53 protein-coding genes, 1 other RNA gene, 1 pseudogene and 1 other annotated feature (2 of these 56 running past the window's edge) are annotated in these 57488 nt (G+C 56.3%); of the genes and pseudogenes, 16 read left to right on the top strand and 39 right to left on the bottom strand.

Features of this window, described 5'->3' with window-relative positions; translation table 11 throughout:
- The 7 genes from ldtE to sufA all read right to left on the bottom strand — a co-directional run.
- Nucleotides 1–564, bottom strand: partial view of a L,D-transpeptidase LdtE gene (gene ldtE / locus IEX01_RS04950; protein ID WP_188723349.1) — the 5' portion only. The gene continues 483 nt to the left of window position 1, outside the view; 564 of the gene's 1047 nt are visible here — the first part of the coding sequence; its start codon is at nt 562–564; its stop codon lies beyond the left edge, outside the window.
- Between the two features lie 96 nt (nt 565–660).
- On the bottom strand, nt 661–1077 hold the full coding sequence (gene sufE / locus IEX01_RS04945; RefSeq protein WP_024558100.1) for a cysteine desulfuration protein SufE: 417 nt from the start codon (nt 1075–1077) through the stop codon (nt 661–663).
- 12 nt (nt 1078–1089) lie between these two features.
- Entirely contained in the window at nt 1090–2310 is a 1221-nt protein-coding gene (sufS, locus tag IEX01_RS04940) for a cysteine desulfurase SufS (RefSeq protein ID WP_024560445.1), read from the bottom strand.
- The gene (gene sufD / locus IEX01_RS04935) at nt 2307–3581 is read right to left on the bottom strand and encodes a Fe-S cluster assembly protein SufD (protein WP_024558098.1); all 1275 of its coding nucleotides are present in this window, start codon (nt 3579–3581) and stop codon (nt 2307–2309) included. Before sufD ends, sufS begins: the two co-directional genes overlap by 4 nt.
- A complete protein-coding gene (gene sufC / locus IEX01_RS04930) occupies nt 3556–4302 on the bottom strand; it encodes a Fe-S cluster assembly ATPase SufC (protein WP_024558097.1) in 747 nt (248 codons plus the stop codon). Before sufC ends, sufD begins: the two co-directional genes overlap by 26 nt.
- Nucleotides 4303–4322: 20 nt before the next feature.
- Nucleotides 4323–5810, bottom strand: a complete 1488-nt coding sequence (gene sufB / locus IEX01_RS04925; protein WP_024558096.1) for a Fe-S cluster assembly protein SufB — start codon at nt 5808–5810, stop codon at nt 4323–4325.
- Between the two features lie 10 nt (nt 5811–5820).
- The gene (sufA, locus tag IEX01_RS04920) at nt 5821–6189 is read right to left on the bottom strand and encodes a Fe-S cluster assembly scaffold SufA (protein WP_024558095.1); all 369 of its coding nucleotides are present in this window, start codon (nt 6187–6189) and stop codon (nt 5821–5823) included.
- A gap of 517 nt (nt 6190–6706) precedes the next feature.
- Between sufA and IEX01_RS04915 the strand changes: the two genes are divergently transcribed.
- Nucleotides 6707–7435, top strand: coding sequence for a hypothetical protein (locus IEX01_RS04915; protein WP_188723348.1), 729 nt, complete (start codon nt 6707–6709; stop codon nt 7433–7435).
- A 37-nt stretch (nt 7436–7472) separates the two neighbouring features.
- Here the strand turns inward: IEX01_RS04915 and menI are convergent, their stop codons facing one another.
- Together menI and ydiJ are read right to left on the bottom strand one after the other, a co-directional pair.
- On the bottom strand, nt 7473–7883 hold the full coding sequence (gene menI / locus IEX01_RS04910) for a 1,4-dihydroxy-2-naphthoyl-CoA hydrolase (RefSeq protein ID WP_024558093.1): 411 nt from the start codon (nt 7881–7883) through the stop codon (nt 7473–7475).
- On the bottom strand, nt 7880–10936 hold the full coding sequence (gene ydiJ, locus IEX01_RS04905; RefSeq protein ID WP_024558092.1) for a D-2-hydroxyglutarate dehydrogenase YdiJ: 3057 nt from the start codon (nt 10934–10936) through the stop codon (nt 7880–7882). The genes menI and ydiJ overlap by 4 nt, the downstream gene beginning before the upstream one ends.
- A 225-nt stretch (nt 10937–11161) precedes the next feature.
- Here ydiJ and ydiK point away from each other — a divergent pair, with 225 nt between their 5' ends.
- Nucleotides 11162–12280 carry an AI-2E family transporter YdiK gene (gene ydiK, locus IEX01_RS04900; RefSeq protein ID WP_024558091.1) on the top strand — a complete coding sequence of 373 codons (1119 nt, stop codon included), beginning with the start codon at nt 11162–11164 and terminating at the stop codon, nt 12278–12280.
- A 183-nt stretch (nt 12281–12463) separates the two neighbouring features.
- An RNA gene (gene rprA / locus IEX01_RS04895) (antisense sRNA RprA) lies at nt 12464–12568 on the top strand.
- Between the two features lie 22 nt (nt 12569–12590).
- Here the strand turns inward: rprA and IEX01_RS04890 are convergent.
- The 3 genes from IEX01_RS04890 to ppsA form a co-directional block, all read right to left on the bottom strand.
- Nucleotides 12591–14966, bottom strand: a complete 2376-nt coding sequence (locus IEX01_RS04890; protein ID WP_188723347.1) for a glycoside hydrolase family 3 N-terminal domain-containing protein — start codon at nt 14964–14966, stop codon at nt 12591–12593.
- A gap of 3 nt (nt 14967–14969) precedes the next feature.
- Nucleotides 14970–16358: an MFS transporter gene (locus tag IEX01_RS04885; protein ID WP_048888215.1), complete on the bottom strand. Its 1389-nt coding sequence runs from the start codon at nt 16356–16358 to the stop codon at nt 14970–14972.
- A gap of 222 nt (nt 16359–16580) precedes the next feature.
- A complete protein-coding gene (gene ppsA / locus IEX01_RS04880; protein WP_024558088.1) occupies nt 16581–18959 on the bottom strand; it encodes a phosphoenolpyruvate synthase in 2379 nt (792 codons plus the stop codon).
- Between the two features lie 355 nt (nt 18960–19314).
- Between ppsA and ppsR the strand changes: the two genes are divergently transcribed.
- Both ppsR and IEX01_RS04870 read left to right on the top strand, forming a co-directional pair.
- Nucleotides 19315–20148 (top strand): posphoenolpyruvate synthetase regulatory kinase/phosphorylase PpsR, encoded by an 834-nt coding sequence (ppsR, locus tag IEX01_RS04875; RefSeq protein WP_024558087.1) that lies wholly within the window; start codon nt 19315–19317, stop codon nt 20146–20148.
- A 154-nt stretch (nt 20149–20302) separates the two neighbouring features.
- Nucleotides 20303–21349, top strand: coding sequence for a 3-deoxy-7-phosphoheptulonate synthase (locus IEX01_RS04870; RefSeq protein ID WP_024560440.1), 1047 nt, complete (start codon nt 20303–20305; stop codon nt 21347–21349).
- Nucleotides 21350–21385: 36 nt separating this feature from the next.
- Here the strand turns inward: IEX01_RS04870 and selO are convergent, their stop codons facing one another.
- The 18 genes and pseudogenes from selO to IEX01_RS04785 form a co-directional block, all read right to left on the bottom strand.
- A complete protein-coding gene (selO, locus tag IEX01_RS04865) occupies nt 21386–22834 on the bottom strand; it encodes a protein adenylyltransferase SelO (RefSeq protein ID WP_188723346.1) in 1449 nt (482 codons plus the stop codon).
- A gap of 61 nt (nt 22835–22895) precedes the next feature.
- Entirely contained in the window at nt 22896–23606 is a 711-nt protein-coding gene (locus tag IEX01_RS04860; RefSeq protein WP_024560438.1) for an EAL domain-containing protein, read from the bottom strand.
- A gap of 349 nt (nt 23607–23955) precedes the next feature.
- On the bottom strand, nt 23956–25266 hold the full coding sequence (locus IEX01_RS04855; RefSeq protein WP_024558083.1) for a 6-phospho-beta-glucosidase: 1311 nt from the start codon (nt 25264–25266) through the stop codon (nt 23956–23958).
- Nucleotides 25267–25437: 171 nt separating this feature from the next.
- Entirely contained in the window at nt 25438–25902 is a 465-nt protein-coding gene (locus IEX01_RS04850; RefSeq protein ID WP_024558082.1) for an NlpC/P60 family protein, read from the bottom strand.
- A gap of 80 nt (nt 25903–25982) precedes the next feature.
- Nucleotides 25983–26720, bottom strand: coding sequence for a vitamin B12 ABC transporter ATP-binding protein BtuD (btuD, locus tag IEX01_RS04845; RefSeq protein ID WP_029697747.1), 738 nt, complete (start codon nt 26718–26720; stop codon nt 25983–25985).
- Between the two features lie 12 nt (nt 26721–26732).
- Nucleotides 26733–27284, bottom strand: a complete 552-nt coding sequence (locus tag IEX01_RS04840) for a glutathione peroxidase (protein ID WP_024558080.1) — start codon at nt 27282–27284, stop codon at nt 26733–26735.
- 29 nt (nt 27285–27313) lie between these two features.
- The gene (gene btuC, locus IEX01_RS04835; RefSeq protein ID WP_024558079.1) at nt 27314–28294 is read right to left on the bottom strand and encodes a vitamin B12 ABC transporter permease BtuC; all 981 of its coding nucleotides are present in this window, start codon (nt 28292–28294) and stop codon (nt 27314–27316) included.
- A 103-nt stretch (nt 28295–28397) separates the two neighbouring features.
- Nucleotides 28398–28697, bottom strand: coding sequence for an integration host factor subunit alpha (gene ihfA, locus IEX01_RS04830; protein ID WP_024553451.1), 300 nt, complete (start codon nt 28695–28697; stop codon nt 28398–28400).
- 4 nt (nt 28698–28701) lie between these two features.
- The gene (gene pheT, locus IEX01_RS04825; RefSeq protein ID WP_188723345.1) at nt 28702–31068 is read right to left on the bottom strand and encodes a phenylalanine--tRNA ligase subunit beta; all 2367 of its coding nucleotides are present in this window, start codon (nt 31066–31068) and stop codon (nt 28702–28704) included.
- Nucleotides 31048–31137: pseudogene (locus tag IEX01_RS21500) on the bottom strand (hypothetical protein); the annotation flags it as partial. The pseudogene IEX01_RS21500 and the gene pheT, both read right to left, overlap by 21 nt.
- A gap of 54 nt (nt 31138–31191) precedes the next feature.
- Nucleotides 31192–31315 (bottom strand) — a sequence feature (Phe leader region).
- On the bottom strand, nt 31266–31310 hold the full coding sequence (gene pheM / locus IEX01_RS04820) for a pheST operon leader peptide PheM (RefSeq protein ID WP_152525475.1): 45 nt from the start codon (nt 31308–31310) through the stop codon (nt 31266–31268). Its footprint overlaps the feature before it by 45 nt.
- A gap of 115 nt (nt 31316–31430) precedes the next feature.
- The gene (gene rplT, locus IEX01_RS04815; protein WP_007374646.1) at nt 31431–31787 is read right to left on the bottom strand and encodes a 50S ribosomal protein L20; all 357 of its coding nucleotides are present in this window, start codon (nt 31785–31787) and stop codon (nt 31431–31433) included.
- 102 nt (nt 31788–31889) lie between these two features.
- A complete protein-coding gene (gene rpmI, locus IEX01_RS04810; protein ID WP_001124225.1) occupies nt 31890–32087 on the bottom strand; it encodes a 50S ribosomal protein L35 in 198 nt (65 codons plus the stop codon).
- A 96-nt stretch (nt 32088–32183) separates the two neighbouring features.
- Complete coding sequence (gene infC, locus IEX01_RS04805; protein ID WP_071788487.1) at nt 32184–32726, bottom strand: translation initiation factor IF-3; 543 nt, start codon at nt 32724–32726, stop codon at nt 32184–32186.
- Nucleotides 32727–32729: 3 nt separating this feature from the next.
- Nucleotides 32730–34658, bottom strand: coding sequence for a threonine--tRNA ligase (thrS, locus tag IEX01_RS04800; protein WP_024558076.1), 1929 nt, complete (start codon nt 34656–34658; stop codon nt 32730–32732).
- A gap of 261 nt (nt 34659–34919) precedes the next feature.
- Nucleotides 34920–36425 carry a glycine betaine/L-proline transporter ProP gene (gene proP / locus IEX01_RS04795; RefSeq protein ID WP_188723344.1) on the bottom strand — a complete coding sequence of 502 codons (1506 nt, stop codon included), beginning with the start codon at nt 36423–36425 and terminating at the stop codon, nt 34920–34922.
- 488 nt (nt 36426–36913) lie between these two features.
- On the bottom strand, nt 36914–37138 hold the full coding sequence (locus IEX01_RS04790; RefSeq protein ID WP_048888224.1) for a hypothetical protein: 225 nt from the start codon (nt 37136–37138) through the stop codon (nt 36914–36916).
- A gap of 265 nt (nt 37139–37403) precedes the next feature.
- Nucleotides 37404–38162, bottom strand: a complete 759-nt coding sequence (locus tag IEX01_RS04785; protein WP_024559619.1) for a DUF481 domain-containing protein — start codon at nt 38160–38162, stop codon at nt 37404–37406.
- Between the two features lie 294 nt (nt 38163–38456).
- On the opposite strand from IEX01_RS04785, the gene pfkB reads away from it, so the two are divergent.
- The 3 genes from pfkB to IEX01_RS04770 all read left to right on the top strand — a co-directional run bounded on the left by pfkB (nt 38457) and on the right by IEX01_RS04770 (nt 40708).
- On the top strand, nt 38457–39386 hold the full coding sequence (gene pfkB / locus IEX01_RS04780) for a 6-phosphofructokinase II (RefSeq protein WP_188723343.1): 930 nt from the start codon (nt 38457–38459) through the stop codon (nt 39384–39386).
- Between the two features lie 69 nt (nt 39387–39455).
- Entirely contained in the window at nt 39456–39743 is a 288-nt protein-coding gene (gene ghoS, locus IEX01_RS04775; RefSeq protein WP_024558071.1) for a type V toxin-antitoxin system endoribonuclease antitoxin GhoS, read from the top strand.
- 104 nt (nt 39744–39847) lie between these two features.
- Nucleotides 39848–40708 carry a fructosamine kinase family protein gene (locus IEX01_RS04770; RefSeq protein ID WP_024559618.1) on the top strand — a complete coding sequence of 287 codons (861 nt, stop codon included), beginning with the start codon at nt 39848–39850 and terminating at the stop codon, nt 40706–40708.
- Between the two features lie 42 nt (nt 40709–40750).
- Here the strand turns inward: IEX01_RS04770 and IEX01_RS04765 are convergent, their stop codons facing one another.
- On the bottom strand, nt 40751–41287 hold the full coding sequence (locus IEX01_RS04765; RefSeq protein ID WP_024558069.1) for a YniB family protein: 537 nt from the start codon (nt 41285–41287) through the stop codon (nt 40751–40753).
- Between the two features lie 158 nt (nt 41288–41445).
- Here IEX01_RS04765 and hxpB point away from each other — a divergent pair, with 158 nt between their 5' ends.
- The 4 genes from hxpB to IEX01_RS04745 all read left to right on the top strand — a co-directional run bounded on the left by hxpB (nt 41446) and on the right by IEX01_RS04745 (nt 45254).
- The gene (gene hxpB / locus IEX01_RS04760; RefSeq protein WP_024558068.1) at nt 41446–42114 is read left to right on the top strand and encodes a hexitol phosphatase HxpB; all 669 of its coding nucleotides are present in this window, start codon (nt 41446–41448) and stop codon (nt 42112–42114) included.
- Between the two features lie 159 nt (nt 42115–42273).
- Entirely contained in the window at nt 42274–43035 is a 762-nt protein-coding gene (gene kduD, locus IEX01_RS04755) for a 2-dehydro-3-deoxy-D-gluconate 5-dehydrogenase KduD (RefSeq protein ID WP_188723342.1), read from the top strand.
- An 89-nt stretch (nt 43036–43124) separates the two neighbouring features.
- Nucleotides 43125–43727 carry a metal-dependent hydrolase gene (locus IEX01_RS04750; RefSeq protein WP_125454258.1) on the top strand — a complete coding sequence of 201 codons (603 nt, stop codon included), beginning with the start codon at nt 43125–43127 and terminating at the stop codon, nt 43725–43727.
- A 135-nt stretch (nt 43728–43862) separates the two neighbouring features.
- Nucleotides 43863–45254 carry an L-cystine transporter gene (locus tag IEX01_RS04745; RefSeq protein ID WP_024559614.1) on the top strand — a complete coding sequence of 464 codons (1392 nt, stop codon included), beginning with the start codon at nt 43863–43865 and terminating at the stop codon, nt 45252–45254.
- A 53-nt stretch (nt 45255–45307) separates the two neighbouring features.
- On the opposite strand, the gene cedA is transcribed toward IEX01_RS04745, so the two are convergent.
- Nucleotides 45308–45541 carry a cell division activator CedA gene (cedA, locus tag IEX01_RS04740; protein ID WP_024558064.1) on the bottom strand — a complete coding sequence of 78 codons (234 nt, stop codon included), beginning with the start codon at nt 45539–45541 and terminating at the stop codon, nt 45308–45310.
- Nucleotides 45542–45769: 228 nt separating this feature from the next.
- Here cedA and katE point away from each other — a divergent pair, with 228 nt between their 5' ends.
- Entirely contained in the window at nt 45770–48028 is a 2259-nt protein-coding gene (gene katE, locus IEX01_RS04735; protein WP_024559613.1) for a catalase HPII, read from the top strand.
- 79 nt (nt 48029–48107) lie between these two features.
- On the opposite strand, the gene osmE is transcribed toward katE, so the two are convergent.
- Entirely contained in the window at nt 48108–48449 is a 342-nt protein-coding gene (osmE, locus tag IEX01_RS04730) for an osmotically-inducible lipoprotein OsmE (RefSeq protein WP_024558062.1), read from the bottom strand.
- Nucleotides 48450–48704: 255 nt separating this feature from the next.
- Between osmE and nadE the strand changes: the two genes are divergently transcribed.
- The 3 genes from nadE to cho all read left to right on the top strand — a co-directional run bounded on the left by nadE (nt 48705) and on the right by cho (nt 51432).
- Complete coding sequence (gene nadE / locus IEX01_RS04725) at nt 48705–49532, top strand: NAD(+) synthase (RefSeq protein WP_024558061.1); 828 nt, start codon at nt 48705–48707, stop codon at nt 49530–49532.
- A gap of 42 nt (nt 49533–49574) precedes the next feature.
- The gene (yddG, locus tag IEX01_RS04720; protein WP_188723341.1) at nt 49575–50492 is read left to right on the top strand and encodes an aromatic amino acid DMT transporter YddG; all 918 of its coding nucleotides are present in this window, start codon (nt 49575–49577) and stop codon (nt 50490–50492) included.
- 73 nt (nt 50493–50565) lie between these two features.
- Complete coding sequence (gene cho, locus IEX01_RS04715; RefSeq protein ID WP_024558059.1) at nt 50566–51432, top strand: excinuclease Cho; 867 nt, start codon at nt 50566–50568, stop codon at nt 51430–51432.
- A gap of 3 nt (nt 51433–51435) precedes the next feature.
- On the opposite strand, the gene ves is transcribed toward cho, so the two are convergent.
- From ves to astA, 6 genes are all read right to left on the bottom strand, one after another.
- Nucleotides 51436–51984 carry an environmental stress-induced protein Ves gene (ves, locus tag IEX01_RS04710; protein ID WP_024558058.1) on the bottom strand — a complete coding sequence of 183 codons (549 nt, stop codon included), beginning with the start codon at nt 51982–51984 and terminating at the stop codon, nt 51436–51438.
- Between the two features lie 311 nt (nt 51985–52295).
- Nucleotides 52296–52784: an ATP-independent periplasmic protein-refolding chaperone Spy gene (gene spy, locus IEX01_RS04705; RefSeq protein ID WP_188723340.1), complete on the bottom strand. Its 489-nt coding sequence runs from the start codon at nt 52782–52784 to the stop codon at nt 52296–52298.
- 316 nt (nt 52785–53100) lie between these two features.
- Complete coding sequence (gene astE / locus IEX01_RS04700; RefSeq protein ID WP_048888231.1) at nt 53101–54069, bottom strand: succinylglutamate desuccinylase; 969 nt, start codon at nt 54067–54069, stop codon at nt 53101–53103.
- A gap of 12 nt (nt 54070–54081) precedes the next feature.
- The gene (astB, locus tag IEX01_RS04695; RefSeq protein ID WP_188723339.1) at nt 54082–55407 is read right to left on the bottom strand and encodes an N-succinylarginine dihydrolase; all 1326 of its coding nucleotides are present in this window, start codon (nt 55405–55407) and stop codon (nt 54082–54084) included.
- A complete protein-coding gene (astD, locus tag IEX01_RS04690) occupies nt 55404–56879 on the bottom strand; it encodes a succinylglutamate-semialdehyde dehydrogenase (protein WP_188723338.1) in 1476 nt (491 codons plus the stop codon). The genes astB and astD overlap by 4 nt, the downstream gene beginning before the upstream one ends.
- Nucleotides 56876–57488, bottom strand: the 3' portion of a protein-coding gene (gene astA / locus IEX01_RS04685) for an arginine N-succinyltransferase (protein ID WP_024558053.1). It continues 425 nt past the right edge of the window; 613 of the gene's 1038 nt are visible here — the last part of the coding sequence; the start codon falls outside the window, past its right edge; its stop codon occupies nt 56876–56878. The genes astD and astA overlap by 4 nt, the downstream gene beginning before the upstream one ends.

The raw sequence follows: 57488 nt of genomic DNA, 5'->3' as shown, positions 1-57488 counted from the left end.
TCCGCCGCCCTGCTCCAGGCGCAACGCATAACGTCCTAAAGGATTATTGGGTCCGGCAGGAATGACAGGCGGCAGCTTTATACCCTGGGCAAGCGATCGGGCGCGGATATTCGCCGTCGGCGTCCAGGTCGGGTTGGGGATTTTCTGGATGATGCGCGTCACCATAATGGGCGTATCACGCCCCTGCTGGCCTATTCCCAGCGGATAGACCTCTACGCGATTTTCCCCGGGCGGATAGTAATAAAGCCGCAGCTCCGCCAGGTTTACCACTATCCCTTCGCGCGGCGTATCGGGCAGCAGCATCTGTGAAGGAATGACCAGCTCTGAACCCGGTTTTGGCAGGAACGGGTCGACTGTATTATTGGCCTCAAGCATCAGCAAGACGCCGGTTTTAAATTTCTCGGCAATGTACTCAAGGTCTTTTCCATCATTCGGCACGGTGTAGATTTGTTTCTGGCCGATAAGACGGCTGCCAGGCGGCGGCAGAGGATAATCCACCGCATAAACTTCAGCGGCGCCCAGAAGAGTGAAGGTAATAAGAGAGAAAAAGAACGCGCGTTTCATACTGAATTCCTGTATTCACCGGCTAAGCCGGAATGCTGAAAGACGAGCGGGGTAAAAAGCACCCCGCGTAACAGGATGAAAGCTGTTCTTTTGAGTTTAGCTAAGATTAATCGCTTTAGTGCGAATGGCGCGGATCATCGCTTCAAGACCCTGCGAGCGGGACGGCGTAAGGTGTTGAGCCAGAGAGAGTTTTTCAAACCAGGGGCGCACGTCGAAAGCGACAATATCCTGCGCGGTCATCTGCTGATATAGCGAAAAAACCACGGCAATAAGCCCTTTGACAATAGCGGCGTCACTGTCGCCCTCAAGCTCAATAATACCGTCTTCACGCTGGTTCATTACAATCCAGACCTGACTCTGGCAGCCCGCAATACTATTTTGCGGGTTATGCGCCTCTTCGCGGAGCAGCGGCAGCCGCTGCCCGAGCTCAATAATATAGAGATATTTCTCTTCCCAGTTGGCGCAGCGGCTGAAATTGCGCAGCAACTTATCTTTATCCGGCAACGTAGCCATGCGTTTCTCCCTTTAACCCAATAAACGATGAATGCGGATGAGGCCAGCCACCAGCCGGTCCACCTCTTCTTCGGTATTGTACATGGCGAGCGAAGCCCGGCACATGGCCGGCACGCCGTAGAAATGCATTAGCGGCATGGCGCAGTGGTGCCCGGTGCGCACCGCGATACCGTAATTATCCAGAAAGCTACCGACATCATAAGCGTGGTGTTTGCCAAGGTTGAAAGCGATAACGCCAAGCCGCGAGTCGGGGCCGTAAACCGTTAAATCCGGCACGTTTTTTAGCTGCTCCAGGGCGTAGCGCATCAGCGAGCGTTCATAGTCGCCGATCTCTTCAAGACCAATCGCCTGCACATAACTCATCGCCGCCCCAAGGCCGATAATGCCTGCGGTGTTGGGCGTGCCCGCCTCGAAGCGCCACGGCGCGGCGGCATAGGTTGTGCCTTCGGTCAGGCTTACCTGGGCTATCATCGAACCGCCCCCTTCCCACGGCGGCATCGCCTGTAAAATAGCCTCTTTAACATAGAGGATGCCGATGCCGGTCGGGCCGTAAAGCTTATGCCCGGAGAAGACATAGAAGTCGCAATCCAGGGCCTGCACATCGACCGCGTGATGCATAACCGCCTGCGCGCCGTCAATCAGCACCTTCGCCCCGACGGCATGGGCGGCGCTGATAATCTCCTGGATCGGGTTTTCCGTGCCCAGCACGTTGGAGACATGGGTTATCGCAACCAGTCGGGTCTGCTCGTCAAGCAGACCCGGCAGCGCTTCCATTTTTAACGTGCCGTCCTGATTAACCGGCAGCACGCGAAGCTCGGCGCCTGCGCGTTCGCACAGCATCTGCCAGGGTACGATGTTAGCGTGATGCTCCATCGTGGAGATGACGAGGTTATCGCCGGCGCGCAGCTGGCTTTTACCCCAGCTGTTAGCAACCAGGTTTATTCCCTCTGTCGTGCCGCGCACGAAAACAATCTCTTCCGGCAGACGGGCGTTGAGAAACTTCGCCGCCTGCGCGCGCACGTTTTCCATCCGCTGCGTCGCTTCTGCGCTCAGCGTATGGATGCCACGATGCACCGCCGCATAGCCGTGGCGATAGAGATCCGCCTCGGCGTCAATCACCGCGTTGGGCTTTTGCGCGCTGGCGGCGCTGTCGAGGTAGGCCAGCGGCTGGCCGTTCACTTCACGCGCCAGAACGGGAAAGTCGGCGCGTACTTTCTCCACGGAAAAACTCATGCCTTGCCCCCTGCGAGGCGCTGGCCGATACGCGCCAGCACCTGCTGTTTCAGCGCTTCGTCGTGAATGCTCTCGGTGAGCTCTGCGGCGAAAGCGTAAATTATCATCTGCTGGGCGGCCGCCTCGTCAATCCCGCGCGAGCGCAGGTAGAACATCTGTTCGTCGTCGATGCGACCGACCGTCGCGCCGTGGCTGCATTTCACGTCATCGGCGTAAATTTCCAGCTGCGGTTTGGTGTCCACTTCCGCCAGCTTGCCGAGCAGAAGGTTGTTGTTGGTCATCTGCCCGTCGGTTTTGATAGCGTGCTGGGCCACTTTAATGAGGCCGTTAAATACCGCGCGGCCTTTATCGCGCACGATGGTTTTATGCAGCTGACGGCTGTTGCAGTAGCCTTTGTTATGCTCAAGCCAGGTGCGGGTATCACACACTTCGTTGTTGACCGGCAGCGCCAGGCTGTTCATGCGAAGCGTCGTGTTTTCGCCATCCAGCCGCGTGCTGGTGTGGTGGCGCGTGACGCCTGCGCCCAGCAGGAAGCTGTTGCTGTACGCGCCGGCATCCTGCCCAAGCCAGATATCGTTATGCGCGAAGTGGAAGCTTGCCGGGTTTTCAAACGCCAGCTTGTAATGGTGAAGGTGGCTGTTGGCGGCCACCTGCATGGTTAAGCGCGCTCCGGTAAAGTGCCGCTTGTCATCCAGGCTTACGTAATGCTCGATGACCGTGGCCTGCGCCCCTTCGGCAAGCTCAATGTGATGGCGGTAATGCACCGTGTTCATCTCATCGGTTTCGCTGCCCCGGCTGATATGCATCAACAGCAACGCTTTCGCCGGACGCTGATTGCGAGCCACCCGGATGCGCGTCGCGCTGCGGGCAAGGCTTTCGGTGAGGTGCAGGAAGAGTTCCGGCTGCACGGGCGCAGGCAAACCTTCGCGCATCTCGTCAATATCCACCTCAAACCCGCTCGCGCTCAGCTCATCGCTCAGTTCAGGCGCGAAGCGGCCATCGACAAACACCAGGCGCAGCGCGTCAACGCTCAACGACAGCGCGTCGCGCTGTTCAGCGCTTACCGGCTGCGGCTGCGGCGCGACGAACTGATTGTTAAGCAAACCTTCCAGCGGCGTATATTTCCAGTGCTCATGCTTGCGCGTCGGCAGGCCGGCGCGCAACAGCTGTTGTAGGTGCTGCTGCGCATATTCAGAGCGTTGCCCTCCCTGCGTTTCAAACAGGCGATGCCACTGCTGCAGCGCGTTACTGCTGTTCTGTAAGCCAGCCATAGCCCTGCTCCTCCAGCTGTTTAACCAGCGTGAAATCGCCTGACTTCACGATGCGGCCTTGATAAAGCACATGGACGTAGTCCGGCTTGATGTAATCAAGGATACGCTGATAGTGGGTGACGATAATAAAAGCGCGCTTGCCGTCGCGCAGGCTGTTTACGCCATCCGCCACGATTTTCAGCGCGTCGATATCCAACCCGGAGTCCGACTCGTCAAGAATACAAAGCTCAGGCTCGAGCACCGCCATTTGCAGAATATCGTTACGCTTTTTCTCACCGCCGGAGAAGCCGACGTTCACCGAACGGGTAAGCAAATCTTCCGGCATCTTCAGCAGCCTGATTTTCTCTTCCATCAGATCCTGAAAATCGAAACGGTCAAGCTCCTCCTGGCCGCGATGCTGGCGCACAGCATTCAATGCGGTCTGCAGAAAGAACTGGTTGCTGACGCCCGGGATCTCGACCGGATACTGAAAGGCCATAAATATCCCTTCGCCGGCGCGCTCTTCCGGCGACAGTTCCAGCAGATCTTTACCTTTGAAATGCACTTCGCCGCCGGTCACTTCATAATCTTCGCGCCCGGCAAGGGTGGCGGAAAGCGTGCTCTTACCGGAACCGTTCGGCCCCATGATGGCGTGCACTTCGCCCGGACGCACTTCCAGATCCAGCCCACGAAGGATCTGCTTGTCTTCAACGCTTACCTGCAAGTTTTTAATGCTTAACATGTCTTATCCTTTCTCACGCCTTAGCCGACGCTGTGCTCAAGGCTAATGGCCAACAATTTTTGTGCTTCAACGGCAAATTCCAGCGGCAGCTCGGAGAAGACATCTTTACAGAAGCCGTTAACGATCATGGAGATGGCATCTTCTTCGCTAATGCCGCGCTGCAGGCAGTAGAAGAGCTGGTCTTCGCCAATGCGTGAGGTGGTCGCCTCGTGTTCAAGCTGAGCGCTGTTATTGCGGCACTCTACGTACGGGAAGGTATGCGCCCCGCAGTCTGCGCCAATGAGCATCGAGTCGCACTGGGTAAAGTTGCGGGCGTTGGTCGCCGTCGGCATGATTTTCACCAGCCCCCGATAGCTGTTCTGGCTCTGCCCCGCCGAGATGCCTTTCGAAATAATGGTCGATTTGGTGTTTTTACCAATGTGGATCATTTTGGTGCCGGTATCCGCCTGCTGGTGGCCGCTGGTCAGCGCCACGGAGTAGAACTCGCCGATAGAGTTGTCGCCCCGCAGGATAACGCTCGGGTATTTCCAGGTGATGGCCGAGCCGGTTTCCGACTGCGTCCAGGACATCTTGCTGTTTTCGCCTTCGCACAGCGCGCGCTTGGTGACGAAGTTCAGGATGCCGCCGGTGTTGTTGTCGCCGGGGAACCAGTTCTGCACCGTGGAGTATTTCACTTCCGCATCTTTGTGGATGATGACTTCCACCACCGCCGCGTGCAGCTGATAGCTGTCGCGCACCGGCGCGGAACAGCCTTCGATATAGCTTACGTAGCTGCCTTCATCCGCCACCAGAATGGTGCGCTCGAACTGGCCGGTTTTTTCCGCGTTAATGCGGAAGTAGGTCGAAAGCTCCATCGGACAACGCACCCCTTTCGGCACGTAGATGAAAGTGCCGTCAGAAGCGACCGCCGCGTTCAGCGCGGCGAAAAAGTTATCGTTCGACGGCACCACGGTGCCCAGGTATTTCTTCACCAGCTCCGGATGTTCATGAATGGCTTCGCCAAAGGAGCAGAAAATAATACCCTGCTCCGCCAGCTTCTCACGGTAGGTAGTGGCGACCGAAACGGAGTCGAAAATCGCGTCTACCGCCACTTCCTTGCCTTCGCGCACCGGTACGCCAAGCTGGTTGAACGCCTCTTCCACCTCGTTCGTGAGATAGGCGTTGCTGCCGGTTTGCTGCACGGCGCCAGGCTCTGAGGCGCAGCTGTCATCGCAATTACCGCAGGAGGGCGCGGAGTAATAGCTGTAATCCTGATAGTTGAGCTTATCGTAATGGGCGTGCAGCCAGTGCGGCTCTTCCATCTCCAGCCAGGCGCGATAAGCGCTCAGGCGAAACTCCAGCATCCACTCCGGTTCATTGCGGCGCGCAGAAATGGCCCGCACCACCTCTTCGTTGATGCCTTTCGCCAGCTCATCGGTCTGCAACCGGGTGAAAAAGCCCTCTTTGTAGTTCAGGTGGCCGCCGGTCCAGGTTTGTACATCGTCAGTTGCTTCAGTATTACGAGACATAAGTTACCGCCTAAACCCCAAAACTTTCGCCGCACCCGCACTCGTGCTGCGCTTTCGGGTTATTAAATTTAAATATCTGGTTTAATCCTTCGCGTACGTAATCCACTTCGGTGCCGTCAATAAACGGCATCGCCTGGAGCGACACGTACAGACGCGCCCCGTCTTGTTCATAGACCAGATCGTCTTCTTTCGGCTCGCTTACCGTATCAAGCACGTAGCCAAAGCCTGCGCAGCCCGTCTGCTTGATGCCAAGACGCACTCCTAGCAACGCCGGTTTTTGCGCCATCAGCGAACGGATATGATCAGCAGCGGCAGGCGTCATGGTCAGCCCCAGCCAGCTGAAGTCTTCCGGATTGAAGGTTCCTGAATGTAATTCCATCGCGCTACCTCACAATTGATTGCCTTTCAGGCGATAACACCATGTTAGTGATAATAATTATCACTTCAACCTCTGTTGAACAGGGGTATTCGCTAAAAGGCACTTTTTAAGCACTTTTATTAAGCATAGACCTTCAGCTAAAGGAGGTCAGGTTGTAAGCTTCTTTATTAATTTTTTGAAAAATAAAAAGAAAAATTCTCTGCCAGTCAGACAAAGTAAATATCCATAAGTTGTATAGAAAATACCTATTTATCAAATAGCCGCTTTAAAAACGCCTCCGCAATTTCGCGCTCTTTTCCAGCACCACTCCACGCGTTGCGCGGATTCTGCGTAGCCGGCAACGCGTTAAGCCGAAAAATAGCCAAAGAATGAAAGGGTTATGCCGATAACCCTATTTCACCAGAGGATAATGGTGAGACTGACAAGGAGGGGCTGAATTGCGCAGCCCACGCGATGACTGCAGCGACGATGCCCTGTTTACTCAAGCAAAACGCTTTCAGGCGAATGGATATAAATCATGAAAATTAAGGCAGTACTGGCGGCTACATTATTTTCTCTCTCCCTGACCTCTTGCTCTGCATGGATACATGGCAACAAGACGCTGGCGGACGACAGTCAAAGCGATCGGCAATTAAGTGCGAAAATTGTGGATGGGAAAACCACGCGCCAGGAGGTAGAACAAACGTTTGGGCAGAAAGCTGAAGCGCGCAATACTCGCAACAAAAGTTTCCCGGACGGAAAATATGCGCTCGCCCAATATATTGGTCACCTGAACGACCTTGCCGGAACTTACGCGCATCGTTCGCTGTATGTCGCTTACGACAGTAACAACGTAGTCGTAAATCACGCGATTACGACCAATAACTTCCGTGAAAAAAATGTTTTCGAAAAAGACCCGGTTAACGTTAAAAACAGCGCCTTTGCCAGTTTGAATAAAGGCGACAGTCAAAGCAAAGTTGTTTCTTTGCTGGGTCAGCCGAGAGAAGCCACGTTTACCGACAACGGCTCTCTGCTGTGGATCTACAGCAGTACGGAAATTTCCCGCGACGCGTCATCATATATTCCGCTCTATAACATGGTTAAAGGCACCGAGTCCGGTCAATCAGACCGCATCTACGTTGAATTTGATCGTAAGAACCAGCTGACAAATTTGTATTCCGTTACGGTTAGCATTGTTCAGGGAACCAGCATGGGCAATGCCTGGGATTATCAGGAAAAAATCGATCGTCTGGTCAAAAAATATTAATAATAAAGGCGCCTTCAAGGCGCCTTTTTAAATATATTCACACCACCGCCGTTGTTAACCGCGCCGTACAGCAAAGCCTGTCCCGTTCGTCGAAAATGTCAATCTGCCAGACCTGATGACGACGCCCGACATGCAGGGCGCGGCATACGCCGCGCACCAGCCCGCTACGCACGGAACGCAGGTGATTGGCGTTAACCTCAAGCCCCACCACCTGTTGTTCCCCTTCGGTGCAGAGATAGCCCGCGACCGAGCCGAGCGTTTCCGCCAGCACCACCGAAGCGCCGCCGTGCAGCAGGCCGAAGGGTTGATGGGTGCGGCTGTCCACCGGCATCGTCGCTTCAAGGTCGTCGTCGCCAAGGCGGATAAAGCGAATATCCAGCAGCCCCACCATATTCCCCTGCCCCATGGCGTTGAGGGCATCGAGCGTCGCGCTACGTTTCCAGATCATGGCAGAAACTCCAGCAATGCCTGCAACGGATGACGCACGCCGTTGCCTTCAATGCGTTTTACCTGGCTGCGGCAGGAATAACCTGTCGCCAGACAGCGGTTGCGCGGCAGACGTTGCATCGCCTGATGCCAGGAAAGCTCATAAATGCCGAGCGAGCGGGCATGGTTTTTAACCTCGTGTCCGTAAGTTCCGGCCATGCCGCAGCAGCCCACGTTCACGCTTTCAAGCTTCGCGCCGAAACGGGCGAAAATTTGCGCCCACTGACCGGGGGCGCCGGGCAACGCCGTCACTTCGGTGCAGTGGCCAAACAGGTACCACGGCTCGCCGCTCACCGGCAGCGCTTCGCGTTTTTCTAAAGCCTGCGGTAGCCATTCATGCACCAGCATAACGTGGAAATCACCGCGCTCCGCGCCCAGCGTTTGCTTGTATTCATCGCGATAGCACAGCACCAGCGCCGGGTCTACCCCTACCATCGGCATGCCGAGCGCCGCCACGCGATTTAAAAACTCCGACGTTTTTTGCGCGGTACGGGCGAAGCGTTGCAGGAAGCCCTTGATATGCTGCGCCTTGCCGTTGGGCGAGAACGGCAACACCACAGGCTGAAAGCCAAGCTTTTCCACCAGACGAACAAAGTCCGCCACGACCTGCGCATCGTAGTAGCTGGTAAACGGGTCCTGCACCACCAGCACGGTATGGTTACGCGCTTCCTGAGAGAGCTTCTCGAGCTGTTCCAGCGTCATGTTGGCGGAGCGGTGCCCTACCAGCTGTTGCTGAAGCGTCGGTGTGGAAAGCGGCGGCAAATCGACCATGCCGATGTGCTTTTCAGAAAAATTGCGCACCCAGGGCTGGCTCATAAAGAAGTTGAAGGTCTTCGGCGCGCGGGCCATCAGCGGCGCGTAGCTCTCAACGGTCGCCACCAGATGGTCGCGAAGCGGGCGCAGGTAGCGGGTGTGGTAGAGCTGTAAAAAACGCGAGCGAAATTCCGGCACGTCGATTTTGATCGGGCACTGGGTAGAGCACGCTTTGCAGGCGAGACAGCCGGACATCGCCTCCTTCACCTCGTGCGAGAAGTCATATTCGCCTTTGTTGGCATGCCAGCTGTTGCGGGTGCGCGCAATCAGGGTGCGTAGGCTGGCGCGTTTTTCCGGCAGCGCTTTTTCAAGCTTCAGCGGGTCGATGCCGCGGTCTGAGAGCAGCCGCAGCCATTCACGCACCAGCGTCGCGCGGCCTTTTGGCGAATGAATACGGTCGCTGGTTATCTTCATCGACGGACACATCGGGCTTTTCACGTCGAAGTTAAAGCACAGGCCGTTGCCGTTACACTCCATCGCGCCGCGCCAGGAGGTGCGTACCGCCAGCGGGATCTGTCGGTCATACGTGCCGCGCTTCACCGCATCGACTTTCATCATCGGCGCGTCCAGGCCCATCGGCGGGCAGATTTTGCCTGGGTTAAGCCGGTTGTCCGGGTCAAAAGCCGCCTTGATACGCCGCAGTTCGTTATAGAGCGTTTCGCCGAAAAAGGCGGGGCTGTATTCGGCGCGAAAGCCTTTGCCGTGCTCGCCCCATAACAACCCGCCATAGCGGGCGGTGAGCGCCACCACCTCATCAGAGATGCGCTTCATCAGCATCTCCTGCTGCGGGTCGCACATATCCAGCGCCGGGCGCACGTGCAAAACGCCCGCGTCCACATGGCCGAACATGCCGTAGCTCAGGCCGTGGCTATCCAGCAGCGCGCGAAATTCGGCGATGTAATCGGCCAGATGTTCCGGCGGCACGCAGGTGTCTTCGGCAAAAGGAATCGGCTTGGCGAGTCCTTTGGCGTTGCCAAGCAGCCCTACCGCTTTTTTACGCATCGCGTAAATACGCTCGACGCCCGCCAGTTCGCGGCAGACCTGCCAGCCGATTACGCCCCCCTCGCCTGCGGCCATCAGCCCGTCCAGACGTTCGCAGAGCGCCGCCACGCGGCCCTCAATCAGCGCCTCGTCGTCGCCAGCGAACTCCACAATATTCAGCCCGAGCATCTCTTTATCCGGCACGTCGGTTATCAGCTCACGCACCGAGTGCCAGACGATGTCTTCCCGCGCCAGATTAAGCACGCGAGAATCCACCGTTTCAACGGAAAGCGCCTGCGCTTGCACCATAAAGGGGGCATTGCGCAGCGCCGAGTCGAAGGAGTCGTACTTCACGTTGACCAGCTGACGGACCTTCGGCAGCGGCGTGATATCCAGCCGCGCTTCGGTGATAAACGCGAGCGTGCCTTCCGAGCCGCAAAGAATGCGCGTCAGGTCGAATTCGGTTAGATCGTCATTAAAAACATGACGCAGGTCATAACCGGTCAGGAAGCGGTTGAGTCTGGGAAATTTGTCGAGGATCAGCTGACGCTGCTCGCGGCAGCGCTCCAGCACGGTTTTATAGACGCGTCCGATAGCCGTTGCGTCTCGCCCCAGCGCTTCGGCAAGGGGCGTAGCGATAGCCTGCGTATCCAGAATATCGCCGCCCAGCAGCACCGCCCGCAGCCCAATCACATGGTCAGACGTTTTGCCGTACACCAGCGACCCCTGGCCGGAGGCGTCGGTATTGATCATGCCGCCAAGCGTGGCGCGGTTGCTGGTGGAAAGCTCCGGCGAGAAGAAGTAACCGTAAGGCTTGAGGAATTCGTTAAGCTGGTCTTTGATGACGCCCGCTTCCACCCGCACCCAGCCCTGTTCCGGGTTGATTTCAATAATACGGTTCATGTGGCGGGACATATCGACGATGATGCCCTGGTTGAGCGACTGGCCGTTCGTGCCGGTGCCGCCGCCGCGCGGGGTAAAAACGAGCGATGTAAAACGGGGCTCGGCGGCGATGCGCGCTATCAGCGCCACATCGGCTGTTGAGCGGGGGAAAAGAACGGCATCCGGTAGAAGCTGGTAAATGCTGTTGTCGGTCGCCATGGTAAGGCGTTCCGCATAACTGGTGGCGGTATCGCCGGTAAATCCATTCTGCTCCAGTGCCTGCAAAAAATTGAGCACCAGCTGTACAAGCCCCGGCGCCTGAGAAATCTGTGGGATCATGAATCGTTGACCCTGCCTGACGTTTGAAATGTTGATGAGTTATCGTTTGCGTTGTGCCTTCAAGGTTGTATCACATTTCTTGCTCTGACGCCTGCAAGAATTGGCAGCAGCATTCGTCTGTCAAAAACGCCTGAAATACTTCATCATTTAAAGACCGATGGGCCTGCAAGCGCCATCGCCGCTCGCGCCTGGCGTAAGGCGCATTAATTAAGGTGAATGTGGTTTATGTTAAAACTTCGTCAGCCCATGGACGTGCCGCAGATTCTGTTGTCCGTGCTGTTTTTGTCGGTGATGATTATCGCCTGCCTGTGGATCGTCAGGCCTTTTATTCTCGGTTTCGCCTGGGCGGGAACCGTGGTTATCGCCACCTGGCCGGTGCTGCTTCGCCTTCAGCGGCTGCTGTGGGGCAAACGTTCGCTGGCAGTGCTGGTGATGACCCTGCTGCTGATTCTACTGTTTGTTATTCCGATAGCGTTGCTGGTCAACAGCGTGGTGGATAACAGCGCGCCCGTTATTAAGTGGGTCAGCTCAGGTCAGATGACGCTGCCCGATCTCGTCTGGCTCAACAGCATTCCGATGGTTGGCGACAAGCTCTATCTTGGCTGGCATAACCTGCTTGATAGCGGCGGCAGCGCCATTATGGCGAAAGCGCGACCCTATATCGGCACCACCACCGGCTGGTTTATCGGCCAGGCGGCGCATGTCGGCAGGCTGCTGATGCATCTTGGTCTGATGCTGCTTTTTAGCATTGTGCTTTACTGGCGCGGCGAACAGGTGGTGAACGGCATTCGGCACTTCGCCTTCCGCCTCGCCTCTAAACGCGGCGACGCGGCGGTGCTGCTGGCGGCGCAGGCGATTCGCGCCGTGGCGCTTGGCGTGGTGGTTACGGCGCTGGTGCAGGGCATCCTTGGCGGCGTCGGCCTCGCCGTTTCCGGCATTCCCTACGCGACGCTGTTAACCGTGGTGATGATCCTGACAAGCCTTATCCAGATAGGCCCGCTGCCAGTGCTGGTCCCGGCGATTATCTGGCTTTACTGGAGCGGCGACGCTACCTGGGGCACCGTGCTGCTGGCCTGGAGCGCCGTGGTAGGCACGCTGGATAACTTTATCCGGCCGGTGCTGATACGCATGGGCGCCGATTTACCAATGATTCTTATCCTTTCCGGCGTTATCGGCGGGCTTATCGCGTTTGGCATGATTGGCCTGTTTATCGGCCCGGTGGTGCTGGCCGTTTCCTGGCGGCTCTATTCTGTGTGGGTTCACGAGGCGCCGCCGCCGCAGACCCCGCCGGATGAGGCCGTGGAGGAGCTCGACGGGTCGGAAAACGAGGTTGTGAATAAATAATATTCAGGCGGGGCAACCCGCCTTATTCTTAAGCAGAACTTATCAATTATAAAGGCCTGCTTACTGGTCTGACCCTTACCTTTCCTCTTTACATGCTGACACACAACGCAGATCATTCACCGTTATTAAACTATTGAGACGAATCTGATCGACGTCAAAACGGCAGATGCCTACTATAAAGTCACGGTTATAAATCAACCCCTTGATTTATAAACATGGAAATCCCCTGAGTGAAACGAATTGCTGTGTGTAGTCTTTGCCCATCTCCCACGATGGGCTTTTTTTTATCCTTTTTCCGGTTAGGTTTTAGTCAAAAGCTCACTTCACAATGGCTCAGCATGTGCCATTGCTGACCAAGGACTCGCGTCTCGCCTGTAACCGTTACGGTTTTCGTCGCCCGAATGTCAGCGCTTGAGGCGCCAACGCGTAGCTCAAACTCACCCGGCTCTACGATGCGCTTGCCGTCGCGACGGGTAAAATTGAGCATGTCTACGGGCAACGAAAAGGTCAGCCGCGCTGAGGCACCTGCTTCGAGCCTTACGCGCTGAAAGGCTTTTAGCTCCTGCACCGGACGCACCATCGACGCGACGTTGTCGCGCACATAGAGCTGCACCACTTCGCTGCCTGCGCGCTCGCCCCGGTTAGTGACCGTTACGGAAACGTTGATAACGCCCTTGTTTATCGCTACCTCCTCCTCCGCCAGCGTCAGCGGGCTATAGTCGAACTGTGTCCAGCTCAGGCCATAGCCGAAGGGATAGCGCGCGCCAAAGTGGAAGGCGAACGGCGTGCCGCCGCTTTTCAGCTTATGGTTGTAGTAATAAGGCATCGCCCCGGCGCTTTTGGGCGCGGAAACCACCAGTCGCCCCTGCGGCTCGGCTTTGCCGGTGAGCACGTCGGCAATGGCGTGCCCTCCCTCCTGACCCGGCGCCCACGCCATCAGCAAGGCGGCAACGCGAGATTCCAGCCCGCCCAGGTGATAAGGCCGCCCGCCGGTCATGACCACCACCACCGGCTTTCCTGTCTCCACCAGCGCTTCCAGCAACGACTGCTGTACGCCAGGCAGCGCCAGGCTGTCGGTATCCGAACCTTCCCCCACCGTGCCGCTCTGGAACAGCCCGGCGAGATCGCCCACAAAGGCCAGAACGATATCGCTCTGCTGCGCCTGCGCCACCGCCTGCGGAATCAGGCTTCGATCGAGTGATACAGGCGAAGACTGCATCGGCTTATTGCCGCTGTCGCCCGGAAAGACCGGCGCGCCCGCCATCCGTTTTTCAATGATGTGGCAGCCTTTGGCATAGCGCACATTCTCCTCACCCAGTTGTTCCCGCAGGGCCTGCAACGGCGTGGTGACCTGCGTCGTTTGCTCCAGCATATCGCTGATGATGAGGTGCACCGGGAAGCTGTAGCCGCTCAGCAGCGCCAGCGGGTCGTCGGCGGTTGGGCCAATCACCGCCACGGTCTGGCTTGCGGCGAGCGGCAGCGCGCCGCGGTTTTCCAGCAGCGTCAGCGAACGGGTCGCCACCTCGCGGGCTATGGCGCGCGCTTCCTCGCTCTGCAGCGCGACGGCGTTTTCATCAGCATAGGGGCGCTCAAACAAACCGAGGCGAAATTTCTGCGTCAGCACGCGTGCGACAATCTCGTCAATTTTCTCCATGCTGATAAGCCCGCGCGCCACCGCTTCAGCCAGGTGGCGCGCGCAGTCGTCTTTGGGCAATTCAATATCGAGTCCGGCGTTAAAGGCGAGCGCGGCGGACTCCGCACCGTCGTGCGAAACGCCGTGATGCTGATGCAGCAGGCTCACGCCGCCATAGTCGGCAACGATAATGCCGTCGAAGCCCCACTGGTTGCGCAGCACATCGGTCAGCAGAAACGCGTCGCTGTGCCCCGGCTGATTATCGATATCGTGGTAGGCCGGCATCACCGAACCGGCGTGCGCCAGTTTTACCGCCATCTCGAAGGGCAGCAGGAAAGTATCATTCAGCTCGCAGAAGCCCAGATGCACCGGCGCGTGGTTGCGCGCCCCTTCGCTGAACGAGTGACCCACGTAATGTTTCAGGGTGGCCAGCAGATCCCGGGATTTGCCCTGTAACCCCTGGACGTAGCGCGTGGCCATCACGCCCACCAGCCAGGGATCTTCGCCGAAGGTCTCTTCCGTTCGGCCCCAGCGCACGTCGCGCGAGACATCCAGCACCGGCGCCAGTCCCTGGTGGCAGCCCGTGGCGCGGGCCTCTGCGCCGATGGCCGCCGCCGCGCGCTCGACCAGTTCCGGGTCCCACGTCGAACCATAGTTGAGCGACGAGGGAAAAAGCGTGGCGTCTTTACAAAGCAGACCGACTAAACACTCTTCGTGAAACATCGCCGGAATACCGAGCCGCGTCTCTTCCACCAGCGTGCGCTGTAGACGATTTGCGGCGCGCACGCCCTCCCTCGCCTCGACAATGTGCGTGCCGAGCGGCCGGGTAATCTGCCCTACGCCGCGCTGAAGCCGGGTGGCGAGATCCGTCTGTTCGCTAACGCCGGCAAAATCGTCGCTCAAATCGCTGCGTTCGCGGTGATCGCCCTCCGGGGAGAGAATGAGCCAGTACGCGTGCATCTGCGCAAACTTCTCCTCCGGGGTCATACGCGCCAGCAGATCGGCTACGCGTTCGTTTACGGGGCGTTGCGGGTCTTTATAGATCTCAGTCATCAGTTACTCCTGTACGGCGGGATTAAGTGAAGGCGTTTCTTCGCGTGTTTTGCGCTTGCGGGCCAGCGCTTCGGCGATATCGGCTACGCGGCGGCTGCTGAGCCGGTAGAAACAGAGCAGCAGCGCCATGCACAGAAAGAGCGCGCAGGGAATCAGCGTGAACAGCGCATTAATGGTGGTGAGCACGACGGCGCTTTGCGCGGTCTGGTTAGGCAGATAATCCACCATTCCCAGCACCCATCCCACGACAGCGCCGCCCAGCGCCAGGCCAAACTTGATGGCGAACAGCGCGGTGGAGAAAACCAGGCCGTCGAGACGGCGGCCGCTGCGGTGTTCTTCATGATCGACAACATCAGAAAACATGGTCCACTGCAGTGGGGTAGTCAGGTTCTGAATAAAGCTGAAAACAATATTTATGGTGAATATGAGCCAGACGGCGTCAGGCGGGATAAAAAAGATAATCGCAGCCAGCGCCACAAAGCTAATAATGGTCCACTGATACGCGCGCACCCGGTCAAATTTCCCTAACAGGCGCTCAGATAATAAGGCGCCGGATAAATTCGCAATCATCCCGGAAACAATAAACGCAAAGACCAGATCGGGGCGCAGCATGACATATTTCACGTAATACATCGTGGCTGAACCGCGCGTCACCACCGCCGTTAATAGCAGGATGTTAAACACGAAGATAATTCGCCACTGACTGTTGGCCGCCAGCAGCTTTAAATCTTTAAGCAGCGAAGCGGAATTATCATTGCCGGGCGCATAACGCTCGCGAGTCATAAAAAAGCAGCAGTAAAACAGCGCCACGCCTAACAGCCCCATCAGTCCCATGGCGAAGAAATAGCCTTTTTGCGCGTCGCCCTCACCCAGCCATTCCACCAGCGGCAGCGCTATCACGGTGACGATGAGCCCACCGATAAAAGAGAGCCCGAAGCGCCAGGATTGCAGCGAATGGCGCTCGCGCGGGTTGAGCGTCAGCGCGCCGGGCATGGCGCAGTAAGGCACGTTAATCGCGGAATAGACCAGGCTCAGCAGGCTGTAAGTGGCGCAGGCATAGACGATTTTCAGCGTCGGGCTGAGCGGGGGCACATAGAAGGTCAGCATGCAGCTGACGCCAAAAGGAATGGCGAACCACAGCAGCCAGGGGCGAAAGCGCCCGTGGCGGGTTTGCGTGCGGTCCACCAGCGCGCCGATGCAGGGATCGATAAAAGCATCAATCACCCGCACCAGTAAAAACATCGTCCCCATAATAGCGGCGGGTAGTCCAAATACATCGGTATAGAAATAAGCGAGAAATAACGTGGCGGTTTGCCAGACCAGGGCGCTGGCCATATCGCCTAGCCCGTAGCCTATTTTATCTTTCGTGGTCAGCACAGAGGAGAGCGTCATTATTATTTGCCTTTTATCAGGTTAAAAAATTCAACCCGCACACCAACAGACCGTGCGATGTGAGGCTAAGTATTAATAAGCCCAGGCCACTCAACAATTGCTGTAATTACCAGACAGATTACGTTTTTTTGCTTTTTCTCCTGACTGTGACGTGGCGCAAGAATATATATTTGATGAATAAAAAAGGCCCGCAAAGCGCGGGCCTTTTTCGAAGTGCGAGATTTACTTATTGAGTTCAGCCAGGCCAAGCCAGGTCTGTACCACGGTATCCGGGTTCAGCGACAGGCTGTCTATTCCCTCTTCCATCAGCCAGGCGGCGAAATCTTCGTGATCCGACGGGCCTTGTCCGCAGATGCCGACATACTTGCCCTCTTTTTTCGCGGCGCGGATAGCCATGGAAAGCAGCGCTTTCACCGCCTCGTTGCGTTCGTCGAAAAGTTCAGAGACCACCCCGGAGTCGCGGTCCAGCCCCAGCGTTAACTGCGTCATGTCGTTGGAGCCGATAGAGAAGCCGTCGAAGTACTCAAGGAATTGTTCAGCCAGCAGGGCATTGGACGGAATTTCGCACATCATAATGACTTTCAGCCCGTTTTCGCCGCGCTTAAGCCCCTGGCGCGCCAGCTCTTCCACCACCGCTTTTGCCTGCTCCACGGTACGCACGAACGGGATCATTATCTCTACGTTGGTCAGCCCCATCTCATTACGCACGCGTTTGACCGCCTCGCACTCAAGCGCGAAACAGTCGCGGAAGCTGTCCGCCACATAGCGGCCCGCGCCGCGAAAGCCGAGCATCGGGTTCTCTTCATCCGGTTCGTAACGTTCGCCGCCTACCAGGTTGGCGTACTCGTTCGATTTAAAGTCGGAAAGGCGCACGATGACCCGTTTCGGGTAAAACGCCGCGCCCAGCGTCGCGATGCCTTCGGTCAGACGGCCGACATAAAACTCCCGCGGGTTGTCGTATCCTTTCATCATCTCGCGGATCTCGTTCTGCAAACCCGGCTCCTGCTGGTCAAACTCCAGCAGCGCGCGCGGATGCACGCCAATCATGCGGTTGATGATGAACTCCAGGCGCGCCAGCCCCACCCCTTCGTTTGGCAGACAGGCGAAGTCAAAGGCGCGGTCCGGGTTGCCGACGTTCATCATTATCTTCAGCGGCAGATCCGGCATGGTATCCACGCTTGAGCTTTTCACGCTGAAGTCGAGCAGCTCGGCGTAAACATACCCCGTGTCGCCTTCGGCGCAGGAGACGGTGACGTTTTCGTCATCTTTCAGTCGCTCGGTGGCGTCGCCGCAGCCCACTACCGCCGGGATGCCGAGTTCGCGAGCGATGATGGCCGCGTGGCAGGTACGCCCGCCACGGTTAGTGACAATCGCCGCCGCTTTTTTCATGATAGGTTCCCAGTCCGGGTCGGTCATGTCGGTCACCAACACGTCACCCGGCTGAATGCGGTTCATTTCACTGATGTCGTGAATCACCTTCACCGCGCCCGCGCCGATACGGTGGCCGATGGCGCGGCCTTCCGCGACGATTTTCCCCTGGGAGTGAAGCTGGTAACGCTCCATCACCTGGCCGCGCGAACGCACGGTTTCCGGGCGCGCCTGCACGATAAACAATTTGCCGGTGTGGCCGTCTTTCGCCCATTCGATATCCATCGGGCGGCCGTAGTGTTTCTCAATCTGCACCGCCTGCTTCGCCAGCTCCTGCACCTCTTCGGCGGTGATGCAGTAGCGGTCGCGGTCAGCTTGCGGCACATCTTCAATACGCACCTGCTTGCCATGTTCCTGGGTTTCGCCGTAGACCATACGGATTTTCTTAGAGCCCAGCGTGCGGCGCACAATCGCCGGACGCCCCGCTTCAAGACCCGGCTTATGCACATAGAACTCATCCGGGTTGACCGCGCCCTGCACGACCATTTCGCCAAGGCCATAGGCGGCGGTAATAAACACCACCTGATCGAAGCCCGACTCGGTATCAATTGAGAACATCACGCCGGAGGCTGCGAGGTCGGAGCGCACCATCCGCTGCACGCCTGCGGAGAGCGCGACGCCGCGATGGTCGTAACCCTGATGCACGCGATAAGAGATAGCGCGGTCGTTAAACAGCGAGGCGAAGACATGCTTTACCGCCACCATCACGGCGTCGATGCCCTGTACGTTCAGGAAGGTCTCCTGCTGGCCGGCAAAGGAGGCGTCCGGCATGTCTTCCGCCGTGGCGGACGAGCGTACCGCGAACGACGCATCCGCATCGTCAGCTGAAAGCTGCTCATAAGCCTCGCGAATAGCCTGCTCCAGTTCCGGCTGGAAAGGTGTGTCGATGATCCACTGACGGATCTGCGCGCCCGCTTTCGCCAGCTCGGACACGTCGTCAATATCGGTTTTATCCAGCAATTCATAGATACGCTGGTTAACGCCGCTCTGGTCGAGGAACAGGTTAAACGCCTCGGCAGTGGTGGCAAATCCATTCGGTACGGAGACGCCCATGCCGGAGAGGTTAGTAATCATTTCACCCAGGGAGGCATTTTTGCCCCCAACTCTGTCTACATCATTCATGCCGAGTTGGTTGTACCAAAGCACCAGCGGTGACGAGCCATTGTTGGTCATCGAACAATCCTTTTGTGATATTTGAACGGGGTTACGAAACACCTGACAACAAATTTAGTCTGGCATAATTATTCCGCAGCGAAAAACGGTGAATCGTTCAAGCATATTAAAATTTTTCATTTTCAGACCACTTCCCATTAATTTCAGACCACTTTTCGTACTAATTCTAAGCCATTGATTAGGAAGAAATCATTATTAAAATAATGGGCTATGTGCCGCTTCGAAAAAATGAATCACACTTTTCATTTATTATAAAAACCGCGTTTCATTTTATAAAAATGAGAGTATCGCTATGCTTTAGCACCCTGATTTAAATTATGCTTAAGCAAATTCTTAACTTTTCAGGATGTCGGCAATGGACAATGTGGTTGATCGTCATGTTTTTTATATCTCCGATGGCACCGCCATCACCGCCGAAGTGCTGGGCCATGCGGTGATGTCGCAGTTCCCGGTTTCCATCAACAGCATTACCCTGCCCTTTGTTGAAAACGAAAGCCGCGCCCGGGCGGTGAAAGATCAGATTGACGCCATTTTTCAGCAGACCGGTTTGCGCCCGCTGGTCTTTTTTTCGATTGTGCTGCCGGAAATACGGGCCATCATTTTGCAAAGCGAAGGCTTTTGCCAGGATATTGTGCAGGCGCTGGTGGCGCCGCTACAGCAGGAGCTCAGGCTTGACCCGACGCCGATTGCGCACCGCACCCATGGCCTGACCGCCGGCAACCTGACCCGCTATGACGCCCGTATCGCCGCCATTGATTACACCCTGGCGCATGACGACGGCGTTTCGCTGCGCAACCTCGACCAGGCGCAGGTAATTCTGCTGGGCGTATCCCGCTGCGGCAAAACCCCAACCAGCCTTTATCTGGCGATGCAGTTTGGCATTCGCGCCGCCAACTACCCCTTTATCGCCGATGATATGGATAACCTGACGCTGCCGGCGGCGCTACGCCCGCTCCAGCATAAGCTTTTCGGGCTGACCATCAGCCCGGACCGCCTGGCGGCGATCCGCGAGGAGCGGCGCGAAAACAGCCGCTACGCCTCCATGCGCCAGTGCCGTATGGAAATTACGGAAGTGGAGGCGCTCTACCGCAAGCATCAAATTCCCTACCTCAACAGCACAAACTTTTCCGTGGAAGAGCTGGCGACCAAAATCCTCGACATTATGCAGCTAAGCCGACGCATGTACTAGCAAACTAGTTCATCGATGCGATCGTTTATGGTAAAGTCCCGAACATCTGGCTGATACTCTTTCTCGTTTCTTGAAATCAGGAGCGATTCGTTTATCGTGATGGCCATCACTTCCCGGCGCTGTAGCCGGGAAGCAACCACTTTCGAGACACCCAATGAATAAAACCGATGAACTGCGCACAGCGCGCATCGACACCCTTGTGACGCCGGAGGAGCTGGCGCAACGCTATCCCGTTACGCCGCAGGTGGCGGAACATGTTACCCGCGCACGTCGCCGTATTGAAAAAATCCTGAATGGCGAAGATAACCGCCTGCTGGTGGTGATGGGGCCCTGTTCTATTCACGATCTTTCCGCTGCGCTGGAGTATGCGCAGCGCCTGCAACCGCTGCGCGAAAAATACCAGTCGCAGCTTGAAATCGTTATGCGAACTTACTTCGAGAAGCCGCGTACGGTGGTCGGCTGGAAAGGATTGATTTCCGACCCGGATCTCAACGGCAGCTACCGGGTTAATCACGGCATAGAGCTGGCGCGCCGTCTGCTGGTGCAGATAAACGAGCTTGGCGTGCCGACCGCCACCGAATTTCTGGATATGGTGACCGGCCAGTATATTGCCGACCTGATTAGCTGGGGCGCTATTGGCGCGCGCACCACCGAAAGCCAGATTCATCGTGAAATGGCTTCAGCCCTCTCCTGCCCGGTGGGCTTTAAAAACGGCACGGACGGCAATACCCGCATCGCAGTGGACGCTATTCGCGCTTCCCGCGCCAGCCACATGTTTCTCTCTCCGGACAAACATGGCCGCATGACGATTTACCAGACCAGCGGCAATCCCTATGGTCACATCATCATGCGCGGCGGAAAGCAGCCTAACTACCACGAAGCGGACATCGCCGCCGCCTGCGCCGCGCTGCGTGAGTTTAACCTGCCGGAGCGGCTGGTGGTCGACTTCAGCCATGGCAACTGCCAGAAGCAGCACCGACGCCAACTGGAAGTGTGTGAAGAAATTTGCCGCCAGCTGCGCGCCGGTTCGCAGGGCATCGCCGGGGTGATGGCGGAAAGTTTCCTGGAAGAAGGCACCCAGCCGGTCGCCGCCGGGCAACCGCTGGTTTACGGCAAGTCCATTACCGACCCTTGCCTCGGCTGGGAAGACAGCGAAGCGCTGCTCGCGATGCTTGCCGACGCGATGCAAAGCCGCGCGTAAACCTCCAGCCAAAAGGCGCCTTGCGGCGCCTTTGTTTTAGCTTGAACAGCTGACCTCAAGCCTTTTGCCCCAGTCTGGCGGGCGATGGGTGAAATCATCATCGCGATCCGCAAACGGGTTTTGCAACGCCTCGCACAGGCGCGCCAGCTCGCTGGGGTCATCTTTTTCTGCCCCTTCAATGGCCCGCTGCGCCAGCCAGTTTCGCAGCACAACCGCCGGGTTTACCGCTTTCATTGACTGCTGACGAGTTTCATCCGCCACATCCTCCTGTTGCAGACGCTCGCGATAACGGCCAAACCAGCTGTCGAACGCCGCCCGGTCGATAAACTCGTCGCGCAGCGGCGAGGCGGCGGAAAGCTGCTCCGTCTGGCTCAGCATACGGAAAGTGCGGGTGTAATCGCTGCCCTCACGAGCCATCAGCGAGAAGAGCTCCGTCAACAAATCGTTATCCGCCATCTGCTCGGTATGAAAACCTAACTTCGCGCGCATTTGCTTGCCGTAAGCGCGTATCAACGCCATCTGATAACGCTCAAGGCCGCTGTTCAGCGCGTCCACATCAATGAAAGGCGACAGCGTCTGCGCCAGTCGTTGCAGGTTCCATAACCCAACGCCTGGCTGATTATCAAAAGCATAGCGTCCCTGATAGTCGGAGTGATTACAGATAAAATGCGGCTGATAATCGTCCAGAAAGCCGTAGGGGCCGTAGTCGATAGTGAGCCCCAGAATAGACATGTTATCGGTGTTCATGACGCCGTGGGCGAAACCGACGCTTTGCCAGTGGGCCATCAGCGATGCGGTGCGATCCACAACGTCATTGAACCACAGGATGTAGCGATCCTGTTCCTGCGCAAGATGAGAGAAATGGTGATGAATGACGTAATCAGCCAGTTGCTGCACCTTTTCCGGCTCGCGGCGGTAGTAAAAGTGCTCGAAGTGGCCGAAGCGCACGTGACTTTCAGCAATACGTATTAACATCGCGCCGCGTTCCATGGTTTCTCGTCGCACTGGCGTATCGCTGGTGACAATAGAAAGCGCCCGGGTTGTGGGAATACCAAGATAGTGCATCGCCTCGGAGGCGAGGAACTCGCGCACCGTCGAGCGCACCACGGCGCGGCCGTCGCCCATGCGGGAATAAGGCGTCAGCCCAGCGCCCTTCAGGTGCCAGTCGAATTTACGTCCGTCGGGCAACTGCTGCTCGCCAAGCAAAATGCCGCGCCCGTCGCCCAGTTGTCCGGCCCAGACGCCAAACTGATGGCCGCTGTATACCTGGGCGAGCGGGGCCATGCCCGGCAGCAGCGCTTCGCCGCCCCAGACCCCAGCGGGCTGGTCTGGTGTGAAAAGAGAATCGTCAAGCTGCAGCGTCTTCGCCAGCGGTGCGTTGTGCCAGAGCAGGCGGCTATTTTTCAACGGTGTTGGGGAAAGCTCGGTATAGAAACCCGGCAGCTCGTCGCGCCAGGTAGATACAAATTGGGGGTTTTCGCTCATGAGGCCTCCTGCCCTAAGTGTAGTGCCTTAAACGTCAGGCAAACACGGTTATCGCGCAGGGTTATTCAATCAGCGATGCCAGCGAAGCGGCCATCACTGGCGGCCACAGTCTGCCTTGTACCGCCCCCACCCCAAGCGCGATGGCGTGACGACGGGCAATTTCATTGTCGATGCCCGGCAGAATCAGCGTGTCGCAGCAGGGCGAGATTTGCTTAATAATGGCGGAAATAAAGGGCTCGAAGGTGGAAGGCGAAAGCTGCCGGTTAATAAATTGCTTATCGAGTTTAACCCGACGATACATTCCTTCATACACCGCCCGACTGGTGGCCCCGCCCGAGCCATAATTCGCCAGCAGCAGCGGGTGGAGAGCCTGTAGCGCGTTCAGTTGCGGATGCGCTTTGCCTGCGTTCAGGCCGGGATAATCCTCAGTAAGGCTGAACTCCAGAAACGGCAATTCGCTGACCCTTTTCTGTAGCGCCACGCCGCTTAACAGCGCGCTGACGATAATCTCGTCCACGCTGACCCAGGCCAGCACCTGATTTTGTATAAAAAATTCCCGATTTTGCTCCAGCAAACTAATAGCTTCATAAAAAAGGATGAGCCGCTGTTCTGCAGTAATACGGGAAAGCACTAAGCCAGGCGGAATACGCACCGAGGCGTTATCGCTAATAAAGTCAGCGATAAGTTCTACGCCCAGTAGCGAGTGATCTCCCCGACGTACAGGGAGAAATAAATACTGCGAATGATATTTGACGTCGAGCGAAACAATCATTATTCACGCTCCGTCTGGTAAGGTGATACGCAATGAGTATGTTGCATATCACAACGGTGCAACCAGACTGTTTTTATTGCAATAATTAGCATGCTCTGTCCTTAGAGTTTCAGAATTATCCTTAGCTTCTTTTAGCTTATCCTGGTTATTCGTCAATAGACAAACAGACTGAAAATTTCGCCGCCAATATAAATAATTTGTAAGATATCGATTACAAATAGACTTAATTTATTTACCGTCGGGAAAGTGCATAACTATTTTTTAACGAGGGCGATTAAGCGCAGCCTAATTGTTTAACGCTTTTTACGGGACGTACATTACCGTCCCGCTATTTCATCTATTCCTGCTATCAAATGAATGGCCTGAGGTAGTCCCGGTTCAATATTAATACTTCATCCAGCAAATCGGCTGCAAGCTTCGCATCACCAATAAGCGGGTTAACGATAAGCGCCAACAGCGCCGCTCGTTTATCGCCATTAACCGCCGCTTCAATGGTCAGTTGTTCATACGTTTTTATCTGCGTCGTCAGGGCATGCATCGCAGGGGACAACGCGCCAAACGCCAGCGGCTTCGCGCCAGTGGCATCGACAATGCAGTTCGTTTCCACCACCGCATCTGCCGCCAGCCCCTGGATAGCCCCCAGGTTCGCGGTATTCACTACGAGCTGCGCGCCAGTATCGTTATGAATAGCTGCGATTAATTCCAGCGCAACCTGCGAATAGAACGCCCCGCCGCGAAAGCGTAACGCTTCCGGCTTGTGGTCGAGTTGCGGATCGCGATATTGCCTGAAAAGCGAATCTTCAACTTTCATTACCTGTTCAGCGCGCGTACCTCCGGCTTTGGCATCCGCCTGCTCTTCCTCAAGCATTTCGCGAGTGAGATAAAAATAACGGTGATAGGGGCATGGGATTGCGCCAAGCGCTCGCAGCAGCGCGGCAGGCCACGGCGCTTCTTTGATGTTGTTCATGGTCATCGTCGCGCCGTTGCACAGCTTATCGATAACCTCCCGCGTACGGTTTTCACCGCGTACATTCACTTCATGCACCCACACCATATGATTTAAACCAGCGAACCGCAGGCGCAACGCCTCAAACGGCTCATCCAGCATCTGGGCAAGCATATGGTGCATGGTGATCGGCACGTTGCACAGGCCGATAATTTTCGCTTTCGTATGGCGCTGCACCGCCTCGGTCACAATGCCTGCCGGGTTAGTGAAGTTGATAATCCAGGCCTCCGGCGCCAGGGCTTCAACTTTGCGGGCGATATTGAGCATCACAGGAATGGTGCGCAGCGCCTTGGCGAAGCCGCCGACGCCGGTGGTCTCCTGCCCAATAAGGTTGTACTTCAATCCCAGACGCTCATCCGCGGCGCGCGCCTTCAGCTGGCCTACGCGCAGTTGCGTTAATACAAAGCTCGCGCCGCGAATCGCCTCGTCCGGCTGAAAATGAACCGTCACTTTTACCGCTTCCATGCCATTCTTCGCCAGCATCCTGCGGGTGAGCGCCGCGATAGTCTCTACTTTCTCACGCCCCTGCTCTACATCCACCAGCGCCAGCTCGCGCAGTTCGACTGTCTCCCGACGCGCAATTAAGCCTTCCACCAGTTCTGGCGTATAGCTGCTGCCGCCGCCGATAACCGCAATTTTGATTTTGTTACCCATTGCTGCTCCTTCGCCTGATAGCTCTCGTTATTGCCCGCGGTGCGCGAGCGCCCGCTAAGCGTAGCGTCAGGTGGGTAAACAGGAAGAGAGCTGGCCGCCATTGTTACAAAGTCGGGCCAGCAAACGCGGGAAGTGTGAAGAGAAACGCCCGCCGCACGCGACGGGCCAGCATCAGATACGGCGCGCCTGCCAGAATTTTTTGCGCCAGTAGACGTTATCAAGCGATGAGCGGATCACGCCCTGGCTGGTAGAGGCGTGGATAAACTGATTATCGGTGTCATAAATACCGACGTGCAGGCCGTTCTGACCGCTGCCGGTTTTGAAGAAGACCAGGTCGCCCGGCAGTAAATCATCTTTATCGATTTCAGTGCCGATTTTCGCCTGCTGGCGCGTTTCCCGCGGCAGCTGTAACTCAAACTTATCGCGGAAAGTCAGCATGACGAAGCCGGAGCAGTCCACCCCTCCCCGGCCCATGCCGCCATAACGATACGGTGTACCGCGCCAGTGGCTGAGCTGATCGTTCAGGCCAGCGATAACGGAGATGGAATCAGAGAGCCGTGGATTGGGAGGCGGTGCGCGATGATGGCTGCATCCGGCCAGCACCAGCGTCGCCACAACGATTAACCAGAGCCGCATTTTCAGGCAAATCCTCTACCCTGTTTTTATTTTGGCTAATGTAGCCTGCCCCGACGCGCCGAAGCAAGACAGAGAAGCGCCTAAAGCGGGCAAATGAGCATACTGTGACCTTCCACCTGAAGGCGACGAAACGGCAGGCCATAAGCGGCGCCCAGCAAGGCTGGCGTGAGCACGTCGTCGCGCTTGCCTTCGGCTATCAGCTTGCCGTCACGCAACAGCCAGACCCGGTGCGCATGGCGCAGCGTATGGTTGAGATCGTGGCTGCTTGTCACGACCGTTACGCCCGCATCGCAAAGCTGGTAAATGACTTTATCAAGTGCCGCCTGCTGGGCCACGTCCAGGCTGTTCATCGGCTCATCGAGCAGCAGCAGTTTGCCATGCGGATTAGTTTGCGGATCAATTTGCAGCACGACGGCAGCGAGCCGCACCCGCTGCCATTCGCCGCCGGAGAGCTGGTTAACCGGCCGGGTGAGCTTGTCGCCAAGCCAGAGCGACGTGGCGACGTCGGTCATTCTTTTTTCATTCGGACTGGCGTGCTGGTGCAGCGCCAGATAATGCCAGACGGGCATGGCGAAGGGCGGCATCTGCTGCTGCGCGAGATAGGCGCGATGGCGGGCAAGCTGCTCGCTACGCCACGCGCTCAGCGGCTCGTCGACGAAATCGATGCTGCCCGCGCCGCTGGTAAGCCCCGCCATTCGCGAAAGCAGCGTGCTTTTCCCGGCGCCGTTCGGCCCGACCAGATGCAGTAATTCGCCAGGCTTAACGCTGGCGGAGAACGGCTCCAGACGGCCGGACACCGCCACATCGCGCAATTGCATCAGCGCCATCGTTTATTTCGCCAGCGCGACTTTGATAGCTTCCATCACGATAGGATCTTCCGGCGTCATATCTGGCGCGAAACGCTGCACCACCTGCCCATCGCGGCCAACCAGGAATTTTTCGAAATTCCACAGAATGTCATCCGGATAGAGCGGCGCGCGCCCTTTGCTGGCCAGACGCTCATAGAAACCGCTTGATTCCGGCGCGACAGCTGTCGGACAGGCGGCAATCAGTTTCTGGTAAAGCGGGTGACGGTTCTCGCCATTCACATCAATTTTGCTGAACAGCGGAAAGGTGACGCCATAAGTGGTGCTGCAAAACGTTTTGATCTCTTCTTCGCTGCCCGGCTCCTGACCGAGGAACTGGTTGCAGGGGAAAGCCAGCACGCTGAAACCCGCCTCTTCCCAGGCCTTATGAATATTCTCTAACTGTTCATACTGCGGCGTCAGGCCGCATTTGGAAGCGACGTTGACAATCAACAGCACCTTGCCTTTCCAGCGTTCGAGTGACGTGGTTTCCCCGTCAATGGTGGTCACTTCGGTGTTCAGCACATCGTGTTGCATAGCATCCCCTTAATGGTGGTGTGAGGAACTTAACGTCCAGCCCTTAATAATAGCCAGATAAATACCGGCGCGCCCAGCGTTGCGGTGACGACGCCTATCGGCAACTCCGCCGAAGCGAGCGCCAGCCGGGCGATAACATCAGCCGCCAGCAGCACCGCCGCCCCCGCCAGCGCGCAGGCGGGCAACAGGACGCGATGGTCAGTCAGCCCGCATAGCCGCAGCACGTGCGGGATAACAAGGCCGATAAAACCAATAGCGCCTGAAAGCGCTACGCTTACCCCCACCAGCCAGCCCGTCGCGATAACCAGCAGGTTGCGCCACAGCCACACCGGCAGGCCGAGTTGGCGCGCGGAGGTTTCGCCCAGCGCCAGCATATTGAGCGGCAGCGCCTGGCGGCAGACCCATATCATGACCGGCAACAGCGCAGCCATAAGCCAACCGTGCCGCCAGTCAACCCCGCCGAAACCGCCCATCATCCAGTACATCAGCTGGCGCAGATCGAGGCTGGTGGAGAAATAGACCGCCCAGGTCATCAACGCGCTGCAAATGATGCCCAGCGCCACGCCAGCCAGCAGTAGTCGGCTATTAGAAAGATGCCGTCTGGCAAAACGCAGCAGAATAAGCGTGATAATCAATGCCCCGCCGATGGCGCACAGACCGAGCACCCAGCCGGGCAGCGCGCCGTGGCCCAGCAGCACGGCGGCGATTAGCCCGACGCCTGCGCCGTTCGACACGCCAAGCAGCCCGGGTTCAGCGAGCGGGTTTTCAAACAGCGCCTGCATAATGGCGCCAGAAAGCGCCAGCGACGCGCCAACCACCAGCACCGCCAGCGTGCGCGGCAGACGAATTTGCCAGACGAATAGCTTACCGCTTTCGCTAAACCAGTCCGTCGGCCCCAGCCATTTGTCGCCCACGCAGAGGCTGAACAGCATCGCAAGCAGCGTGAACGACAGCAGGCTCCACAGCCAGCGCTGCTCGCGCTGGCGTTGTTGTTCAATAAAAGAGAGCATGAATGAATTGGTCGTTATGATCGCAATCCGTTGATTCTACGGCCCTGCGACCGCCCAAAAAAGAAAAAAGGCCGCACGATGCGGCCTTTTTGACTAGGTCAGATTACTCTGTCTTCGGCGAAGCGTTCTCAACCCGGCTTTTTAACTTCTGACCGGGTCGGAAGGTCACCACACGGCGCGCCGTAATGGGGATATCTTCACCGGTTTTCGGGTTGCGTCCGGGACGTTGGTTCTTATCTCGCAGGTCAAAATTACCAAAACCGGAGAGTTTCACCTGTTCGCCATTTTCCAGCGCGCGACGGATCTCCTCGAAAAACAGCTCCACCAGTTCTTTGGCGTCCCGCTTGCTAAGCCCAAGCTTATCAAACAGATATTCTGACATTTCCGCTTTAGTAAGCGCCATAGGTTCAATCCCTCAATGATGCCTGGAATCGCTCTTTTAGTGCCTCTACACATCTCGCAACAGTAGCGGCAATATCCTCTTCTTCGAGTGTACGGCTGGTATCCTGAAGGATCAGGCTGATGGCAAGGCTCTTGTAACCCTCCGCAACACCCTTACCACGGTACACGTCAAATAAGTTTACGCCAACTATCTGATTTGCGCCAACTTTCTTACATTCGGCCAAAATATCTGCTGCCGGTACGTTTTCAGACACGACCACAGCGATGTCGCGGCGGTTCGCCGGGAAGCGAGAAACCTCGGCGGCTTGCGGCACAATACGGTCCGCTACCTTGTCCCACAGCAGTTCAAACACCAGCGTACGGCCGTTGAGATCAAGCTTACGCTCGAGTTCCGGATGCACAACGCCAATGAAACCAATGCGTTCGCCCTTTAAATAAATGGCAGCACTTTGGCCAGGATGCAAGGCCGGATTGGCTTCTGCCTTAAATTCAATTTCAGATAATTTACCGGTAAGCTCCAGAACGGATTCCAAATCGCCCTTCAGATCGTAGAAATCCACTGCGCTTTTCGCCTGATCCCAGTGCTCTTCATAGCGGTTGCCGCACAGCACGCCGGACAGCATAAGATCCTGACGAATGCCGAGGTCCGCCTGCGTATCAGGCACAAAGCGCAGGCCGGTTTCGAAAATGCGCACGCGGTTCTGCTGACGGTTCTGGTTGTACACCACTGTGCTGAGCAGGCCGGTCCACAACGACAGACGCATCGCGGACATATCGCTGGAAATCGGGCTTGGCAGGATCAGCGCTTCTTCGCCGGGGTGCAGCAACTGCTGTACTTTCGGATCGACGAAGCTGTAGGTGATCACTTCCTGGTAGCCTTTATCCACCAGCATCGTTTTCACGCGCTTAAGGGAGAGATCCGCTTCACGGTGGCTGCCCATCTCCAGCCCCGCCTGCACCGGCTCGTTCGGGATATTGTCATAACCATAGACGCGAGCGACCTCTTCCACCAGGTCTTCTTCGATTTCCATGTCGAAACGCCAGCTCGGGGCAACGGCCTGCCACTCGTCCTGACCTTCGGTGACTTCGCAGCCCAGACGTTTAAGAATGTCGGTCACTTGCTCGTCTGGGATCACGTGGCCAATCAAACGATCCAGTTTGCTGCGACGCAGGGTAATGGTCGCACGCTTCGGCAGATGCGCTTCGCTGGTTACATCCACTACCGGGCCCGCTTCACCGCCGCAGATGTCGATCAGCAGACGGGTAGCTCGCTCCATGGCTTTGTATTGCAGCGCCGGATCCACGCCGCGCTCATAACGGTGAGACGCGTCGGTGTGCAAACCGTGGCGACGGGCGCGACCGGTGATGGAAAGCGGATTGAAGAACGCGCACTCCAGCAGCACATCGCGCGTTTCGGTGTTCACGCCGGAATGTTCGCCGCCAAAGATGCCGCCCATCGCGAGCGCTTTGTTGTGGTCAGCGATAACCAGTGTATCTTCATTGAGCTTCGCTTCGTTGCCGTCCAGCAACACCAGCGTTTCGCCCTCTTTCGCCATCCGCACCACAATACCGCCTTCAATGCGGTTCAGGTCGAATGCATGCATCGGCTGCCCCAGCTCCAGCAGCACATAGTTAGTAACATCGACAACCGCGTCGATAGAGCGGATGCCGCAGCGGCGCAGTTTTTCACGCATCCACAGCGGAGTCGGCGCAGAAACGTTAATGCCTTTTACCACGCGCCCCAGGTAACGTGGGCAAGCCTCAGGGGCGTCAACGCGGATAGACAGCGTGTCGTTTACAGTCGCGGCGACAGGCGCCATTTCCGGCTCGTTCAGCGGCAGCTGGTTCAGAACCGCCACATCGCGCGCCACGCCAATGATGCCGAGGCAGTCGGCGCGGTTCGGCGTTACGCTTATCTCAATGGTATTGTCGTCAAGCTTCAGGTACTCGCGGATATCGGTGCCGATCGGCGCATCGGAAGGCAGTTCGATAATCCCGCTATGATCGTCGGAAATACCCAGCTCGGAGAAAGAGCAAAGCATGCCTTCTGAAGGTTCGCCGCGAAGCTTCGCCGCCTTGATTTTAAAATCGCCCGGCAGAACTGCGCCGATCGTCGCCACGGCGACTTTCAGTCCCTGACGGCAGTTTGGCGCGCCACAGACGATATCAAGCAGGCGTTCGCCGCCGACGTTAACTTTCGTTACGCGCAATTTGTCTGCGTTCGGGTGCTGCCCGCACTCCACCACTTCACCCACGACCACACCATGGAAAGCGCCGGCAACCGGGTCAACGCCATCGACTTCCAGCCCCGCCATGGTGATTTGGTTTGCTAACGCTTCGCTGTCCAGGGAGTGCAGGCCGCCATTTTCCACACGGCGGCCCGGGAGCGATACGTCGATGGTTTCCGCAGCCAGACGGGCGTTCAGCGCCGCGCTCTCCAGCGCTTAATAGTGGCGTTGTGCCGTAATCATTAGTGTTCTGCAAAACCATCAGGCAATAAAAAAGCCTCCACAAAGGAGGCTTTTGGCGCTATTTTCCGTTTCTTCTTTCACGCGCTAGCCTCCTGAAATCAGGTGCTAAAGTAAAAAAAGAAGCGGAAAAGAGCAGCATTCATGCTTGCAGTTACCTTATGTTCACGTCTTTTGCGTCTATTGAAAGGGCTAAGCGAACAATTGTCAACGTATTGAAGCAGTTAAGTTAAAAGAGGGAGACAAGCTCCCTCTTTCAAACTGGCTTACGCCAGAGCTGCTTTCGCTTTTTCAACCAGGGCAGAGAATGCCACTTTGTCGAATACGGCGATGTCAGCCAGGATCTTACGGTCGATTTCAACAGAGGCTTTTTTCAGGCCGTTGATGAACTTGCTGTAAGAGATACCGTTCTGACGTGCTGCTGCGTTGATACGTGCAATCCACAGTTGACGGAACTGACGCTTTTTCTGACGACGGTCACGATAAGCGTACTGACCAGCTTTGATAACAGCCTGGAAGGCAACGCGGTATACGCGAGAACGCGCACCGTAGTAACCTTTAGCTTGTTTCAAAATTTTCTTATGACGTGCACGTGCAATCACACCACGTTTTACGCGAGCCATGGCTCTCTCCTGTATCTATATTCTGATGTTGCCTTACCCGACGTGTCGCTGCATTGCGATATCGCTGGGATTTCGGCGATAAAAAAGTTAAAGGTTAACGGCTTATGCGTACGGCAGGCACGCGATTACCAGACCCAGATCGCCTTTAGAAACCATGGCTTTCGGGCGCAGGTGACGTTTACGCTTGGTTGCTTTTTTGGTCAGAATATGACGCAGGTTAGCGTGCTTGTGCTTAAAACCACCTTTACCGGTTTTTTTGAAGCGCTTAGCAGCACCGCGTACGGTCTTAATCTTTGGCATTTTATTAACTTCCACTTCGCATTGTTGATAAACGAAACCCAGGCGAACAAAACCTGTGAAGCCTGGAGGCCTCACAGGGAATGTTACTTGATGGCCTTACTGTTTCTTCTTAGGAGCGAGCACCATAATCATCTGGCGGCCTTCGATCTTCGTTGGGAAGGATTCGACTACTGCCAGTTCTTGCAAATCGTCTTTCACGCGATTAAGCACTTCCATACCGATTTGCTGGTGGGCCATTTCACGCCCGCGGAAACGCAGGGTGATTTTGGCCTTATCGCCTTCTTCGAGAAAGCGAATCAGGCTGCGGAGTTTTACCTGATAGTCGCCTTCGTCAGTACCAGGACGGAATTTGATTTCCTTAACCTGGATAACTTTCTGCTTCTTCTTCTGTTCCTTAGAAGACTTGCTCTTTTCATAGAGGAATTTGCCGTAGTCCATTATGCGGCAAACTGGCGGCTCGGCGTTAGGGCTAATTTCAACTAAATCGACCCCGGCTTCTTCAGCCTTCTCAAGAGCTTCTCTCAGACTGACAATACCAATCTGCTCGCCATCCAGACCTGTTAAGCGAACCTCTTGTGCGCGAATCTCACCATTGATGCGATTAGGGCGCGCCGTTTGAACTCGTTTTCCGCCTTTAATACCTTATTCCTCCAGTTGATGAAGATTGCGGCTGCGAATCTCTTGCTGCAGCTTCTCAATCACGTCGTTCACATCCAGGCTGCCGAGGTCTTTGCCACGACGGGTGCGGACGGCCACTTTGCCAGCTTCGACTTCTTTGTCGCCACAAACCAGCATATAAGGGACACGACGTAAAGTGTGCTCGCGGATTTTAAAGCCAATCTTCTCGTTTCTCAAGTCCGCTTTTACACGAATGCCCGCATTTTGCAGTTTACGAGTCAATTCGTTAACGTATTCAGACTGTGAGTCAGTAATATTCATCACCACAACCTGAACCGGCGCGAGCCATGTCGGGAAGAACCCGGCGAACTCTTCGGTCAGGATGCCGATGAAACGTTCGATAGAACCCAGGATGGCGCGGTGAATCATAACCGGCACCTGACGTTCGTTGTTTTCGCCTACATACGATGCGCTAAGGCGCGAAGGCAGTGAAAAGTCTAGCTGAACTGTGCCGCACTGCCAGGCGCGATCGAGGCAGTCGTAGAGCGTAAACTCAATTTTCGGACCATAGAACGCGCCTTCACCCAGTTGATATTCAAACGGGATGTTGTTCTCTTCCAGCGCCACAGCAAGATCCGCTTCCGCACGATCCCACATTTCATCGCTGCCGATACGTTTTTCCGGACGAGTAGAGAGTTTTACTACAATCTTCTCGAAGCCGAAGGTGCTGTACATATCGTAAACCATGCGGATACAGGCGTTCACTTCGTCACGCACCTGCTCTTCTGTACAGAAGATATGGGCGTCATCCTGCGTGAAGCCACGTACGCGCATCAGCCCGTGCAGCGCGCCTGACGGCTCGTTACGGTGACAGCTGCCGAACTCAGCCATACGCAGCGGCAGATCGCGGTATGATTTCAGGCCCTGGTTGAAGATCTGGACGTGGCCTGGGCAGTTCATCGGCTTGATGCAGTATTCACGGTTCTCGGAAGAGGTGGTGAACATCGCATCTTTATAGTTATCCCAGTGACCGGTTTTTTCCCACAGGACACGGTCCATCATAAACGGACCTTTCACTTCCTGATACTGGTACTCTTTCAGCTTGGAGCGAACAAACGTTTCCAGTTCGCGGAAGATAGTCCAGCCGTCATTATGCCAGAAAACCATGCCCGGCGCTTCTTCCTGCATATGGTAGAGGTCAAGCTGCTTACCGATTTTACGGTGGTCGCGCTTGGCGGCTTCTTCCAGACGCTGAAGATAAGCGTTCAGGGCTTTTTTATCCGCCCAGGCGGTGCCATAGATGCGCTGCAGCATTTTATTATTGCTGTCGCCGCGCCAGTAAGCGCCCGCGATTTTCATCAGTTTAAAATGATGGCAGAAGCGCATATTCGGCACGTGCGGTCCGCGGCACATGTCGATATATTCTTCATGATGATACAAGCCCGGCTTGTCATCATGAGCGATATTTTCATCAAGAATGGAGACTTTGTAGTTTTCGCCGCGCTGTGCGAAGGTTTCGCGCGCTTCGTGCCAGCTCACCTTTTTCTTGATGACGTCGTAATTTTTCTCAGCAAGCTCGTGCATACGCTTTTCGAGCGCGTCGAGATCTTCCTGGGTCAGCGTGTGGTCCAGATCAACGTCATAATAAAAGCCGTTGTCGATAACCGGGCCGATCGCCATTTTGGTGTGCGGCCAAAGCTGCTTAATGGCATGGCCCAGCAGATGCGCACAAGAGTGGCGAATAATTTCCAGACCGTCTTCGTCTTTAGCCGTAATAATGGCGAGCTGGGCATCGTGTTCAATCAGATCGGAAGCATCTACCAGTTCACCGTTCACGCGGCCGGCAATGCAGGCTTTGGCGAGACCGGGACCGATGTCCAGAGCAACATCCATGGGGCTGACGGCATGGTCAAAATGGCGTTGGCTACCATCAGGAAGCGTAATAACAGGCATGTTAAATCCTTATTCACAGTGGTGCCCCGCACGAAAGAGCACATATGAGAGTATGAAAATAAAAAAAATTACCGGCCAGTAAGGTGGGTTTTCCGCTTCACTCTGCGGAATCTGCGCGGGGGAATAATAGGCCTGCGCCCTCACCTGCTTACCGATAAGGTCGCTGTAAATAGTACACGCCTTGCCGGTTTGTTAAAAGCCCGGCTTGTACAGCCGGGCTTTGCGGGAGAATATCTGTCCATTACAGGACAGATAACAGGCTTACTCGTTAATGTCCGGATGTTGCTGCACCAGACGCTTACGTTTTTCCTGCAAGTCAGAGATCTCTTTATCAATATCTTCAATTTTTTGTTCGATATTGTCGTGGTGCTCCTGCAGGATTTCACGCGCCTCCTGAATATCCGATGCGGCGGGCGTCGCTCCTTTCAGCGGGCGGTTCGCCGTCTCCTTCATCGTAATCCCGGTAATGAGGCCGATAACCGCGATAACCATCAAATAATAGGCTGGCATCATCAGGTCTTCTGAGCTTTCCACCAGCCAGGCGGCAAGCGTCGGCGTCAGACCGGCAATCAACACCGAAATGTTGAAGGCGCTGGCAAGGGCGCTATAACGAATATGCGTCGGGAACATCGCCGGTAAGGTTGAAGCCATTACGCCGGTAAAGGCGTTCAGGATAACCGCCAGCATCAGCAGACCGGCGAAAATCAGTCCAATCACATTGCTGTTGATAAGAGTGAACGCCGGGATAACTAATACAAACAGCGCGATACTGCCAATAATAACAAACGGACGGCGGCCAAAGCGGTCGCTCAGCAGCCCCATTACCGGCTGTACGAACAGCATCCCCATCATGATTGCGATGATGATGAGCACCCCGTGGCTTTCGGAATAGTGCAGGTTATGCGACAGGTAGCTTGGCATGTACGTGAGCAGCATGTAATAGGTCACGTTAGTCGCGATAACCAGACCGATACAGGTCAGCAGGCTGCGCCAGTGTTTTGTGGCGATCTCTTTAAAGGAGACTTTCGGCCCATCCTGCAGCCCCTGGCGATCGCCCTGCTCGAGTTTATCAACGTGCTGCTGGAATGCCGGCGTCTCTTCAAGCGCATGGCGCAGATAAAGGCCGATGATGCCTAGCGGCAGCGCCAGGAAGAATGGAATACGCCAACCCCAGCTCTGGAAGTTCTCTTCGCCGATAATGGCGGAGATCAACACCACGACGCCCGCCCCCAGAACGAACCCCGCTATCGAGCCAAAATCGAGCCAGCTCCCCATAAACCCACGCTTACGATCGGGAGAATATTCAGCAACGAAGATGGATGCGCCTGTATATTCCCCACCGACGGAAAAGCCCTGCGCCATTTTACAAATCAATAATAGAATCGGCGCCCAAATGCCGATAGTTGCATACCCGGGAATTAAGCCGATGCAGAATGTACTGATCGACATAATAACAATGGTAATAGCAAGGATTTTCTGTCGGCCATATTTATCGCCGAGCATCCCAAAGAAAAGTCCGCCCAGGGGACGAATAAGGAAAGGTACGGAGAAGGTGGCAAGCGCAGCTATCATCTGTACGCTTGGATTCGCCTCAGGGAAAAACACTTTACCCAGCGCATAGGCGACAAAACCATAAACACCGAAATCAAACCACTCCATCGCATTGCCAAGCGAAGCTGCTGTGATGGCTTTGCGTAATTTTGTATCATCAATAATCGTTACGTCGCTAAGCGAAATAGGCTCAACTTTTTTTCTTTTTAATTTCATATCCATCCTCTTTAGAATCGCTCTCTGACCCGGCGGCATACGTCCTGCATGCGCGTATTTTACCGACTGCGGCCCGCCTCCTTAGCGATAAAGAAACCTGAACGTTCGGGCTCCCTTTAAGAGCGTAGCAGGTTTACCCCTGCAGGTTGGTTACAATGCATCCAATCGAAAAAGCGTAGACGGTTTCGGATGCCTGAGCCTTTACCCTACCAGCGTTTAAATTTGTGATCAAATTCACAAAAAGTGGGGGTATTTATTTCAGCGCACTTTTGCCATGACCGTGATACAGGTTAATAAAACTCGCTTTGCGTCTTAAAACCGGTCGGCAGTTGTAAAAGAAGAAATGACGAAATTACTGGCAGTAAAAGGAAAGAAGACAGGATATAAAAATAAAATAATAAAAAACCGGACGTTAAATTCCGGTTTTTATATAAGACGTAACCTATATGGCTTGCAGTTAACCCGCATAAAAACCAAAGGTCGGATTATTAAGACCATTCACCCGCCACTAATTTATGAACATCGAAGGCGTCATTCATAGACTGACCGGTAGAGGCGGCGCCAGGCTGAATATTCGAACCGGCTTCCACATCTTTGACATTCCAGGTACTGGAAGGTGCGGTGCGGGTATCAGTTGCGGTTTCGGCCGCAAAAACGCCGAACGAGAGCGCGGAAAGCACAACGGCTGCGGCTGTGGTTTTCATCATATTCATCATTTTCTTCTCTTATTTTTCTGAATCAGGTTAAACCGTGCGGTAATAAAACCGCTGTGATCAGATTGTAGATCCAGATCACATTTCTGCCCACTCAAATTATTTGTCATTTCGTTTCAAATTAATTGAATGTTTGATAGCGGGGCTAATTATGAAGAGAAAGTGAAGAAACGGATTTTTATATTTTCCAGACTAAGCGACCAGGTTGAAATGCAACTTTAAGAATTAACTTAAAAAATCAGGCCGGATAAACCGGCCTGTTGTTTTACATCTTATAACCGAGCGTAACGGAGGTACGAGTGTCGGTATGCTCAGGCGCCGAAGAAGGCGGCTCGGAGTTCCAGGTGACGTTATAAGCGACCTTAAGACCAAAATGCGCATTAATAGCCACATCAAGCGCGGTTTCGGAGTTAACGGTCGTATCGTCAGCGCCAAAGACGGAAACGCCCTGGGTAAATTTCGTGTTATCGGTAAGCTGCCAGGCATAGGTGCCGGAAGCGTAGCCGAGACCCTGAGTCTTGGTGTCGCCGTTGGTGTATTCGTCGTAGCGCACGCCCGGACCAAATTCGACGCGAAGACTATGCACCGGACCGTTAAGCAACTGGCGACCATAACCCAGCGTTGCTACGTCACGCTCGCGATAGCCATTGTAACGGTCGGTCAGCCAGCTCGCCTGGCCGAACAGATAATCCAGATCGGTTACGTTGTAGCGGCTACGGCCGCCCACCGCATATTTTTCTGACGAACGCTCATCGTTAGAAGAGGTGTTGCTGGCATTGCCCCACAGCGACCAGGCTGTTCTCTGACCGTACCAGGTTAGCGTACTGTCGGCGGTTAAAGAGGAGCTTTTCGTGTTGCCTGACTGGGCCAGATAACCGGCGTTCAGGTTGCCTTCGAAAGGTTTTTTAGCGGTGGAAGGATCGTCCATGACAGTAAAAACGGTGTTGTCCGCGATTGCGAACTGACTCACAAGCGCGCCCCCCGCAAGCAGCATAACTGCGGGTACTGTCTTCAAAAGCTTCATTTATTTTTAGGTCCGTACAACAAAAAAAAGAGACCGATAAGGTCCTGGAATGTTTTCCCGGAATCAACGACATAAGGCTCGTCGAAAGGTAACAAATTATAAAAAGGCCCGCATAACATGGCAATAAATTCTTATCTCTATTTTTGAATAAGAGGGATCTTAAATCTGCTTTTATTTCATAAATATAGCGCCGATGAAAAAACCTGCTTTATTTGAGAAATCAGCGTGTTAATTCACACCCTAACCCGGTATGGAGTGCTACGCTTACCGCAGCCCATATAAAAAGGAGGTCACATGGTACGCATTTATACGCTGACGCTGGCGCCTTCTCTCGACAGCGCTACCCTCACGGCGCAAATTTATCCTGAAGGCAAGCTTCGCTGTAGCGCGCCGGTTTTCGAACCCGGCGGCGGCGGGATTAACGTCGCGCGCGCTATCGCGCATCTTGGCGGCAAAGCCACCGCGATTTTCCCGGCTGGCGGCGCCACCGGCGAACACCTCACGGCCCTGTTGCTGGATGAACACGTCGCCGTACAAACCATAGAGTCAAAAGACTGGACGCGACAAAACCTGCACGTGCACGTCGAGGCAAGCGGTGAACAGTACCGATTTGTTATGCCCGGCGCGGCGCTCAGCGATGAAGAATTCCGCCAGCTCGAAGAAAAAGTCATGGCCATTGAAGCGGGTTCCATTCTGGTGATAAGCGGCAGCCTGCCGCCGGGCGTGAATGTCGCCAAACTTTGCGGCCTGATAAAAGCCGCCCAGCGACAAAACATACGCTGCATTCTCGACAGCTCGGGCGACGCGCTGGCTGCTGCGGTGGAGATTGGCGATATCGAACTGGTGAAGCCAAACCAGAAAGAACTTGGCGCGCTGGTGAAGCGCGATCTCACGCAGCCGGATGACGTACGTCAGGCGGCGATGGAGCTGGTCAGGCGCGGCAAGGCGCGACGTGTTGTCGTCTCGCTTGGCCCGCAAGGCGCGCTGGCGGTGGATGAACAGGATTGCGTGCAGGTGGTGCCGCCGCCGGTGAAAAGCCAGAGCACCGTGGGCGCGGGTGACAGCATGGTCGGCGCGATGACGCTCAAACTGGCCGAAGGCGCTTCGCTGCTTGATATGGTGCGCTATGGCGTGGCCGCAGGCAGCGCCGCCACACTGCACCAGGGCACCCAGCTCTGCTCGCGCGAAAACACCGACAAAATTTACGACTACCTGAAGGGCTAGTTTCCCCCTCTTCCTTTCCATCGCGCCGGGCAGGCATTGCCCTGGCGACTTGCAACAGTGAGGTAAATAATGAGCAGCGGAGACATTACGCGCTATGTAGTTACCCTGAAATATCAGGAGCACAGCCTTGCGGATATCAATGAGCTAACCAATGCGCTCACCCGGGGCGGTTTTCAGCTCACCATGAGCGATGAAGAAGGTAAAATTCATGAACTGGGCCCCAACACGTTTGGCATGATCAGCGCGCTTAGCAAAGAAGAGGTATTGGCAATGGCGCGCGGCCTCGGCGAAGTGGCGCTGGACAGACAACCTGAGGTGGAGATAACCACCTGGGAGGAGTGGCAAAAAGCGACGTAACGACCACGGCGCAAAGCGAGTCAGGGTGTGCGTCAGCTCGACGTTTTCGCTCGCCCTTTTGCGCTAACCTGATGATCTGATTGATAACCCGGGAGAGAAGCGTCATGTGGCAAGCGATTACGCGGTTATTGAATGAGCAGCTGGGTGAAGGCGAAATAACCCACCGGGAGGAGCTGCCGGGAGGTGAAATCCACGCCGCCTGGAAAGTGACTTTCGCAGGCCGACCGGTATTTATTAAGTGTGACGATCGAGAACTGTTGTCCGTTTTTACCGCCGAAGCGGATCAGCTCGATCTGCTGGCGCGCAGCAAGACGGTAACGGTGCCGGAAGTTTACGCCGTAGGCAGCGACAGGGATTACAGCTTTTTGCTGCTGGAATACCTCGCTCCTCGTCCGCTTGATGCGCATAACGCTTTTCTTCTGGGGCAACAGTTGGCTCGCCTGCATCAGTGGAGCGAACAACCTCAGTTTGGCCTTGATTTCGATAACGATCTTTCCACGACGCCACAGCCCAACGCCTGGCAGCGACGCTGGGCGACCTTTTTCGCCGAGCAGCGCATCGGCTGGCAGCTTGAGCTGGCGGCGGAAAAAGGGCTGGAGTTCGGCGATATCGACCTGATTGTCGATGCGGTGCATCAACAGCTCGCCGGCCACCAGCCTCAACCTTCCCTGCTGCATGGCGATCTCTGGTCCGGCAATTGCGCGCTCGGCCCGAACGGTCCCTATATTTACGACCCCGCCTGTTACTGGGGCGACAGGGAATGCGACCTCGCGATGCTGCCGCTGCATCCGGAACAGCCGCCGCAGCTCTACGATGGCTACCAGTCTGTTGCGCCATTGCCGCCCGACTTCTTAACGAGACAGCCGCTTTATCAGCTTTATACGCTGCTTAACCGGGCAATACTCTTCGGCGGGCAACATCTGGTCACGGCGCAAAAAGCGCTGGAGAGGATTTTAGCGGCCTGACGACGCCCAGGTCAGCCACTCCTCAATGGAGTGGCTGACGCATCAGAGAAAACCAAGCAGTGAGAAGAAAAGGTAACCCAGCACGATGACGATGACCGGCAGGATATAAAGCGGGAAGATTTGCAGAAAAATGGTATGCCTTGGCACCACGATTTTAGACTCTATCTGTTCGCGGCTAAGCCCATCGGCGCCTTTTGCCCGCTCAAGAATTAACTGGTCTTCCACCCCTTCGCGCAGAAAGCGCGCCTGACGGCTCATGCGCGCGCCGCTGGCCTGAAGTGCGAGGCCGACAAAAATGAGCGCGAAAATCACCCAGAACAGAATATTGGCCTGATGCCGGAAGTCGGGCAGCGGCGAGTTATACCAGAACAGGTTCAGAAACGGCGTGTTAAAACGCATCATCTCAATCATTACATGAGCAAAGTCCATCATCACCGCATTGATGCCCGGCTGCTTGTCGCTGTGCTCATACATAAATTTCAGAATGGAAATAACCGTGGAAATCGTCGCCAGAATAAAGATAAGCCACCCGGCAATGCGTTTTACTACGGCAATGCGTCCAGCTTGTTGATACGTCATGCTTTCCCCTTGATTGTGACGTCACATTGTCGCTTTAAGTCTACCTTCTCCCTGCGCTTTTCGCTGCACTTTCCAGGCGGGAAGACAAAGCAGTAGCCATACTTCGTTTTTCAGGCTATTGATAATCCTTCTTAAACAATCTGAAAGGAGTGCAGCCGATGTCGACCTCGCGCCAAATCCTCGCCGCGATCTTTGATATGGATGGATTGCTGATCGATTCCGAACCCCTGTGGGACCAGGCGGAACTGGAAGTGATGAAAACGCTGGGCGTGGATATCTCCCGCCGTCATGAATTGCCCGACACGCTGGGATTACGCATCGATCTTGTCGTGGAGCTCTGGTTCGCCCAACAGCCCTGGAATGGCCCGTCGGTGGCGGAAGTGACGGAGCGCATCATTAACCGCGCCATCACGTTGGTGGAAGAGGAACGCCCTCTGCTGCCTGGCGTGCATCAGGCGGTAGCCCTGTGTAAAGCGCAGGGCCTGAAGGTAGGTCTGGCCTCCGCTTCGCCTTTGCGCATGCTTGAACAGGTGCTGGACATGTTTGAATTGCGCGACCAGTTTGACGCCCTCGCCTCGGCGGAGCACTTGCCGTACAGCAAGCCGCACCCGCAGGTCTATCTTGATGCCGCCGCGAAGCTTGGCGTAGATCCGCTGACCTGCGTCACGCTGGAAGATTCCGTTAACGGCATGGTGGCAACGAAAGCCGCCCGCATGCGCTCCATCGTCATCCCGGCCCCGGAAAACCGCGACGACCCCCGCTGGGCGCTGGCTAACGTGAAGCTGGACTCGCTGGAGGCGCTGACGGCAACGCATCTGCGCGGTTAAGCGGTTACCGCTGAAAAAGGGCACGCCGCTGCCCTTTTTTATTAAGCTCATCAAAATTTATAAAACAGCTTTTCAATTCCATTTGTGTTTTATCACGCCCCTTCCTATGCTTCTCGCAAGCTCACCCACGGACCATTTCATCACCACACAGGGGCATCTATGATTCTTGACGCTTTTACGCTTGCAGGGAAAGTAGCGCTGGTTACCGGCTGCGATACGGGTCTGGGACAAGGCATGACGCTGGGCCTGGCTGAGGCGGGCTGCGATATTATTGGCGTCAACCGCAAAGCGCCGCAGGAAACGGCGCAGAAAGTGCAGGCGCTGGGCCGCCGCTTTCACGCCATTCAGGCCGACCTCAGCCGCCATGACAGGCTGCAGGATATCGTTCGCGAAGCGGTTGAGGAGATGGGGAGGATAGACATTCTGGTTAACAATGCCGGCACCATTCGCCGGGAAGAGGCGCTCAGTTTTAGTGAAAAGGATTGGGATGAGGTCATGGACCTGAACCTGAAATCACTGTTTTTCCTCTCCCAGGCCGTGGCGAAGCAGTTTATTAAGCAAAGCAGCGGCGGCAAGATTATCAATATCGCTTCAATGCTCTCTTTTCAGGGCGGCATTCGCGTGCCTTCTTATACCGCCTCGAAAAGCGGCGTGCTGGGTCTGACCCGCCTGTTGGCGAACGAATGGGCAAAATACGGTATCAACGTCAACGGCATCGCGCCGGGCTATATGGCGACCAATAACACCCAGGAGCTGCGTGAAGACGCGGCGCGCAATCAGGAAATCCTCGACCGCATTCCGGCCGGACGCTGGGGCAAACCGGAGGATTTACAGGGAGCGGTGGTTTTTCTGGCTTCATCCGCTGCCGATTATGTAAACGGGTATACGCTGGCTGTGGATGGAGGCTGGCTGGCGCGCTGACTGCGGGCGCGGATTGTGACAAAGAGTTACACCGTCACCACTTCCGTCTACTGTATAAAACTCCTATACTGGATGAATTGACAGTTACGTTGGGTTTTATCATGACGGCGGAAGGCCACCTGCTTTTTTCCATTGCCTGCGCGGTGTTCGCCAAAAACGCCGAGCTCACGCCTGTACTGGCGCAGGGCGACTGGTGGCATATTGTTCCCTCGGCCATTCTCACCTGCCTGCTGCCGGATATCGATCACCCCAAATCATTTCTTGGGCAGCGGCTTAAATGGATATCGAAACCCATCGCCCGCGCTTTTGGGCACCGTGGCTTTACTCACAGCCTGCTGGCCGTATTTGGCTTGCTGACGGTGTTTTATCTTCAGGTGCCGGAAAGCTGGATTGTTCCCGCCGACGCGCTGCAGGGCATGGTGCTGGGCTACCTGAGCCATATTCTCGCCGACATGCTAACCCCAGCGGGCGTGCCGTTGCTGTGGCCCTGCCGCTGGCGCTTTCGTTTGCCTATCCTGGCGCCGCAAAAAGGCAACCAGCTGGAGCGCGTATTGTGCATGGCGCTTTTCGCCTGGGCGGTCTGGATGCCGCAGGGCATGCCCGAAAACAGTGCAATTCGCTGGTCATCTCAGGCGATTAATTCGCTGCAAAACGGCTTTAATCGGTTTATTCATCACCAGACAGGACAATAAACCAGCAAAATAATACCGTGCGGAATAACCTATTCTTTTTGGATATAAGTAACTCGCAACGCTTCTGATACCCTTTGCGGCATAAAGGCATGCCATTTTACGCATGTCCGTCATAAGAAATCAGGAGAAATGGGGATGAACCTTCCATTAATCGCGAACGTTGTCGCGTTCGTCATTCTGCTGCTCTTGCTGGCGCAAACGCGCCACAAGCAGTGGAGTCTCGCCAAAAAAGTGTTGCTCGGCCTGGTCATCGGCGTGGTCTTTGGCCTCGCGCTGCAGCTGATTTACGGCGCGCAAAGCGATGTGCTGAAAAGCTCTATCCAGTGGTTCAACGTGGTCGGCAACGGCTATGTTCAACTGCTGCAGATGATTGTTATGCCGTTGGTCTTCGCCTCTATTCTGAGCGCCGTGGCGCGCCTGCATAACGCCTCTTCCCTTGGCAAGATTAGCGTACTGACTATCGGCACTCTGCTCTTCACGACGCTTATCGCGGCGCTGGTGGGCGTGTTTGTCACTAACCTCTTTGGCCTGACGGCAGAAGGTCTGGTGCAGGGGAGCGCGGAAACCGCTCGCCTGAATGCTATTCAGACGAACTACGTCGGCAAAGTGGCGGACCTGACCGTACCGCAACTGCTGCTGTCGTTTGTGCCTAAAAACCCCTTTGCCGACCTGACTGGCGCGAACCCCACGTCGATTATCAGCGTCGTGATTTTTGCCGCTTTCCTCGGCGTGGCCGCGCTTAAGCTGCTGAAAGACGATGCGCCGAAAGGCGAACGCGTGCTGGCGGCCATCGATACTCTGCAAAGCTGGGTAATGAAGCTGGTGCGTCTCGTTATGCAGCTGACGCCTTATGGCGTGCTGGCGCTGATGACTAAGGTGGTTGCAGGCTCCAATCTGCAGGACATCATTAAGCTCGGCAGCTTCGTTGTCGCCTCTTACCTGGGGCTGGGCATCATGTTTGTCGTGCACGGCATTCTGCTTGCGGTTAACGGCGTCAGCCCGCTGAAATATTTCCGCAAAGTCTGGCCGGTACTGACTTTCGCCTTTACCAGCCGCTCAAGCGCAGCGTCCATTCCGCTGAATGTGGAAGCGCAAACGCGTCGTCTGGGCGTGCCGGAATCGATCGCAAGCTTCGCCGCCTCTTTCGGCGCCACCATCGGACAGAACGGCTGCGCGGGTCTCTACCCGACTATGCTCGCGGTAATGGTTGCCCCGACGGTTGGCATTAACCCCTTCGACCCGATGTGGATAGCAACGCTGGTTGGCATCGTCACCCTGAGTTCGGCAGGCGTAGCGGGCGTGGGCGGCGGCGCCACCTTCGCGGCGCTGATCGTGCTGCCAGCGATGGGCCTGCCGGTAACGCTCGTCGCTCTGCTGATCTCGGTTGAACCGCTTATCGATATGGGCCGTACGGCGCTGAACGTGAGCGGCTCAATGACCGCCGGTACGCTCACCAGCCAGTGGCTGAAGCAGACCGACAAAACGGTTCTGAACAGCGAGGAAGAAGCCGAACTGGCTCACCGCTAAGCGATAAAAACGCAAAAGCCGCCTGCGGGCGGCTTTTTTATGCCTGAAGCAGGCTAAACGTCCGTTTCCTGACGCATCTGCGTAGCCCAGCGTTGGGCGGCTTCAGGCACGCCGAAGGCGGGGGAGCGGCGAAAGTGCTCGCCCACCAGCACAAACGCGACGTATTTGCCACGCAGCAGGTACACATCCTGAAAACCCTCCATGCGCACGGCATGATCCGGCGGTGCCGGCTCCACGCGGGGTACATAGCTGATGATGGGACGATTCTGTTGACGAAGTGGTTTCATAGGCGTCGGTTTTTTACTCTTAATAATTCCATAAACAGGAAAAAACAATCATAGCGGATTGTGGGCTGCGGCGTCGCGCATAGCGTGCTTCAACGCGCCCCAGATGACGTTTTTCACGCCGTTTTGCCGTCTGGCGCAAGCGCTGGATCCCCTTCCCTGTTCTATAGTTAGAAAGCTTTTGAACACAAAAAAGCCGCCTTTCAGCAATGAAAACAGGAGAAGCGTTCAATGTCGCAAGAAGAGAAAAAACCACACCATCATGAATCGCCGGTGCATGATGCCGATGAGTCGCGTCCCGGCCTCGATTCCCTTGCTCCGGAAGATGGTTCGCACCGCCCCGACCCGGTTCCCACCCCGCCCGGAGAGCAACCCACCGCGCCCGGCAGTCTGAAAGCGCCGGACACCTCTAATGAAAAGCTTAAAGCGCTGGAAACCTTTCGCAAAGGAAGCGAAGACTTTCCGTTGACCACCAACCAGGGCGTGCGCATCGCCGACGATCAGAACTCCCTGCGCGCAGGCACACGCGGCCCTACGCTGCTGGAAGATTTTATCCTGCGGGAAAAAATCACCCACTTTGACCATGAGCGTATCCCGGAGCGTATCGTCCACGCCCGCGGCTCGGCGGCCCACGGTTATTTTCAGCCCTACAAGAGCCTGAGCCATATCACGAAAGCCGATTTCCTCTCCGACCCTGATAAAATCACCCCTGTCTTTGTACGATTTTCTACCGTTCAGGGCGGCGCAGGCTCGGCGGATACCGTACGCGATATCCGCGGTTTCGCCACGAAGTTTTATACCCAGGAAGGCATTTTTGACCTGGTCGGCAACAATACGCCGGTGTTTTTCATTCAGGACGCCCATAAATTCCCCGATTTCGTTCACGCCGTGAAGCCGGAGCCGCACTGGGCTATTCCACAAGGCCAGAGCGCCCACGACACGTTCTGGGATTATGTCTCGCTGCAGCCTGAGACGCTGCATAACGTTATCTGGGCGATGTCCGATCGAGGCATTCCGCGCAGCTACCGCACCATGGAAGGTTTCGGCATTCACACTTTCCGCATGATCAATGCCGAAGGCAAAGCGACCTTTGTACGCTTCCACTGGAAGCCAGTGGCAGGGAAAGCGTCACTGCTGTGGGATGAATCGCAAAAGCTCACCGGCCGCGACCCCGATTTCCATCGTCGCGATCTGTGGGAGGCTATCGAAGCGGGCGACTTCCCGGAATATGAGCTCGGCCTGCAGCTTATTCCGGAAGAAGATGAGTTCAAGTTTGATTTTGACCTGCTGGATGCCACCAAACTGATTCCGGAAGAGCTGGTGCCGGTGCAGCTGGTGGGCAAAATGGTGCTCAACCGCAACCCGGATAACTTCTTCGCCGAGAACGAACAGGCGGCATTCCATCCGGGCCATATCGTGCCGGGGCTGGATTTCACCAACGACCCGCTGTTGCAGGGCCGCCTCTTCTCCTACACCGATACACAAATCAGCCGTCTCGGCGGGCCGAACTTCCACGAAATTCCGATTAACCGCCCTACCTGCCCTTATCATAATTTCCAGCGGGACGGCATGCACCGCATGGATATCGACACGAATCCGGCGAACTACGAACCCAACTCAATCAATGACAACTGGCCGCGCGAAACGCCGCCGGGGCCGAAACGCGGTGGGTTCGAGAGCTATCAGGAGCGTATTGAAGGCTATAAAGTCCGCGAGCGCAGCCCTTCGTTTGGCGAATATTACGCGCATCCGCGCCTCTTCTGGCAAAGCCAGACGCCGGTTGAGCAGCGCCATATTATCGACGCTTTCAGCTTTGAGCTAAGCAAGGTCGTACGTCCCTATATTCGTGAGCGCGTGGTGGATCAGCTTTGTCGCATCGACATTTCGCTGGCCCAGCCTGTCGCTGAAAATCTGGGGATTGAGCTGACGGATGAGCAGATGCATATCGCTCCGCCGAAAGATGTCAACGGCCTGAAAAAAGATGCCTCGCTTAGCCTTTATGCGGTGCCGGGTGGCTCGGTAAAAGGTCGCGTGGTGGCGGTCCTGCTTAACGATAAAGTGAATGGCGCCGAGCTGCTCTCTGTACTGCAAAAGCTGAAAACGCATGGCGTGCATGCAAAGCTGCTCTACAAACGCATGGGTGAAGCGGTTGCGGATGATGGCTCAAGAATTCCGGTCGCGGGCACTTTCGCCGGCTCCCCGTCATTAACCGTGGATGCGGTGATTGTGCCAGGGGGCGATGTCGCTTCGATTCTTGATAACGCCGATGCCGCGTACTACCTGATGGAAGCCTACAAGCACCTCAAGGTTATCGCGCTGCTCGGGGAGGCCCGTCAGTTCAAACCGTTCATTAAGGTTCCGGATGCGGGCGAGGAAGGCGTGCTGGAGGCGGATGATGCGACAGGCAACTTTACCGACGATTTTGTGAAGCTGCTGGCGGGCCATCGCATCTGGTCGCGCACCACGAAAAGTCTGACCATACCGGCTTAATCGTTATTCTCCCCCTCCTTTACCGGAGGGGCAGACAATAAAAAAACCGGCCGAAGCCGGTTTTTTTAACCCTGCGCGCTTACTTTTTCGGCGCCTGCGGGTCGGTGTCATATTCGGCGCAGGTCTGGTAACCGGAGTTCAGCACGTGGCCGGTATCGTCGAGCGCGACGAAATAGGTTTCGGTTTTACCGTTACGTTGACCCAGGATATAGGTCTGGCAGGTGCCACGAGCGTGGATCATGGTCACTTCAGAAGAAGGCTGACCGGCAATCTGGCGAACCTGCTCACGGCTCATGCCTTTTTTCACATCTTTCACAACCGGCTGCGTGAACTGATCGGTCGTCCGGTCATAAGCCGTACAGCCCGCAAGCATGGTCATAACCGCCGCTGCACTTAAAAATCCTGCAAAGTTCTTTTTCATTTTGTCGTCCTCTTTTCTCAGCGTGTGAAGTAAGCCTGGAATAGAAACGAACATTTATCAACTTGTTAGCGATAAGCGAAGCGAATTAGGATTATTCCCTTATCGACAGGAGGGAAAGAAAAAACGCCGCAATTAGCAGCGCTCGCGCTGTCTGTAGCGGTACGAAACTTGTCGTTTTGCCGTCAAAGGGTTAGCTTTAACAAATCCTGTTTTTTCGCCTGCGCGTTGCAGGTTAACCACAACCGGAGGGGTTAAATGTCTTTGCAGCAAGAGATTATTCAGGCGCTTGGCGCGAAACCGCAGATTGACGCCCGCGAAGAGATCCGCGCCAGCGTTGATTTCCTCAAAAGCTACCTCAAAACCTATCCGTTTCTGAAAACCCTGGTATTAGGCATCAGCGGCGGCCAGGACTCCACGCTCGCAGGCAAACTGAGCCAGACGGCTATCAGCGAACTGCGTGAAGAAACTGGCGACAGCAGCTATCAGTTCATCGCCGTACGCCTGCCCTTCGGCGTGCAGTTTGATGAAAAGGATTGCCAGGACGCGCTGAACTTTATCCAGCCGGATAAAGTACTGACGGTGAATATTAAGGAATCCGTGCTGGCGAGCGAGAAGGCGCTGCGCGACGCGGGCATTGAGCTCAGCGATTTTGTGCGCGGCAACGAAAAAGCGCGCGAGCGTATGAAAGCGCAGTACAGCATTGCGGGCATGACCAAAGGCGTGGTGGTGGGCACAGACCACGCGGCGGAAGCGATTACCGGCTTCTTCACCAAGTATGGCGACGGCGGCACCGACATCAACCCGCTGTTCCGTCTCAACAAGCGTCAGGGCAAACAACTGCTTAAAGAGCTGGGCTGCCCGGAACACCTCTACCTGAAAGTGCCGACCGCCGATCTCGAAGACGATCGCCCCTCGCTGCCGGATGAAGTGGCGCTGGGCGTGACTTACGAAAACATCGACGATTACCTCGAAGGCAAGCAGATCGACGAAAACCTCGCCAAAACCATTGAAGGCTGGTATCTCAAGACGGAGCATAAGCGCCGCCCGCCGATCACCATTTTTGACGATTTCTGGAAAAAATAATCACGCGAAGGTGGCTTCGGCCACCTTTTTTATGGAAAGCGTATGCCTGAGTCAGCCCCTTCTCTTACCGCCCATCCGGTTTCAGCACAGCGCGCCACTCTTGCAGGGCTGATAGCGATTCTCCTCTGGAGCGCTTCCGTCGGCCTGTTTCGCAGCATCGCCGAGCAGTTCGGTCCAACCGGCGGCGCCGCGCTTATTTACACGCTCAGCGCCATTTGCCTTTGTCTGGCGCTGGGGTTGCCGCGCCCGCGTCAGTTGCCGAAACGGTATTTGTTTATCGGCGGCGCGCTTTTTGTCGGCTATGAAATCAGTCTCGCTCTCGCGATTGGTCTTGCCCACACCCGAGCGCAGTCGCTGGAGCTTGGCATGATCAACTATCTGTGGCCGAGCCTTACCGTTCTGCTGGCGCTGTTTTTAAACGGCCAGCGCGCCTCATGGCTCATCTGGCCCGGCTTAGCGCTGGCGGTGGCAGGCGTCGCGCAGGTGTTGAAAGGCGACGGCGACTGGTCGCCCGCCCTGCTGTGGGCCAATATGCAGGATAACCCCATCGCCTATGGTCTGGCCTTTGCCGCCGCGCTTATCTGGGCGCTTTACTGTAACCTTACGCGCCGCTGGAGCGAGGGCAGAAGCGGCGTGGCGCTTTTCTTCTGCGCAACGGCCATCGTCTTATGGGTTATGTTTTTTATTACGCCACAGCCCGCGCTGCACTTTTCGCTGCCCGCCTCGCTCCAGTTGCTGTTTATGGGGCTGTCGACCGCTATCGCTTACTCCGCATGGAATCGAGGCATAAGCCACGGCAATATGACCCTGCTCGCCACCGCCTCGTACTTCACGCCGGTGCTTTCCGCGCTGCTTGCCAGCCTCTGGCTCGGCCTGACGCCCGGCTTCGGCTTCTGGCAAGGCGTGGGAATGGTGGTGCTTGGATCGCTGGTCTGCTGGCTTGCCACGCGCAACCGCTGAACAACATGCCGCTTTTTCAACCAGACATTCCCTGATAGACTGGATAAGTAAACAGTATTCAGGAGAGTAATGAGTGGTAAGGCGTACTGGCGCGCCAAGGCTCGATTTTGAAGCCGCGGCGATTTATGAATACCCCGAGCATCTGCGTCCCTGGCTCGACGATCTGCCCAAACACCCCGGCGTGTATGTTTTCCATGGCGAAAGCGAAACCATGCCCCTTTATATCGGTAAAAGCGTGAATATTCGCAGCCGGGTGCTTTCTCACCTGCGCACCCCGGATGAAGCGGCAATGCTGCGCCAGTCCCGGCGAATCACATTTATCCGCACGGCTGGCGAGATAGGCGCGCTGTTGCTGGAAGCGCAGATGATCAAAGAGCAGCAGCCCTTGTTCAACAAACGCCTGCGCCGCAACCGTCAGCTCTGCTCGCTGCGCCTGAACGGCGCGAAGCCGGAAGTGGTTTATGCCCGCGAAGTCGATTTCTCCAGCGAGCCCGGGCTCTATGGTCTTTTCTCCAGCCGCCGCGCCGCGCTGCAAACGCTGCAGTCGCTGGCTGATGAGCATCAGCTCTGTTACGGCCTGCTGGGGCTTGAGGCGTTAAGCCGCGGCCGCGCCTGCTTTCGCTCGGCGCTTAAGCGCTGCGCGGGTGCCTGCTGCGGGCGCGAGAGCGAAGAGGCGCATAATGAGCGGCTGATGGCGGGCCTGGCACGCATGCAGGTGATCTGCTGGCCGTGGCAAGGGCCGGTGGGGCTTAAAGAGAGCTTTGGCGAGATGACCCAGTACCATATCATCCATAACTGGTTCTGGCTCGGCTCGGTCAACACGCTGGATGAGGCGAAAACCATCAGCCGTGCGCCGCAGGGCTTCGACAACGACGGCTATAAAATACTCTGCAAGCCGCTCATCAGCGGCCAGCACGATATCGTCGAGCTGGCGCGCTAAGCGTCAGAGGTAGCTGATTTCGCTAAACAGCAGCTGGCCTTCCGATTTCAGCAGCCGCAGCGTATGCCTTCCCTCCTGCCACCAGGCCCCCTGATCGGCGGTGAGCAGCTTATCTTCAAGCTGCCACGCGCCGCTAATCACATACACGATTCCGCCGCGCGAGCTAAACGTGGTAAAGGTGCGGTCCGCCACCCGCACTTTGGCCTGACAGCGGTCGCGGCGGGTCATAACGTTGAAGTCCAGCGACATCCGCCCTTCCGATAACACCGCACGTACGGTCTGTTCTCCAGAAAAGGCGAATGGCTGATGGCGGCGTAAGATATGGCGAAACGCATTGCCGCCATCGAGCGTAACCTCCCCGCCCTCCAGCAGCGTAACAACACGGTCAACCTGCGGAAACGGGGCAAACTCGCCATTGCTGGACAGGGAGGCAATACTGGCGCGCCAGTTGAAATCACGGGTAGCGGGCGGAAAACAGCAGATCTCGCGGGTTTCTCCCGCGCCGTTTCGCCATAAATTGACCGGCATTTTTTTAATATCAAAAAATTCCATTACCACTCCTGAAAAAACGCGTAATGCGCCAGGGCCCCGCGCAAAAAGGACGGAGCGAAAAACATTATGGGTATAAACAAAACCTGTTATCGGCAGCGCCTGGCCATTGCTGCAGGGCCGGAGATCGCCACACCGCTTATCTTTTTAACATTTTGATAACGATGAGGTTTTAATGGACGCTGGCCAATGAGAATAACGATCTGCCAGCCGCAGGCAAGAGGGAAACGCAAAAAGAAAACCGCCGGTCCTGTTCACAGCACTGGGGTGCGCTATGAACAAGACCGGCGGTCTTTAAGAGGTCGCTGTTGTTATTATTCAGCAGCTTCCGGCATTTTACCTTCCGGAGCCGGACGTTCTGTCAGACGCTTCTCAAAATTGGCATTAAATTGCTTTTTCTGCTCCGGCGTCAGGATGTTATAGATTTTATTCTGGGTTTCCAGATGGGCCATCATGCGCGCTTTGTTCTGCTCAGCCATTTTATCTACCTGCGCCTGCGCTTTCGCACTGTCGAAGCTATCGCTGGCAATCAGGCTATGCATTTCGCGGCGTTCTTCCAGTGACGGACGCTTGAACTTCTCACGCTGCGCTTTATGGATATCGCGGATCTGCTGCTTTTGCGCGTCGGTCAGGTTCAGGCCTTTTAACATCATCTCATTGTGCGGACCGCGCGGGCCTTTATGATGCTGCATCGGCGTGCTGTCGGTGGTGGTTGCGGACGTGGCGGTATCCGCCGCATGTGCCAGATTAGCTGCGCCCAGAGCCAGAGTGGAAGCAACAAAAATCGCAGTTAATTTACGCATAATATTGTCCTTACTTTGTTTATTCGGCGACAGGGTTTGTCGCGTTGACGAGAATGAGTTTAGGGCTTATTACGTCAAGTAATCAGAGCCACAGTAAAACAATGAAAGGATAAAAAACAAGAAATAATCAATTATGAAGAAAATAAGGATAAAGCGTGGAGAAGCGCAAGAAAATATAACAACAGACTGATTAAGAAGGAAATTTGCAGAAAGTATAAAGATAAGGCGCTGCAAAAGAAAGCAATAACCCAGGAATATTCCGCAAAAAATTTGATCCTGTTCTAAATATAAGCGGGCCCCTGAACGGAGCCCGGAATTATTTCATTTCGATGAGCATTAATCCCGCCCGCATACCGATAGCGACCGAGGGGTTGGGAAATAAAACATATTCGCAGTCATGCTTCACTTCATAACGCGTATCGCTATCTTCCGCCAGCAAAGTGCCGCGCGGAAAAGCGGTGAAGTTGAGCGTCTGGCCGGTCATGTGCAGCACGAAGCTGTCGCTATGCCGGGTGATTTGCTGTACCACTTTGTAGCGCAGCGGCGGGTCCTGCGCCGCCGGCGCTTCGCCGCCGCACAACAATGCCGCCAGCGCCGCTTCCGTGACCGCGAACTGCGACAGGTCGTTTTCACCGAACGGCTGCGCCTTACCCAGCTCCAGCGTACAGCTCAGCGTGCCGAAGTGTTCGCTGCTGAAATGGGTAAAGGTGCCGCCCGGCGCGCGATGGAAGACCAGCGCCTGCAGCCCGGCGCAACCCAGCCAGGCGAGATAAGCCTCGTCGTAGGGCAGCGGGCGCGCGGGCAACACGCCAAATCGCGGATGGTAAGAGCCGCGAATGGCGGTGTGCATGTCCAGATGCCAGCGCAGTTTCTCCTCGCCGCTTTCGAAAAATTTCTCCAGCGTATGTTCAAGCACATTGGCCCGCTGCGTCTCTACGCTCTCAGGGAACTGTTGCCAGCGGCCGCCGAACATCCGGTTCATATCGCTGTGCAGATAACGCTTGCCGCTGCGCAGCGCCGACGGGTTGCCAAGCACAACCAGCAACCGCCACTGTAGCGCCAGCTCGCCGTCAAAGAGCCGTTTCAAAAGCCTGTCGAGGATCTCCACCGGCGCGGTTTCATTGCCATGAACGCCTGCCGAGAGAATAAGCGCCTTTTCGACTGGTTGAAGGGGCATCAGCAGCAGTATGCCCTCATCCCACCACTGCCAGCGAAAATGCGCCGTCTCGCCCTGTCTCTGCCCGAGCGCTTTGCCCTTGAGCGTCTGCGCCAGAAAGTCGCGCATCGTGCCTCCTTATTAACGCTGGAATGGATAAACTGATCCTAAGTGTAGCAAGCGGGTCAGTTCTTCCAGCGCCTCCCTGCCCTCGCGCAGCAGCTGCGAGTCGGCGAGATCCGCCTGCGTCAGCCGGTCGCGGTAGTGTTTCTCTACCCAGCGGGTAAGCGTTTCGAACAGCGCGTCGTTCATCATAACAGCAGGGTTAACCGCCTGGCGCTCCGCGTCGTTCAACACCACGCGCAGGCGCAGGCAGGCGGGACCGCCGCCGTTGGCCATGCTTTCACGCAGGTCAAATACCTTCAGCTCGTTTATCGGGTTGTCGCTGGCGACCAGCGCATTCAGATAGCGCCAGACGCCTTCATGCTGGCGCGACTCCTGCGGCAGCACCAGCACCATTGAGCCATCGTCGCGGCTCAGCAACTGGCTGTTGAAAAGGTAAGTTTCCACGGCGTCCTGCACCGAAACCTGATTCGCCGGCACTTCGAGCGCCATAAAGCCCGGCACTTTTGCGCGCAACTCGCCTAACACATCCTGCTGATGAAGAAACGCCTGCTCATGGCAGAAGAGCACCTGTTGATTGGACACGGCGATAACGTCGTTATGAAACACGCCCTGGTCGATGACCGCCGGGTTTTGCTGGGCGAAAATCAGCTGCTTCGGATTAACCTGGTTAACGCGGGCCACCGCCTGGCTTGCCTCCAGCGTCTGACGCGCCGGGTAGCGGGCCGGGATAAGCCCGCCGCTCTCTTCGCGGCCATAAACGAAAAGCTGAATGCCCGGCTCGCCGTAGTCGCCGCCGAGGCGGTTATGGTTAGCCGCCCCCTCGTCGCCGAACATCGCCACCTGCGGCAGCGCCGGATGAACGGAAAAATGCGCTTCATCGCGAAAAATGGCGCGCAGCAGCCGCTCGGTAGTGGGCGCTTCGCTGGCGCGGTGAAATTTATTGTTAAGATTGGCGACGGTGAGGTGCACTTTGCCATCCAGCGCATCGGCGGAAGGGCAAACCGTCGCGGCGTTCGCCACCCACATCGAAGAGGCCGAGCTTGCAGCGCTTAGCAGGTGCGGCGCCTGCCGCCAGGCCTTCTCCACGACCTGCTCGTCTGTGCCGTTAAAGCCCAGCAGGCGCAGCGCCTCGATGCCGGGGCGCTCTTGCGGCGGGATCACCGCCTGGGCGAAGCCCGCATCGGCAAGGGCTTTCATCTTGCGCAACCCCTGAAGCGCGGCGAGCTTCGGGTTAGAAACCTGGTAGCGGTGCTTCGTAGAGGCTTCGTTGCCAAACGACAGCCCGGCGTAGTGGTGGGTTAAGCCCACCAGCCCGTCAAAGTTAACTTCGCGCGCTTTCATGCCTGCTCCTTAGTGAAATCCAGCCCCGGGCTTAAGGTTGCCGGCAGCGTAAAGCTCGGGCTTTCCAGCGAAGCCATCGGCCAGGCGCAATAATCCGCCGCGTACCACGCGCTGGCGCGGTGGTTGCCGGACGCACCCACGCCGCCAAAAGGCGCGGTGCTCGCCGCCCCGGTAAGCGGCTTGTTCCAGTTGACGATACCCGCCCGCGCTTCCAGCAGCAGCTGTTCAAACTGCTCGCGGTCGGGTGAAATCAGCCCGCTCGCCAGCCCGTAACGGGTATCATTGGCCATGCGAATGGCTTCATCGAAGCTGTCATAGCGATAAACGCAAAGCAGCGGGCCGAAAACCTCTTCATCCGGCACGTCACGCGCTTCGCTCATGTCGATAATGCCAGGCGTGAGCAGCGAGCTGCCCGCGCGCAGCAGCGTTGGCGTCAGCAGCGGTTTGCCGCCGCGCGCCAGATGCCCTTGCCAGGCCTCCAGCACGCGCTCCGCCGCCTGCACCGACACCAGCCCGCCGATAAACGGCTGCGGCTCGGCATCCCAGCGGTCGGGCTGAATGCGGCGGCTGATTTCCACCAGGCGCGCAAGAAATGCGTCGCCCGCGTCTCCCCACTTCACCAGCAAACGACGCGCACAGGTGCAGCGCTGCCCGGCGGTAATAAAAGCGGACTGGATAGCCAGATGCACCGCGCCGTCGAGATCCGCGGGATCTTCCACAATCAGCGGATTGTTGCCGCCCATCTCCAGCGCCAGGATTTTCTCCGGCTGCCCGGCAAGCTGGCGGTGAAGCTGGTAGCCGGTATTCGCGCTGCCGGTAAAGAGCAGCCCGTCGATATCGTGTTGCGAAGAGAGCGCCTGCCCGGTTTCGCGCCCGCCCTGCACAAGGTTCAGCACGCCTGCCGGCAGCCCCGCCTGCTCCCAAAGTTTCATCACCGCTTCGCCGGTGTGCGGCGTCAGTTCGCTGGGTTTGAAAACCAGCGTATTGCCCGCAAGCAGCGCAGGAACGATATGCCCGTTCGGCAAGTGGCCCGGGAAATTATAGGGGCCGAACACCGCCAGCACGCCATGCGGGCGGTGACGCAGCGAGGCGGCGCCGTCCGGCATCGGGCTGTGCTGCTCGCCGGTGCGGGTCTGGTAAGCTTTTACCGAAATGCCCACTTTATTGATCATCGCCGTCACTTCCGTCGCCGCTTCCCAGCGCGGTTTGCCGGTTTCCCGGGCGATGATTTCAGTGAGCTGCGCTTTGTTTTCATCCAACAAAGCCGCGAACTTTTCCGCTATAGCCTGACGCCCGGTAAAGGGGCGCTTCGCCCAGCCGGGAAAGGCTTCGCGCGCGCTTTTGCACGCCTGCGCCACCTGCTGCGCATCCGCCGCTTTACCCTGCCAGAGCGTTTCGCCGCTAACAGGGTTGGTTTTCTCAAACCCCTCGCCGTTGCCGTTCAGCCACTGGCCGTTAATCCACAAACTCATGCTTTTTTCTCCTCAGGGCAGAGACGAACCAGACGTACAGTGTCGCCGGGACGGCATTTCAGGGCGTCAAGGGTGGCGCCGTCCAGCACCAGCCGCTCGGTATGGGGATTCGCGCGCACCAGCATCACGCGGAACATGTCGTAATTTTCATTCGCCACCATGCAGGCGGGCAGATCCTCGCCCGTGGCGGGCTGGCCTTCCGCCACTTCCACCAGTCGGCTTTTACGGATAGCGCGTACCCGGTCGACATCGCACTCCAGCGTCGGGCCGCCGTCGAAGATATCGACATAGTTGCGATAGCGGAACCCTTCCGCTTCCAGCACCGCGCGGGCCGGGGCCGTTTGCGGGTGCACCTGGCCTATCACCGCCTGCGCCGCCTCGCTCAAAAAGTGAGTGTAGATCGGGTGTTTTGGCATCAGTTCAGCGATAAACGCTTTCTGCCCGGTGCCGCACAGGTAGTCGGCGCGGCTGAACTCCATGGAGAAGAAGCGCTGGCCGAGGCTGTCCCAGAAAGGAGAGTAGCCGTGCTCATCAATGACGCCGCGCATCTCCGCCACCACCTTTTCATTAAACCGTTCGCGAAAGGCGGCCATAAACATAAAGCGCGAC

The organism is Franconibacter daqui (genome assembly GCF_014644275.1).
Classification (GTDB): Bacteria; Pseudomonadota; Gammaproteobacteria; order Enterobacterales; family Enterobacteriaceae; genus Franconibacter; species Franconibacter pulveris.
This window is presented reverse-complemented; position numbering and strand designations above follow the sequence as displayed.

Bases quoted from the DNA above. Each gene is read 5' to 3' on its own strand.
- sufE (WP_024558100.1), bottom strand. From the start codon at position 1,077: ATGGCTACGTTGCCGGATAAAGATAAGTTGCTGCGCAATTTCAGCCGC.
- sufS (WP_024560445.1), bottom strand. From the start codon at position 2,310: ATGAGTTTTTCCGTGGAGAAAGTACGCGCCGACTTTCCCGTTCTGGCG.
- sufD (WP_024558098.1), bottom strand. From the start codon at position 3,581: ATGGCTGGCTTACAGAACAGCAGTAACGCGCTGCAGCAGTGGCATCGC.
- sufC (WP_024558097.1), bottom strand. From the start codon at position 4,302: ATGTTAAGCATTAAAAACTTGCAGGTAAGCGTTGAAGACAAGCAGATC.
- sufB (WP_024558096.1), bottom strand. From the start codon at position 5,810: ATGTCTCGTAATACTGAAGCAACTGACGATGTACAAACCTGGACCGGC.
- sufA (WP_024558095.1), bottom strand. From the start codon at position 6,189: ATGGAATTACATTCAGGAACCTTCAATCCGGAAGACTTCAGCTGGCTG.
- IEX01_RS04915 (WP_188723348.1), top strand. From the start codon at position 6,707: ATGAAAATTAAGGCAGTACTGGCGGCTACATTATTTTCTCTCTCCCTG.
- menI (WP_024558093.1), bottom strand. From the start codon at position 7,883: ATGATCTGGAAACGTAGCGCGACGCTCGATGCCCTCAACGCCATGGGG.
- ydiJ (WP_024558092.1), bottom strand. From the start codon at position 10,936: ATGATCCCACAGATTTCTCAGGCGCCGGGGCTTGTACAGCTGGTGCTC.
- ydiK (WP_024558091.1), top strand. From the start codon at position 11,162: ATGTTAAAACTTCGTCAGCCCATGGACGTGCCGCAGATTCTGTTGTCC.
- IEX01_RS04890 (WP_188723347.1), bottom strand. From the start codon at position 14,966: ATGACTGAGATCTATAAAGACCCGCAACGCCCCGTAAACGAACGCGTA.
- IEX01_RS04885 (WP_048888215.1), bottom strand. From the start codon at position 16,358: ATGACGCTCTCCTCTGTGCTGACCACGAAAGATAAAATAGGCTACGGG.
- ppsA (WP_024558088.1), bottom strand. From the start codon at position 18,959: ATGACCAACAATGGCTCGTCACCGCTGGTGCTTTGGTACAACCAACTC.
- ppsR (WP_024558087.1), top strand. From the start codon at position 19,315: ATGGACAATGTGGTTGATCGTCATGTTTTTTATATCTCCGATGGCACC.
- IEX01_RS04870 (WP_024560440.1), top strand. From the start codon at position 20,303: ATGAATAAAACCGATGAACTGCGCACAGCGCGCATCGACACCCTTGTG.
- selO (WP_188723346.1), bottom strand. From the start codon at position 22,834: ATGAGCGAAAACCCCCAATTTGTATCTACCTGGCGCGACGAGCTGCCG.
- IEX01_RS04860 (WP_024560438.1), bottom strand. From the start codon at position 23,606: ATGATTGTTTCGCTCGACGTCAAATATCATTCGCAGTATTTATTTCTC.
- IEX01_RS04855 (WP_024558083.1), bottom strand. From the start codon at position 25,266: ATGGGTAACAAAATCAAAATTGCGGTTATCGGCGGCGGCAGCAGCTAT.
- IEX01_RS04850 (WP_024558082.1), bottom strand. From the start codon at position 25,902: ATGCGGCTCTGGTTAATCGTTGTGGCGACGCTGGTGCTGGCCGGATGC.
- btuD (WP_029697747.1), bottom strand. From the start codon at position 26,720: ATGCAATTGCGCGATGTGGCGGTGTCCGGCCGTCTGGAGCCGTTCTCC.
- IEX01_RS04840 (WP_024558080.1), bottom strand. From the start codon at position 27,284: ATGCAACACGATGTGCTGAACACCGAAGTGACCACCATTGACGGGGAA.
- btuC (WP_024558079.1), bottom strand. From the start codon at position 28,294: ATGCTCTCTTTTATTGAACAACAACGCCAGCGCGAGCAGCGCTGGCTG.
- ihfA (WP_024553451.1), bottom strand. From the start codon at position 28,697: ATGGCGCTTACTAAAGCGGAAATGTCAGAATATCTGTTTGATAAGCTT.
- rplT (WP_007374646.1), bottom strand. From the start codon at position 31,787: ATGGCTCGCGTAAAACGTGGTGTGATTGCACGTGCACGTCATAAGAAA.
- rpmI (WP_001124225.1), bottom strand. From the start codon at position 32,087: ATGCCAAAGATTAAGACCGTACGCGGTGCTGCTAAGCGCTTCAAAAAA.
- thrS (WP_024558076.1), bottom strand. From the start codon at position 34,658: ATGCCTGTTATTACGCTTCCTGATGGTAGCCAACGCCATTTTGACCAT.
- proP (WP_188723344.1), bottom strand. From the start codon at position 36,425: ATGAAATTAAAAAGAAAAAAAGTTGAGCCTATTTCGCTTAGCGACGTA.
- IEX01_RS04790 (WP_048888224.1), bottom strand. From the start codon at position 37,138: ATGAATATGATGAAAACCACAGCCGCAGCCGTTGTGCTTTCCGCGCTC.
- IEX01_RS04785 (WP_024559619.1), bottom strand. From the start codon at position 38,162: ATGAAGCTTTTGAAGACAGTACCCGCAGTTATGCTGCTTGCGGGGGGC.
- pfkB (WP_188723343.1), top strand. From the start codon at position 38,457: ATGGTACGCATTTATACGCTGACGCTGGCGCCTTCTCTCGACAGCGCT.
- ghoS (WP_024558071.1), top strand. From the start codon at position 39,456: ATGAGCAGCGGAGACATTACGCGCTATGTAGTTACCCTGAAATATCAG.
- IEX01_RS04770 (WP_024559618.1), top strand. From the start codon at position 39,848: ATGTGGCAAGCGATTACGCGGTTATTGAATGAGCAGCTGGGTGAAGGC.
- IEX01_RS04765 (WP_024558069.1), bottom strand. From the start codon at position 41,287: ATGACGTATCAACAAGCTGGACGCATTGCCGTAGTAAAACGCATTGCC.
- hxpB (WP_024558068.1), top strand. From the start codon at position 41,446: ATGTCGACCTCGCGCCAAATCCTCGCCGCGATCTTTGATATGGATGGA.
- kduD (WP_188723342.1), top strand. From the start codon at position 42,274: ATGATTCTTGACGCTTTTACGCTTGCAGGGAAAGTAGCGCTGGTTACC.
- IEX01_RS04745 (WP_024559614.1), top strand. From the start codon at position 43,863: ATGAACCTTCCATTAATCGCGAACGTTGTCGCGTTCGTCATTCTGCTG.
- cedA (WP_024558064.1), bottom strand. From the start codon at position 45,541: ATGAAACCACTTCGTCAACAGAATCGTCCCATCATCAGCTATGTACCC.
- katE (WP_024559613.1), top strand. From the start codon at position 45,770: ATGTCGCAAGAAGAGAAAAAACCACACCATCATGAATCGCCGGTGCAT.
- osmE (WP_024558062.1), bottom strand. From the start codon at position 48,449: ATGAAAAAGAACTTTGCAGGATTTTTAAGTGCAGCGGCGGTTATGACC.
- nadE (WP_024558061.1), top strand. From the start codon at position 48,705: ATGTCTTTGCAGCAAGAGATTATTCAGGCGCTTGGCGCGAAACCGCAG.
- yddG (WP_188723341.1), top strand. From the start codon at position 49,575: ATGCCTGAGTCAGCCCCTTCTCTTACCGCCCATCCGGTTTCAGCACAG.
- ves (WP_024558058.1), bottom strand. From the start codon at position 51,984: ATGGAATTTTTTGATATTAAAAAAATGCCGGTCAATTTATGGCGAAAC.
- spy (WP_188723340.1), bottom strand. From the start codon at position 52,784: ATGCGTAAATTAACTGCGATTTTTGTTGCTTCCACTCTGGCTCTGGGC.
- astE (WP_048888231.1), bottom strand. From the start codon at position 54,069: ATGCGCGACTTTCTGGCGCAGACGCTCAAGGGCAAAGCGCTCGGGCAG.
- astB (WP_188723339.1), bottom strand. From the start codon at position 55,407: ATGAAAGCGCGCGAAGTTAACTTTGACGGGCTGGTGGGCTTAACCCAC.
- astD (WP_188723338.1), bottom strand. From the start codon at position 56,879: ATGAGTTTGTGGATTAACGGCCAGTGGCTGAACGGCAACGGCGAGGGG.